Genomic DNA, 57,671 nt, shown 5'->3' with positions numbered 1-57,671 from the left:
AAGAATTCCACAAGTAACAAAAGAATTATCTGAAGAACAACAAGCTGATGTTGACAAATTACTAGAAAAGATTGAAGAAGATGACGATGTACAAAATGTATATCATACTATGGCATAATAAAACAAAACATTTTAAAACAAAAGCGTCCTTAAATCTATAAGTTTAAGGACGCTTTTGTTGGTTATACATATAACTATCTTGAGTTCTTTAAGTTAATTACATTTTATTATAAAATCTTAAAAACTCTTTTTTTAGATATTTAAAAGTATAAAGGTATTATATTTGCGCCCTCAAATAATTATTAGAAGTTTAATCATATTAATGCTTCAAACAATTATTTGAGAATTAAAAACCTAATAATATTATTAAATCAAAACATGAAAAAAAACTACTTTTTATTTTTCCTTTTGGCTTTAACTCTTAGTTTAAATGCCCAAAACATGAATTACAGTTTAAGTCACATTGGTACAAATGCCAATGGGAACTTAGAAATGGCATTAGTAGCCACGCCAGATTTTACAGAAACCAACGGAAACTCATCAGATATGGGGGCAGTTGTATCGATAGCAGGAGGAGCATATTTATTACCAGGAAACACTGGTTTTGTTAATAATTGTGTGTTTACTCCACCTGCAAGTAATGTGTGCGATTATGCCATACCTGCAACCGAGTGGGATGCTACTTATTTGGCAGGTCCATCTGCATCTAGCGGAAATTTTGTATACCAGTTATTAAGAACACCTGGGGCAACCAATGTATTTTTTGATGCAGAAAGTGGTACACCAATTATCATGGCTGTATTTCAGGTAACAACCGGATCTGGAGCACCAACAACCGGAAGTATATCTATAATAGATAATAGTGATGCTTTAATTAGCTCTGAACCAAATGAGAACTTTTTAAATATCAATTACCCAACGGCTACTTCAGGAAGTACACAAGATATATTAGGAATAGTAAATACTACTCCTTTTTCTTTTGCAGCATTAAGTACAAGCGATGTTTCATTAAACTTAAATGAGGCAGTTTTATCACCTAATCCAACAAAAGGATCTTTTGTGGTAGAGGGATTAAAGACTGCAGCATCAGTGTCAGTGTACAGTGTAAACGGAAAAAAGATTTTATCTATAGATAATTACCAAGGAGAATCTATAAATACATCAAATGTATCTTCAGGGTTGTATTTGGTATCAATAGAATCAGAAGGTTCTAAAGAAGTAAGAAGATTAATCATTCAGTAATATTACAATCTACTGTATAGTAAAAAAGGAGGCTAACTATTTGAGCCTCCTTTTTTATTTATAGATATGTTTTGGATTATTATATTAGCGCATAAACATTATTCAAATGAAAAATTATTCAATAGAACTAACTGTAAGAGATTATGAATTAGATGCTCAAGGCATTGTAAACAATTCTGTTTATCAAAATTATTTAGAGCATGCAAGACATGAATTTTTATTTCACCATGGAGTAGATTTTGCTGATTTTGCTGCAAGAAATATTTTATTAGTTGTAAAAAGTATCGAAATGAACTTTAAAAGTTCATTAACAAGTAGAGACAAATTTAAAGTAGAAGTTGCTGCTTTTAAAGAAGGTAATCTTAGAGTTGTATTTAAACAAAATATTATTCGCCTTTCTGATAATAAAATAGCACTATCGGCAGAGGTAAAAGGGGTATGTTTGGTTAATGGCAGACCTGTTAAACCTGAAACATTACCAGAAGTGGCTGAATTTTTAGAAGCTGTAGAAGTTTAATTACATAATAAAAAACCCAGCCATATAGTTTAATTACTTGATGACTGGGTTTATAAATTCTTTTTTTGAGTGAGAATTAAAATTGAACTTTTACAAAAATGAATCCGTTAAACTTTCCTTCTTTTCTTTTCTTCTTTTAATAAATTTAGTTCTCTAGTAGTTTGTCCAGCTACAGAAGTATTTTCTTCTGCTCTTCTTATTAAGTATGGCATAACATCTTTTACCGGACCAAAAGGTAAATACTTCGCTACATTATACCCTGCTTCTGATAAATTAAAACTAATATGATCGCTCATGCCATATAACTGACCGAACCATACTCTATCATCGCTCGGAGAAATATTATATTCTTGCATTAATTGCATTACTAAATAAGAGCTATCTTCATTGTGTGTTCCTGCAAATAAAGACAACCTATCTATATGCTCAATCATATACTTAATACCAGCATCAAAATTTCTATCTGTGGCTGCTTTGCTTTCGCATATAGGTGTTGGGTAATTTAATGTTGAAGCTCTTTCATTTTCTTTTTCCATATACGCTCCCCTAACTAGTTTCATTCCTATGTAAAACCCTTTAGCAGCAGCTTCAATATGCAACTTTTCTAAATACTCTAATCGATCCCATCGATACATTTGTAATGTATTATATACAATAGCCTTTTCGGTATTGTACTTTCTCATCATTTTAGCTACTAAATCATCTGCCGCGTCTTGCATCCAGCTTTCTTCACCATCTATTAATAGTTTTACGTCTTTCTCTTTTGCTAAAGAACATACTACATCAAAACGATTAACTACCCTATTCCATTCTTCTTGTTCTTCTTGGGTTAGCTCTTCTCCCTTACCTATTTTTTCATACAAATAAAACCTTCCAAATCCTGTTGGTTTAAATACTGCAAATGGTATAGCCTCCTTTTCTTTTACAAAATCTAATAACTTAATAGTCTTTTGCATAGCCGCATCGAACTGAGCCTCCTCTTCTTTACCTTCAACTGAATAATCTAAAACACTACAAACTCGTTTTGTAAACATTTTATCTATTACAGGTAAACAATCTTCTTCAGTAACACCGCCACAAAAATGATCAAATACTGTTGCTCTAATCAAACCTTCTACAGGTAAATGCGCTTTTATAGCAAAATTAGTTACCGCCGTACCAATTCTTACAAGAGGCTCATTTGCTATCATTTTAAATAAAAAATAAGCTCTTTCAAGTTCAGAATCCTTTTTTAATGCGAAAGCATTTTTAGTGTTATCGAATAACTTTGTCATCAGTTAAATATTTATACTAGCAAAACTAGGCCATTTTTTTAAATTAAATAGCTCAAAACAAAAGGTAAATTCATAAAATCTGTTTTAATTTGTTCTTTTAAATAAAATATATGAAATCTATACTTTCTCAAGATTCTGTTGTACACTTTAATAAGGAATGTTACCCAGTTCTAAACAAACATATTGCGGTATCTAATTATTCATCAATAATAATTATTACAGATACCAATACTTTTGAATATTGTTATCCTTATTTTATTCAACATTTAGTAACAGATATTAATATTGAAGTTGTACAAATAGATGCAGGAGAAGAATATAAAAATATAGAAACTTGTACCGGAGTATGGAATGCCTTGTCTGATTTAAACATAGACAGAAAATGTTTAATTATTAATTTAGGTGGTGGTGTAGTTACCGATTTAGGAGGCTTTATAGCTTGTACCTACAAAAGAGGTGTTAAATACATTAACATACCAACTAGTTTATTGGCTATGGTAGACGCTTCTGTTGGTGGTAAAACGGGAGTTGATTTAGGAAGTTTAAAAAACCAAATTGGTGTTATTAGTACTCCAGAAATGGTTTTAATAGACACGGCATATTTAAACACTTTACCTCAAAACCAAATGCGCTCTGGTTTAGCAGAAATTCTTAAACACGGCTTAATACAAGATCAGAACTACTGGAAAAAAGCTAGTAACTTATCTCAACTATCTACAGAAGATTTAGATTCTTTGATTTACGATTCTGTTGTTATTAAAAACAATGTAGTTACGCAAGACCCTACAGAAGAAGGTATTCGTAAAACATTAAATTTTGGTCATACATTAGGGCATGCAATTGAATCATATTTTTTAGAACAAAAAAGCAAAAAAGAATTACTTCATGGGGAAGCTATTGCAATAGGTATAATATTAGCTTCTTATATATCTACTAAAATAACCAATTTTGACATTAATAAGTGTTTAGAAATTAAAGAGTCTATTTTAAATATATTTCCTAAAATTACCATTGAAGATAAAGATATACCACCCATATTAGAGCTTATGAAGTTTGATAAAAAAAACTCTCATGGAAATATCAATTTTGTTTTGTTAAAAGACATTGGAGAAACTATTATCGATATAGAGGTACCCAACAACATTATTTACGATGCTTTTACGTATTACAAATCTTAGTTTTATAAAAACACGCTTTAACATAACTAACTAAAAACCAATACTTTAATTAAATTTAAGTTTTTTTTAGCAAAAAAAGTTTTTCAGAATAGAGAATAAGTATAAATTTGCACCTGATTAACTATAAATATACTTAAAATGAAAAAATTATTATTATCTGCATTAGCAATTTGTGCTTTTTCTTTTTCTAATGCTCAAGAAGACGACAAATCAACTGGAGGTCAAACTGATCAAGGTTCTTGGTTAATTGAAGCTAATACTGGATTTGGAAGTGGACACTCTGCTGATACAGGTATCAGATTTACATCTAGAGATGGTGAGTCTGTTTACAACTTTGGTTTAGAAGGTGGATACTTTGTAATGGACAACTTAGCTGTTAAAGCTGGTTTAGGATACGGAGGAAGTTCTGTAGAAGGAGCTTTATCTAGATTTTCTTATAAAGTTGGAGCTAAGTATTACATCATGGGAATGATTCCTGTTTCTGCTGATTTAAACGGTGCTTCTATCGAGGATGCTGATGAGAACCCAATGTATTTAGGTCTTGGAGCTGGTTACGCTTGGTTCGTTGGTAACAACGTATCTATTGAGCCAGGTTTACGTTACAATGCTACAATGAACGATAAAGCTGACGCTGAAGGAAACTTACAGTTCAACATTGGATTTGCTTTACACTTCTAAAAAGTATAAAACTTATATAAAAATGCTCGATTTTAAATCGAGCATTTTTTTTTACTATTAGTTTCACGAAAAATTAGTCTTTGGCAATTATAATTTAAAAGCTTTGTTTTCTCTAATCATACAATTCACTTAACTGCTACCCGTGAAATCTTCAAACAACATTCTAACTTTAGTATTATCTTAAATTATCTAGAATAAAGTCAATTTTTGAATTTTCATTATTATTCTTATCAAAATCGGGATTTGTATAAATCACTTGCCTAGCCAAACCTATTTCTTGTAATTTAAGTATATCGTTAAAATATTTTTGAGATACTTTACCAGTAAGTAAAGGTGATAAATCTTTATTGTTTTTATAAAATTTATACAGCTTTTTTAGGCCAGTTAAATACAAATAATCTTTGGTAAACCCTCCTCCTCTATGTACTCTTAAACTAATTGTAAAAGCATCATCTTTATTTAATTTGTATTGACTATACAATAAATCGAATGTTGAAGAAAAGTCATAGCCTTTAGCTAAAGAATCGACAGCAATTACTCTATAAGCAAGCTCTTTTAATCTTTTTAAGCTTAAACAACCTGAAGTGTATTCGCTCAATACAGCCAACCCTTCTTGCGTTTCTACATTTCTAGGCAAACCATGGGAGAATATTTTTAATGGATGAATTAAACCATTAAAAGTAGTTAACATGTGTACTCCTATTTCATGAGTACATAAAGTATCTATTTCATTTTGACTATACACATAACCTTTATTAAGCACTAATGTTTTAGTATTATTTAATACCATTGCGGCAGCAGATAATTTATTAGACTTAACAATCTTAAAATCAAAACCAAACTGCTTCTTATAGGCTTCAAAAAAGTTTAATGCCTCGTCTGAAGAATATTTTGGTAACATATCCTCATGTAATTCATCGTCTTTAAAATGAAGAATAAACTGAGCATTTTTAACATCTTTTTCTGTTGGAGTTCCAAAAGAACGAAGAGAATTATAATAAAATTCGTCTTTCTCTCCTATTGTTTCTATACATTGTATTAAACCAGAATAGTCATAAATAATATCTTCGTACAAATTTCTAATAAAATCATCTTGAATTCGCTCTAAACGTTGCGAAAAAAACAATCGCTGTAACTTGTAAGGATTAAAATCTAACTTGGTGTATTTAAATTTTGGGTTTAGTGTAAATTTTGACTTAAAGAAATCCTTTTTAGCTTTAGATATATTAGTAGGGTTAACATAATTAAGTAACTCTATTTTACGAACCAATCTATTAATATTTGCATCTATTTCAAATACATCTGCATAATCTTCTTCAATACTCATAACTATTTTTTCATAAAATCTGTAGAATGTTTTTCAATTCTTACTTTCAATTCTTTTTTAATAGCAGCTACCACTTCTGGATAAATTACTTGACTCAATTCATCACAATATATCTTTTTAATTTCTGTAGCTAAAACCAAAGTGTTTTTAAAGTTTTGAGTGATATACTTTAAAAAATACCCATTACCTTGAAATGTATCATTAATTTTAGCATCAGAAATAATTTCATTGGGTAGGTTTATTTCAGATAAGCTTTGTCGCCAGTTTTCAATCTCTTCAACAAACCTATCTTGATCTATATTAGCAGTTCCTAAGTTCCAAGTAGGTACTTTCCTTTCCCAGCGCTTCCAATTATAAGAATGAATATCATACACAACACACTTACCGTGAATTTGCTCTAAAACACTTATTAACTTGTAAACTACTTTGTAGAAATTAGAATGTTTTAATAGACTTATTTTCTTTTCCTTTTCTGATAGAGGATTTTTCCAAAGTTTCTTTCCCCAGGCATCTGTATAAACAGCCGATTCTGGACTCCTATTTAAATCATATTCAAACCTGGAATCGCAACCAGCAATAACTATAGGGTGTTCATCAACCATTTCTTTAGTACAAGGGTCTTCCTCATACCAACGATCGTATTCAGAATGTTTACAATTATTCCACAATGCTTTTCTAAACTGATGTCCATCATGAACAGCCCCGCAAACATAAGGCTCGTATTTATCTATTTTTAATGTAAAAGAATAGTCATCTACAACAGCAACAAAACACTCTCGGTTTTCAATCTTCAAAAGTATTTCTTCTAGAGAAAGCCTAATCATTCATCGAACTTTTTAAACGAGCTCTACGTTCTAATTGCTTATTTCTCTGATTAATTTCAGACTCTAAGGCATCAATAACTTTTTCTTGAAGTTTAACCTTAGCAACTTTGTTTATATAAGTTATTCCGCCAGGGCTCATTACATTTACTTCAACCAATTTTCCGTTTATAACGTCTATACCCACAAAAAACAACCCGTCTTTTAATAGTTTTGGACCAATGCGCTTACATAATTCTTTTTCTTGCTTGGTCAATTTATGCTTAACAACAGTTCCGCCTGCTGTAACATTAGAACGATGATCGTCTGAACCAGGAATTCTTCTCATAGCTCCTATGGGTTCTCCGTTTAACAATAAAATTCTAACATCTCCTTGATCTGCCCCCTCTATATATTCTTGAAGAATTACATAATTAGAACTCCCATCTTTACTGTCTATATAAAAATCTAAAAGTGAATTAATATTTGATCGTGCACTCTTCTCTAGCATAATAACACCAGAGCCTCCAAAACCATTTAACGGCTTCATAATCATCCTTTCACTTTCTGACTCTTTAATTGTTTTTTTTAAGTACTCCTTATTTTTTGAAACATGAGTTACTGGTATAATTTCATTATTAGGGTCGTCAAAAACAGCTGTGTACAATTTATTATTTGCCTCTCTTAAACCATCTACACTATTTACCACAAAAACATCTTCTTTAACAGAATCTAAAAAGTTTAGTGCTATTGGATCTAATGGTGGATTGGCACGCATAAAAATAACATCGAAACCAGCCAGAGGCAGCATTTTTTCTTTTAAAATAGCATTTTTATAAAATGTTTTTATTGAACGAGATATTTTTTCTTCTTTAGCTATAAGCTTGCAAAAACCATAAGCAATACTATTACGAATTGTTAAATTAGCTGGTGTAGCTACTGCAACTGTATGCCCCCTTTTAACACACTCATGTATAAGGGTTAGTGTACTATCCTTATTCGGATCTACATTCTCCCAAGGATACATTAAAAAACAAATTTTCATAGTAATAATATTGTTAGTTTAATAAAATAAATTAATCTTCTTTATAATGATCATCCCAATTTTTCACTTTAGGATTCCCTAATTTGCCTAAAGATTTTGCTACCAACATAGAAACTGTAGCATCACCCGTTACGTTTACAGTAGTTCTACACATATCTAAAGGTCTATCTACAGCAAATATCAATGCTAAGCCTATTGGCAATAATTCTGCTGGGAAACCAATAGATTCTAATACAATAACTAACATTACCATACCCGCACTTGGCACCGCTGCAGAACCTATAGAAGCTAATAAAGCTGTAAAAACAATAACTAATTGATTGGTAAAAGTTAATCCTTCTGGCCATATAACTTGCATGATAAAAACTGCTGCTACACCTTGATATAAACTCGTACCGTCCATATTTATAGTTGCACCCACTGGTAAAACAAAACCTGAAACTTCTTTATCTACTCCTAAATGCTCTTCTACTCTTTCCATTGTAACAGGGAGAGTAGCAGCACTAGAACTAGTTGAAAAAGCTAATAACTGTGCTGGGCTTAATTTTTGTAAAAACCATAAAGGAGATTTTTTAGCATAAATACTAACTAACAACAAATAGAACCCAATCATTAAAACCAACCCTATAACAACACACATAGCATACCATAATAGTTTTACCAAAATCTCAGTATCATCAAAAGCAACGATTACGTTTGCCAATAAAGCAAATACCGCATAGGGAGCAAAAAGCATAATTAGGTCTACCATTTTCATAACAACCTCATTTAAGGAATCAAAGAAGTCTATCATTGGTTTGGCCTTTTTCTCAGGTATCAACAACAAACATATACCTACGAATAAAGCAAAGAAAATTATTTGCAACATTTTTGCTTCTCCCATTGCTACAAAAATATTCTTCGGGAAGATATCTACCAAAGCTTGTAATGGTCCAGCTTCTGCTTGCACTTTGGCTTTTCCTACCATAGCATCTGCAGAACTAGAATAATTCTCCTTAATTTTTTCTATAGTTTCCTTGGCCATTCCCTCTCCTGGTTTAACAGTATTTACAATACCCAAACCAATTACAATTGCTACTAAAGTAGTAACTATATAAATAGAAATAGTTCGCAAGCCCATCGTTTTAATTTTAGAAATATCTTTTAAATCTGATACTCCTTTAATTAATGAAGCTAAAATTAGCGGTACAGCTATTAGTTTTAGAAGATTGATAAAAATAGTCCCGAAGGGTTTAATCCAATCTATAACTATATTTTTCCCTCCCTCTACAGAATTCATTATAAATCCAAAAACGATTCCTAACATCATTCCTATCAGGATTTTCCAGTGTAAAGCTAATTTTTTCATAGTTGGGTTAGTTGTATTTATATTCTGTTTGTTCTAGATAGTAAATAATTATCTGCTAATACTAATGCAGCCATAGCCTCAACAATAGGAACTGCTCTAGGCACCACACAAGGATCATGACGACCTTTACCCATCATCTTTACAATATTACCTTCTTTATCTATAGTTTCTTGTTCTTTCATAATAGTAGCTACTGGCTTAAAAGCTACCCTAAAATAAATATCCATTCCGTTACTTATTCCACCTTGTATTCCTCCTGAAAGATTCGTTTTTGTTGTACCATCAGGGTTAAACAAATCATTATGTTCACTTCCTTTCATTTTTGCACCACAAAACCCACTACCGTACTCAAAACCTTTGACAGCATTAATAGAAAGCATAGCTTTACCTAAATCTGCATGTAATTTATCAAATACCGGTTCTCCTAAGCCTACAGGAACATTTTTAATAACACAAGTAACTGTCCCTCCTATTGTATCTCCTTCTTTTCTAATTTCTCTGATTCGCTCTTCCATTTTAGCAGCTGAAGCTTCATCTGGACAACGAACCGGATTCGATTCTATTTTAGAAAAATCTAGATCTTGATAAGGTTTATCTATAAATATATCTCCTACAGAAGATACAAAAGCATTGATTTCAATACCTTTAAGTAATTGTTTAGCTACAGCTCCTGCTACTACTCTACTAGCGGTTTCTCTAGCAGATGTTCTTCCGCCTCCTCTATAGTCTCTAAAACCATATTTTTTATCAAAAACATAATCGGCATGAGAAGGTCTGTAACTATCTTTTATATGCGAATAATCATGTGATTTCTGATTGGTATTATGAATAACAAATCCTATAGGCGCTCCAGTGGTTTTCCCTTCAAAAATACCAGAATAAAACTCTACAGTATCTGGCTCTTTTCGTTGAGTTACAATTGCAGATTGCCCAGGTTTTCTTCTATCCATTTCATATTGAATAGCATTCAGGTCTAATTCTATTCCCGCCGAACAGCCATCTATAACTCCACCAAGAGCTTTTCCATGAGACTCACCAAAACTTGTAAGTTTAAATAACTTACCAAAAGTATTACCAGACATAGTATTTTTTAAAATATAGCAACAAATCTAAGCAAAATATAGTTCATCCTTAAAATAAAATTGGACATCTGTTAGCTCTTAATAAAAAATTGTATATTTAGCGCTAATTAATCCAAAATTATAATATGATTTCTTTAAAAAAAATAGGGTTTAATGCTTTATTATTAGCTTCAATTTGTACCATTTCATGTTCATCTTCTGATGACGGATCAAGTACCCCAATAACATACAACAATTACTCTCCACTAACTGTTGGAAATACTTGGACATATGCAGTTTCTTCTAATGACGGAACTAATGTTACCAACAGTACAGACGTTATTACCGCTGATGCAGATGTTGTAATAAACTCTAAAACTTATACAGATATGAGTATGTCTCAAGGCAGCACAGGTATCATGTCTGGTATGTTAGATCAAAATAATTTTAGATCTGAAGAAGGTGTTCTTTATATGAAAGGTGAGATTGATCTTCCATTAAGTCAATTAGGAGGTACAGATCATAGCATTGTAATTGATGATGTAGAGCTAATTAATCAAAACAAAAACAATGGAGATATTTTATCTGAACAGCCTGGCTCTACTAACCAAACTATTCAAGGTATTACAATAGATGTTAGTTATGTAGTTAAAACTAAGCAAGGAGAAACCTTAGATAACCATACCGTAGACGGACAAATATATAATAATGTTATTGTAGCAGATATAATTATTAGTGCATCTGCTACAACTCCAGTAAACAATATTAATTTCCCTATATTAAATGATCAGGAGATTTATATCATCAAAAACTATTATGCAGAAGGAATTGGCTTAATAGATTCTGATGCTACATTTAGCTATTCTTTAGTAAGTGTACCAGGTATCAACTTACCAATTCCTAATACGGGATCTACTATTACTGATCAGGAAATAACCTCTTATACAGTTAATTAAGCTTTTAATGCTTGTAATAAAACTGATACCGGATGGAGCGCAACTCGTTGTGTTCCATCTTTTATTTGATGCCTACAACTAGTACCATTAGCAACAATTATTGTGTCTTTATTTGCTTTTCTTACAGATGGAAATAAAGTCTGCTCCCCAACCTTCATACTTACCTCATAATGCTCTTTTTCGTAACCAAAACTACCTGCCATACCACAACAACCTGAAGCAATAATGGTAGGCTTGTAATTCATAGGTAAATTCAGTAAATCGAAAGTTACTTTCTGATTGCTTAAAGCTTTCTGATGACAATGATTATGAATTTTAAGAGTTTTTGATTCTTCTGTGAACTGATCTTGATCAATATTCTCTTCTGCAATTTCTTTTGCTAAAAACTCTTCAATTAAAAAAGTATTGTTGGCAATTCTTATTGCTGCCTCCTTATCGTCAACTAAACGCTTATACTCATCTCTAAATGTTAAAATAGCAGATGGTTCAATTCCAACCAATGGAGTTTCATTGGTTATTTTATCCTTAAAAACTGTTATGTTTTTATCTGCAACCTCTTTTGCTTGATCTAAGAAACCTTTAGAAATAAAGGTTCTTCCACTCTCTTCATGACTTACAAACAGCACTTTATAATTTAAAGCAGTTAACAAATCATACGTATCAAAAGCAATTTGAGCATCTAAATAATTAGTAAACTCATCTACAAACAAATAGACTTCTTTTATCACTTTATCTATTTTTTGTTTTCTTTTTTCTAGACTAGATAAAGAAGATTTAGAAACTAACGGTAAACTTCTCTCCTGGGCTACGCCATTCATACTTTTCAGCAGCCCCGAGGTTAATGAGTTAGAAAACACAAAATTACTAATAGCTGGCATCTTAGAGGCCAATTTATTCATTTTAGTATTATACGCAAATAGCTTAGATCGTAAGCTAAAACCATTTTGTTTTTGGTATTGATATAAAAACTCTGATTTTAAAACAGCTATATCAACATTACTAGGACATTCACTAGCGCATGCTTTACAACTTAAACACAGATCTAATGATTCTTTTATTTCTTTAGAATCAAAACGATTTGCATTTCTTGGGTTGGTTAAAAATTCCCTTAAGGTATTTGCTCTAGACCGAGTAACATCTTTTTCATCTTTAGTTGCTCGATAACTCGGACACATAGCACCTCCAGCCGAAACCCCTTTTCTACAATCGCCAGATCCATTACATTTTTCAGCTAAACGCAAATAGCCTTCGGAATCTGAAAAATCCATTAAAGTATCTATCTCTGGTTCTTTTCTATCAATCTCATAACGCAAAGATTCATCCATTTTTGGAGCATCTACTATTTTGTTGGGGTTAAATATCTCTTCTGGATCGAATAAATATTTTATTCTTCTACACAACTCATAGTTTTCTTTACCAATCATAATTGGTAAAAATTCAGCTCTTACAATTCCATCACCATGTTCACCACTAAAAGAACCCTGATATTTTTTAGTTAAATGAGCTACATCTGTAGTTATTTGTCTAAACAAACCTACATCATACTTGTTTTTTAAATTGAGTATTGGTCGTAAGTGAATTTCTCCAGCTCCCGCATGTGCATAATAAACAGCTTGTTGCTTATACTTATCCATTAACAAAGTAAACTCGGCTATAAAATTGGCTAAATCTGGCAAAGCAACAGCTGTATCTTCTATACAAGCTACCGCTTTTCTATCTCCTACCATATTACCCAATAAACCTAAACCTGCTTTACGCAATTCTAAAGCTTGTTTGATTTCATTACCCACTAAAATAGGATTAGCATAGCTCAACCCTATATTTTCTAAGTCTTTAATTAACTCTTTGGCTTTTTCTTTTGCTAATTCTATTGTATCAGCCTTGATTTCCAACATTAATATTGCTGCAGGATCACCTTCAATAAAAAATCTATTTTTAGCTTGAGTAGTATTGTTCTTTGTACAATCTAAAATGACCTTATCCATCATTTCACAAGTGTACAAATTATGCTTCATGGTGTTTTCTACATCATTTAAACAATCGTCTATAGTTTTATAATGTGATGCTACCATAACAGCCTGACTAGGTGGTAACTCGTCTAACTGCAAAGTTATTTCTGTAGTAAAAGCTAAAGTACCTTCACTACCGGATAATAAATCGCAAAAGTTTATATTTCGATCTCGTTTATTATAAATATTAGACCACAATAGTTCGTCTACAGCATAACCAGTATTTCTTCTGTGTATAGATGGTTTAGGAAATTCTTTTTCAATTCTATTTTGATTTTCTACATTAGAAAGCTCATTGTGAATTTTTTGATAAATTTTTCCTTCAAAAGTAGTAAGCTGTAACTTCTTTTCGAATTCTGTTCTATCTAGTTCTTTAAACTCAACTTCACTAGCGTCAGACAATATTGTTTTCATTGAAACAATTTTATCTCTTGTAACTCCATATTGAATTGATGTAGTACCAGAGGAATTATTACCTACCATACCTCCTATCATACACCTGTTAGAAGTTGATGTATTTGGTCCAAAAAACAAACCAAACGGTTTTAAATACTCATTTAATTCATCACGAATAACACCCGGTTGAACAGTTACTTGTTTCTTAACTTTATCTACAGATACTATTTTTGTGAAATGTCTAGATACATCTACCACCAAACCCTCACCAACACACTGACCTGCTAAAGAAGTACCTGCTGTTCTAGGAATTAATGATGTTTTATTTTCTCTAGCAAACTGAATTAACAATTTGATGTCATTTACCGTTTTAGGAAAAGCTACCCCTAAAGGCAATTTTCTATACACAGAAGCATCTGTTGCATACATTGCTCTGTATAAGTTATTAAATTTTAACTCTCCTTCTATTTTTTGTTCTAATTGAACTAATTTGTCTTTCATTTTTACGAAATTACTACAGGCACAGACCTATCAAAATTAGTAGTGAAACATATAAACGAGTCTGTTCCTCCAACACCATCTACCTCATGTATTTGATCGTACAAAACACTTCTTAAATGGTCGTTATCTTTTGCATAAACTAGCGCAAAAATAGCGTATTTACCAGACACATAATTACATTCTGTCACTTCTTTTATTTCTCGTAACTTTTCTACTACTTTTGTTGCAAATCGAGCTTCTTTAAGTCGAATACCTACATACGCCTTGGTGTTATAACCTAGTTTTTTCTCATCTAAAATTAAGTCTGCTTTTTTAATTACCCCTGTTTCGGTAAGTTTTTTTACTCTTTGGTGAATAAGCGAATTTGACACCTTAAGCTCTTCGGCGATTTGCGAATAAGCCTTTCTTGCATCTGAACGTAATTTTAATAGTATTTGTTGATCTATATAGTCAAATTGATTTTTCAAAAGAATAATAGTGTTATGTTAGTATTAAAATAGAAACAATATAAAAAAGATAACTTTATTTACAGAATAAAACTAAGATAGCTAATAACATTAGTTCGAGTAATTTTACTAATTATTTAGATAAAACTTACTCGAACTAACAATTATTCTTTTAAAGAAACAACTGATTAATTATTAATTTCTGCCAAACATTTTTGAATAGTTTCTTCTTGTTTATCTTCATACCAGCTCATTAACTTATAAACTGGCTCGCCTAAATCTTTTTCAAATAATGACTGGTTAGAGGTACCTTCATACTCTCGTTTTGCATCTTCTGTTCCTAAATTCGAAGCAAATATACCTGCAGCACTTACTGGTAAAAAGTCTTCATAAACCATTGGTTCTATAGTTAAATAACCATCTTTTAACAATTGGTTTATGTCTGATTTTGTATACGTTTTACTTTTTGAAATTGTCTTTGCTTTCTCTGTTGTAAAATAATGAAAATAAGCTAAGCCTTTAGACTGTAACTCTTCATAAGTATCAGGGAAATCTTTAAAATTTTCTTTTAATAATTGATTGTACTCTGAAGCATTTTCTGCAGTTGGCGAACCACCTATTGCTTTACGGGTTTTTCCTAACAACTCATTATACAAATCTAATCCTTTTTGAGTAACTGCTGCCCCACGTTGTTCTATCTCGCCAAATCGAGCTTTATGATTTCCTTTTTTACTATTTCCACTATCGTTTTTAAAAGTCACTTTTTCTGTTAAGGCTTTAAAACTTGTTTGACGTAATAAAATTGGACATTTTCTTGGAGGTGGCCCCTCAATATTATCTTTAGGAGGGATATTACGCGCCTCCATATTTGTTTGAACTTCATCAATATCTAAAGTTCTTGGTGTTAAATGATTAATGTGTGGTCCTTTAAAAGCAACTACATCGGCAATTAATCTGTGCTGCCCCAATAAAGCTTCGTACATTTCATAATCTACAGTAGCAGTATCATGCCACCTAAAGGTTTCTAATGCTTCTTGAACAAATATTTCTGCATCTTCTTTATTTAATCCTCCTTCACTTTCATATTTATCGATTAACTCTAAAGCTTTTTGAGTAAAAATTTGACGATTGTCTAAAATACTTTCAATACTATCACGAAGCTTTTCATCATCAATTAAATCCAAACGTAATAATGAAGTAAAAACTCTAAAAGGTGCTTGATTAAGGGTTGTATTTTCTATAGCTCTAAATGCTGTAGCATGAACAGGTACACCTGCAGTAGCAAGATCGTAATAACCAACAGGAAACATACCCATAACTTTAAAAAGCCTTCTCATAGTATACAATTCGTAGGGTTTTCCTAAACGAATGGCACCATGACGCTCCATATTAAGCCTCGTATTTTCTCCAGTGCTAACTAATTGCTCTTTAATTTCTTCAGATTCGGAAAGAACTTTATCATTTACATCGTTAACTAAATCAAGGAGTTCTCCATAAAGAGGTACTTCGTTTTTATACATGCCAGACATAACAGTAGAAAAACGACTACGTATGTATTCTGAAGATACAAAATCTGTTTTTGTATCGTTAAACTGCTCTATAACATTATCTGATAACATAATCAATTAAATTTTAATACAAAAATAATTAAAACAACTATAATAAATCACATTAAAAACCAAATTAACCATAAAATAAGTCATTATAAATTATATTTACTCAAAACCAGATCTAAAAATGAATTAAAAAACTATTATAATCTAAAAAAGCCCTTCAAAAAATCAATTTGATTACTTTCTCTAATAAACGAATTGCAATTAAGACAAGAGTAGACTACCTAAAATTTAAAATCAACACATATAACAATAATTCTGTATATTTAATGTTACTACTATTACAAACTAATAAGACACTATTAATACATGAAAAAACCAATTGTTCTATTATTCTTTTTATTATTCACGTTTTTATCTAATGCTCAAGAAATATCTGATAATGCTATAGGCTTACGGTTTGGAAACAACAATGGATTTGGAGCCGAAATTACCTACCAAAGAGCTTTGGGCGACATCAATAGATTAGAGGCTAATTTAGGTTGGGAAAACGACCACAACACCAATGCTTTTAAAGTTACAGGTTTATATCAATGGATATGGCTTTTAGATGGCGACTTTAACTGGTATGCTGGAGCTGGAGGTGGACTAGGTAGCTGGAAAACTAAATATAAAGATGCCAGTGGAAATAGCGTAACAACTAATGGAACTTTCTTTTATGCAGCAGGTAATATTGGTATAGAATATCATTTTCCTGACTTCCCAATTTTATTATCATTAGATACTAGACCAGAATTTCACTTTAACAACAATAATAATGATGGCTTAAATTTTGGTTTTGGTTTTGGAATGAGGTATAAATTTTAGAGTATAGCTTAAAATATTTTTTTATTTATGGCTTTTCTATTTAACAACTCTTTTTTCAAAAATGATCTCTTTACTAGTGTTAATTTTAACAACACAAAATGGCTGAGTTATTGCCATAGTAACCATATCTTTTTTTCCTGGAGATTTTTCTTCAATAAACACTTTTACTTTTCCGTCTAACTCTATAACTTCCTGTACAGATACAGCATAACCTCCTGTATTTTTTTGTCCCATAAAAACAGCTACAACAGTTTCTTTAGAAAAATCTATTTTACTAGGTATTGGAAAACCAGGTTTTCTAAAGCTATTTATATAGCCGAATGTCTCCTCTAAAGCCTTTTGCTCCTTAAAAACCTTAATCTGCGGGTGCTCATAACCACCAACAGAAGACTGTACTAACTGCTCGAAAACAATTTCACTTGCACCACTCTTAGTTACTTTATCGGCCACAATTTTCTTTTGAGAACTGCATCCTATAAACAACAATACTATTATACTACACAACTTCATTACTTAACTTATTTAATGCCTTGTTATACAATTCTTCATATTTACTAACCACAGAATTTAACTCAAACTGAGCTGCAATTTCTTTGGCATTTTTCTTAAACTTATTTAATATACTGTCTTTATGTAATATTTCAATTGCTTTAACAGCCATGGTTTCTACATCTCCAACATTAGCTAGGTAACCAGATAAGCCATCTTTATTTACTTCTGGAATCCCACCTGTATTACTAGATATTACTGGAACACCAGATGCCATAGCTTCTAAAGCCGCTAAACCAAAACTTTCTGTTTCGGATGGTAATAAAAACAAATCTGAAAAACAAAGTATTTTGTCTACCTCATTACTTTTTCCTAAAAACACTACTTTATCAGCAATACCAAGTTTAGCAGTTAATTCTTCTGCAGGTTCTCTTTCAGGACCATCTCCAACCATAATTAATTTTGACGGAACTTTCTCTTGAATTAAATGAAATAACTTAACTACATCGTCAATTCTTTTTACTTTTCTAAAATTACTTACATGAGTAATAATTCGCTCTTCGGGTGCGGCTAACAAATGTCTTTTACATTCTGCTTTAGAAGCCTCTTTATACTTTACTAAATCTATAAAATTAGGCACTACTTCTATATCATTAGTTATTTTAAAGAGTCTGAGTGTATCATTTTTTAAACTTTCAGAAACAGAAGTTACCGCATCAGACTTATTGATACTAAAGGCTACAGCGGGCTTATAAAATGGATGGCTACCAACTAAAGTAATATCTGTACCGTGCAACGTGGTAACAATAGGTATATTAATTCCATCTGCTTGCAACATTTTTTTGGCCATATATGCTGCATAAGCATGAGGTATTGCATAATGTACATGTAACAATTCTATATCATGCAATTTAACCATATCTACCAATTTGCTAGACAATGCCAGTTCATACGGTTGATAATGAAATAAAGGATATTCTGGAACATTTACTTCATGAAACTGAATATTATTTTCTAATAAATCTAATCTCACTGGTTGTTTGTAGGTAATAAAATGCACCTCATGACCTCTTTTAGACAAGGCTATACCTAATTCAGTAGCTACTACACCACTACCTCCAAAAGTTGGATAACAAACAATTGCAATTCTCATATTTTAATTTAAATGATTATAAAAATTATTATAATTAAGTAAAAATAATTACTTACTATTACTCCCTACTGCAGAATGCTCTGGCTTAACATAGCCAATAGCCTCATAAATTACACGCTGAATTTCTGATCTTATATCTTCCTTTACCAATTTAAAATTAGCTGCATCTGGATAGGTTCTATTAGATAAAAATACATATACCAACTCATTTTCAGGATCTGCCCAAGCAAAAGTACCGGTAAATCCTGAATGCCCAAAACTAACCATAGGCACACAGTCGCAAGTAGGACCTACTTCTCCTAACTGAGGCTTATCAAAACCAACTCCTCTCCTTACTTTTTTATACTCGTAATACGTTTTGTTAAACTTGTTAATAGTCGAAGGTTTTAAATATTGCTTACCAGCATAGCTGCCTCCTTGAATATACATTTGCATAATTTTGGCTATATCTGTAGCGGTTGCAAACACACCTGCATGTCCACCAACACCGTCTTGCATAGCTGCCCCCATGTCATGCACATAACCTTTAATTTGCTGATATCTAAAATACTGATCTTCTTCTGTTGGAGCCACTATATCAACAGGATACTTTTTTAAAGGGTTATACGTGGCTGTTAACCCCATAGGCCTATAAAATCTGTTTTGAATCAATTCATCTAACCCTGTTTGATAATGATTCTCTATATATTTCTTAAGTATATAATAAGGCAAATCGCTGTATTTATATCTCCATTTTCTATATAAATCTGTTTCTTTAATTCTATTAAAAATAGAATCTTGCTTATAGTACTTACTGATATATAAATTTTTAGCTACCTGATATGGAAAACTATCAGATTTAACCTTTCTATAATACTCTTTCATTGGTTTTTGATGAACACTATCTAAAGTCTTTAAGTAAAAAGGAATCCAAGCTTTTAAACGAGCATAATGAGATAACATTTGCTTAATGGTTATCTGTTTTTTATTTGAATCTGACAATTCAGGTAATAACTCTCCTAGTTTATCATTCAAATCAACAATACCTTGTTCTTCCATTTCCATTAATAATGGTAATGTGGAAACTATTTTTGTTAACGAAGCTACATCATACAATGTTTCATCTGTAACCCTTTGCTTTTTAGCATAAGTTTGATATCCATAGTTTTTATTATAAATTATATCACCTCCTTTAGCTATTACTAATTGAACTCCTGGTGTCATTTTTTCTGATATAGCATAATTCACTATTGAATCTATTTTTTCTAACTTAGAAACATCAAACGAATGGTTTTCGGGTTGATTGAACCCCAATCGATTTGTCTTTTCAATTTTCACTGAAGTGTTAACTGGAAAATCGGTATTGGCACTTACTGGTAACTTTCCTTTTACCGCTATAGATCCGAATATAGCATCGGCAGATTTTTCCTGAGCTATTTTACTATTTTGATATGAAAGTACAATCGATTCAAAATTGTTAGTAGTCTTTAAATCTAGTAATGCATAAGGCCTTGTAAACACATCTAAAATAACTTTATTTGTTCTGGCTATTTCGTACAACCAAGTAACTTCTTTGTCTTTAAGCTTATACGACTTCCATGGATTGACATTAGATTTATGTACACCTACAATAACTAAATTAAACTTAGAAAGCTTTTTAATTAAATCATCTAAATGACTAGCTTTTACTTCGGTTACTTTTGCATATTTATTTAATCGAGATATGAAAGCCGAATTATCTGACTCTCCCATTTTTACATAAGCTATATTCGTGGTGGTTAAATCGCCAACCGGTAAAATTTCTTCTTTATTTTTAACTACCGTTATAGCATTATCTATTAACTTACTGTAAAGTAAATCATTACTCTTATCTAATAAATCTGAATGAATATTAGCCAGTTCAACGGGTTGATGATTATTTAGTCCTACTTTGTACTTAGCCATCAATATTTTTTTTACCGAATGAGCTAAACGATCTTCAGAAATATTTTTCTTTTCATAAGCCTTTTTAATTTTTGCTACAGCTTTTGGTATATCTTTAGATATTAACAAGATATCGTTACCAGCCATAAATGCTGCTAAATCTACCTCTCCTGGTTCTTTATAATTAGACGCCCCCTTCATATTAAGCGCATCTGTAAAAATTAAACCTTTATATCCCAATTTGTCTTTTAATAAATCTGTTACTATTTTTTTTGATAAAGAAGAAGGTTTACCCGTTTTAGTACCCAAACTTGGTATATTTAAGTGAGCAACCATAATACTTGCTACGCCGTTTTCAATTAATTTTTTAAAAGGATACAACTCTACATTTTCGATTCTTTCTGCATCAAAATCTATAGTAGGCAATGTTTTGTGCGAATCTTGTGAGGTATCTCCATGCCCAGGAAAGTGTTTAGCAGACCCCAAAACATTTGCCTCGTCCATTCCTTTCATAAAAGCAACTCCTTTAGCTGCTACATTATCTTTATCTTCTCCAAAAGAACGATTTCCAATAATTGGATTTAACGGATTAGTATTGATATCAATATCTGGAGCAAAGTTCATATGTACTCCAACTCTCTTACAATGTTCCCCAATTTGTTTACCAACTTCTTTAATTAGTTGATTATCTTTTATTGCCCCTAATGTCATATTCCAAGGAAAGGCATAGGTAGAATCTAAACGCATACTTAATCCCCATTCTGCATCTTGAGTAATTAACAGTTTTGTTTTAGATAAAGCTTGGTACTCATTTGTTAGTTTTGCCTGACGATACGGTCCTCCTTTAGAAAACATAACCCCACCAATATGATACTTTTTGATTAGTTCTTTTATTTTATCTGTATGAGCTTTTTCTTTAGCAGACCAAACATCAGCAATGAATAACTGACCAATTTTTTCTTCTAAAGTCATTGCATTATAAGTATCATTAACCCATTGAATTTGAGCTAAACTATCTTTTGTTTGTAAAGGATGCTTTTCTTGTGAAACTACAAACTGACTGATTATCAGTAATAAAAAAACTATTCTATAAATCATTCTATCTCTTTTCTTAAAATCTATGAAAAAACCATACCAAACTGCTTTAAGACTGGTCTTGCTTTTTTTAGGAAAGATAGTTCTTTTAACAGCAAAAAAAAAGCTCTTTAACAAGAGCTTTTGAATATATTTATGAAAAACTTTATTAATCTCTAAACCCTATTAAAATCCATCTTTGTAAAGCTCCATCATAAACCAATTCTGCTGTACCTTGACCAGAGGTTGCTACATTATTAGCCAAAGTTATCAATCTATTTTGAGCCAATGAATCTGTGTCTTCTGCATTTAAAGTTAAGTTTGAAGTACTAACATTAAATAATACTATATGTCTACCATCAGTACCACCACTAATTCCTGTAATTTTATAATTTGCTGTTCTACCAACTAACCTAAAAACCACTTTATCTGAGTTTGCTCCAGACAAATTAATATCAAAGTTATGTAGCTCTTCTCCAGGAGGGCCATCTGGCACATTAATAGTGGTAACCAAATATACAGCAGAACTACCTCCACCTCCTCCAGTAGCACTTAACACATTACCTGTTAATTGTAAATTGCTACCCACGACAACATCAGTTAATGTACCGTTTGCATCTAAACCCGCTAATTTATTGGGAGTTTTAGTTGTTGTATTTGTTACACATAAAGTACCTTCTACATGTAACGTTTCTTGTGGAGTTGTTGTATTAATACCTACTTGAGAAAAAATAAAGTAAGGTGACAATATTAATATGTATAATAATTTTTTCATTTTTTATAAATTTAGAGATTGAATAGGTTATACTTTGAATTAGACATACAGAGCCTCTTCAAGACTTAACCATATATAGGTTACTTGTTATTTTTTAATCAATACAAATAGCAAATCTGCCTATGAATTAATAGACCATTTTAAAAATAGAATGAAAACTGAAAAAACATGAAGCGTTTTAGCTTAATCAGATAAAATTGAAGTATCTGGTAAAATAGCAAATCATCATGAGTTACATTATAAAAATGTAATTTTTGATTTATGAAATTGACAGGGATGTCAATGTGAAGTAATTTTTTTTGAGGCAACAAAACGAGAGTAAAACTATCTTTTTTCATCGCAATTGGGTTTAATTGTTGCTCTAATCAAATATAAAAATAAGTTCTATTGTTAGCTATATTTTTCCGTTAGACTGTTTAAATAATCGTTAAACAACAGATAACCAACCAAATAACAGATGTAAAACCCTCTTTAATAGTGGTAAAAACATATTGATGTGTTGTGAATCAATACAATAATGTTGTATAAACAAGTGCTTATTTAAAAAAACGCCCGTGCCAAGAATCTTGTGCCGGAATTTCCCAACCTTCTTTATATTCGGCTATGTTAGTAACCAAGTTATTAAATACGATAGTTTTTTTACCTACTGCACCTGATTTAGCTATTTTTTTAAACTCTGTTAAAGGCTTAAAGTTTACAAAATCTCCTTGTTTAAAAGCTACATTCATCTTATCTAGCAATTCTACTTCAAACTCTTTTTCTAATTGCTGAATAAATTGTACTGATGAATCTATAGAGCAACCTGTTGCTGTTTGAGTATCTTGATTGACTGCTAGTATAATAAATCGCTCATATTTAATTTCAAAACTAGCTTGCAAACCAGTTCCATGAGCAGCCCAGTTTTCTAAAAACTCTTGTATTTTAGCTGAAATTTCCTTAAGCTCCTGTTCTGTAAAACGTCTGTTAGATTGGTAAATCCAAACTCTTGAATGATCTGGTAATTCTGAAAATGGGACGTACATAAAAATTTTATTTCTTATTAGCTTTCTTTTGCTTATAAATATGACTTATTATCATTATGAGGCCAAAAATAAAAGCATGAATGACAAATTTCAATATTGAGAATGGCTGAGATTTCCACATATCAAACAATGCCATTACAATAGCAAATACAATTCCTTGTACCAAGCCACTAATTATTGATTGTCTATAATTCAATTGACTTTAAAACTTTTTTATTAGTATATCCTTGTTCACTTAAATCATAAAGAGAATATTCTTCATAAGAAACTTTAAATTTCTTTTTAATATTTTCCTTTTTAAGTAGTTTACCTCCTTCAAAATCATTCAATATTAATATGTTATGCTCTTTATTAAAATCATCTAACACCTTAATATAAGAAACCGCATCATTGTGAACCGATATAAAAATAGCTTCAAAAGTAATCACTTCATCACTCGTTTTATCAGTTGAATCTACTACATCTTCATCAACTAGATTCTCAAGTTCATCTCCACTAAACAAAGATACAAACTCAACACCACAAATTTCAGCCATTTTAACACCAATCTCCTCTCCTAGCAATGACATGTCGTCAAATTTTGTGTTTTTAAGATATTTATTAGTTTTCTTATGCTTGCCATAAGATTGAATCATAAAAAGTCCTAATTTAACTTCCTTTTGCTTTAATGACATTGAAGAAAAATCTTCTTTTTTAATCATTTTACAAACATCATTTGCTATCAAATTATACGCTTCATCTTTAGCTTTATTTTGCCCAAACGACAGAGTAAAACTAAAAACCAAACCAATAAAAATTAGTGCTATATTATTTTTCATTATTATTACTTTCTTTATAAAAATTTAATTATTAGCCAACAACTCTGCTATATCCAACACTTCTATTTGTCCTTCTTTTTCTTTAGCCTTAACACCATCTGTCATCATGGTATTACAAAAAGGACAACCAGTAGCTATAATTTCCGGATTAGTCTCTAAAGCATCTTCAGTACGCAATACGTTAACATCTTTATGACCATTTTCTGGTTCTTTAAACATCTGCGCACCTCCAGCTCCACAGCATAAAGAATCGCGACGACTTCGCTTCATTTCTGTCAACGCCACATCTAAACTTTTAATTAAGTCTCTAGGTGCTTCATAAACATCATTAGCTCTACCTAAATAACAAGGATCATGGAAAGTAACTCTCTTACCTTTAAACTTTCCTCCTTCAATATTTAGTTTCCCAGCATCTACTAATTGCTTAATAAATTCTGTGTGGTGTAAAACTTCGTATTTTCCTCCTAAACTAGGATATTCGTTTTTTAAAGTATTATATGAATGAGGGCAAGCTGTTACAATCTTTTTAACATTGTAAGCATTCATTATTTCAATGTTAGTTACCGCTTGCATTTGGAACAAAAATTCATTCCCTGCTCTTTTTGCTGCATCGCCACTAGAACTTTCTTCTGTTCCTAATACAGCAAAATTAACATCAGCCTTATTTAGCAACTTAACAAAAGCTCTGGTAATTTTCTTAGCTCTATCATCAAAACTACCTGCAGATCCAACCCAGAATAACACATCTGGCTCTTTACCTTCTGCAAATAAATCTGCCATTACTGGTACATTTAATGCTTCACTCATAATTTTATATTTTTAACTCTTCGTGAGAGTAATTTTTTAATAATTTAATTTGTAGAAATACTATTCGTTCACCCAATTCAACCTGTCCATTTGGTTATAAGGCCAAGGAGCACCGTTATTTTCTACATTCTGCATCATATTGTTTAATTCAGCAGGAGCAGCACTTTCTTCCATTACTAAATAACGACGCATATCCATTATAATTTCTAACGGATCTATGTTAACCGGACACGTTTCTACACAAGCGTTACAGCTAGTACAAGCCCAAATTTCTTCTTTAGATATCCAATCGAATAAGTTTTTACCATCATCTATAAACTCTCCTCCGTTGGCATCTATATTTTTACCAACTTCTTCTATTCTATCACGAGTATCCATCATGATTTTACGAGGAGATAATTTTTTCCCTGTTAGATTAGCCGGACAGTTACTAGTACATCTACCGCACTCTGTACAGGTGTAAGCATTTAATAAATTTACCCAAGATAAATCTGTTACATCTTTAGCTCCAAACGTAGAAACCTCTTCTTCTGCTCCTTCTTCTGGCATAGCATAAGGATCTGCCGAAGGATCCATCATCATCATTACTTCTTTAGTTACATTTTCATCGTTTTTAAAAGCTCCTTTTGGCTTTAAGTTAGCAAAGAATGTATTAGGGAAAGCTAATAAAATATGTAAGTGTTTAGAGTAGTATAAATAGTTTAAGAAAATTAAAATACCAACTATGTGCAACCACCATGCTCCTCTTTCTACTACATGTAGCGTTGTTTCTCCTAAGCCAGAGAAGATTGGAGCTAAGTACTGACTAATTATATTACCGTTATTCATTTCTTGAAATGGAACATCTGTTGCATTCATTATTAAAAACAACGACATTAAAATCATTTCAAAATAAAGAATCCAGTTACCATCAGACTTTGGCCAACCTTTCATTTCTTCACTTAGGAAACGCTTAATTTTTATAACATTTCTTCTTATCCAGAATATAATTACCGATACAAAAACTAAAAATGCTAATATCTCAAAAGTTCCTATTAAGAAACCGTAGAAAGCCCCCATTCCTGAAAAGGCTCTATGAGTACCAAAGATTCCGTCAATAATAATTTCTAATACTTCAATGTTAATAATTAAGAAACCTGCGTAAACTATAATGTGTAGAATACCAGAAACGGGACGGCGAGTCATTTTACCCTGACCCAAGGCTATTTTAGCCATGTTTTTCCATCGTTCCGATTTATTATCGGTCCTATCTATAGATTTACCTAACTTAATGTTACGTATTAACTTTTTAATGTTTTTTGCAAAAAACCAGATTCCAGCTGTTAAAACAGCTACAAATAGAATATTGTCTATGTATTGCATAAATTGAGTTGTTAGTTTTTAGTTCTTCTCTTGTTCGTAAGGAATTTCTTTTTTAGATAAAATTCTAAAATATCTTTTAGGGTGAAGCTTAATGTCTCTCAACAATTCTTCTAACTCTTTAGAAGCGGCTTCAAAATTATTATATAATTTTTCATCCTTCATTAATTTACCCATGGTTCCTTCTCCAGCATTAATTCCTTCAAGAACCCTGTTTAAATTAGTAAGAGTTTTATCTAGATTAGCAACGGTAGCTCCTAAATTTGCCTGTTCTAATGAGTCTACTAGTTTACCGAACTTTTCTCCAGTATTAGTAAAACTAATTATCATTTTATTCAGTTTACTTTCTTCCATAGTTAAAACACCATTTAAACTATATGATAAGTTTTTAAAAGACTTCATGGTCTTATTCAATTCAGCAATTGCATTCTTCAAACCTTTTTCAGAATCGTCTTCTACTAAAGCATTTAAGTTGTGCAATAAAGTATCTGCTGATTTTAATGTTACATCTAAACCAGTACTTAAACCTGAAAAATTTTCTTTTAAAGATGTTACCAATCCCTTCTGAATCTGAGATTTTAAAAAATCTCCTGGCACAGCTCTTTCTCCTTCTTTGGCTGGAATAATTGCCAATCCGTTACCAGACATTAATCCAGTTTCATACATTTTAACTAAACTATTCTTAGAAAATTGAAACGATTCTGAAACACTAAAAGCGACAACTGTTTTGTTTTTCTCGAAATCGTATTTTATTTGTTCAACTTTTCCTATTGGATTTCCCTTTAAAGTTACAATAGCTCCTTTTGCTAAAGCATTGTATTCAAAAGTTGTGTAGTATAGTTGTTCGTTACCAAATAGGTTTTTCCCTTTTAAATAACTAAAACCGAAGATGAACAAAAAGATAGCAGCCAGCATTAATATGGCTGTTTTTATTTCTCTAGATAGTTTCAAAATGTCTGAATATTAGTTCGCAAACAAAATTACTAATATTTTCCTTAGAAGCAATCTATTTTAGCGCAAGATATTGCACATAAAATTGTTAATAAAAAGGTAATTATTTAATCGCTTCGCTAAGAGAAATTTTCTTTCCGTTTTTATAAGCTACTATATATGCGTCTTTGTATTTTTTATTTTTGGCCTGCTTAAGCACTTCTTTAATTTTAGAATAACTACTGGTTGCTCCTGTAAAATAGCGGTAAATTTTTCCAGTTTTCTCTTTAGACAATTCATCTAAACCATTAAAATTATACGGTTTTAAAGCCAATTCTCTAGAACTAGCAGCTAATTGAACTTTAAACACCAAGCCTTTGTCTTTGCTATCTGAAGTAACTGAACCAGTACTTTTTTGCGTTTTTTCTACATTAACTCTTTTAGCTACATATTTCTTAATAGCCTTAAAAAGTGCTAAAGTCATTACATCTTTTCCTTTTTTTGAATTCAAAAATTTTTCTTCTTTTAAATGCGTTAAAAAGCCTAATTCTACCAATACACTAGGCATGTAAGTTTTAGACAACACCCAAAATCCAGCTTGCTTAACTCCTCTACTCTTTCTTTTTGCTGTAACAACAAACTCATTTTCTATATAAGAAGCTATTTCTATACTTTGCTCTAAATATTCTTCTTGCATTAAGGTTAGGGCTATTAACGATTCAGGAGAATTTGGATCAAACCCCTCATAGTTCTCTTCATAATTTTCTTCTAAAAAAATTACCGAGTTCTCTCTTTTTGCAACCTCTAAATTGGCTTCGTTTTTATGTAATCCTAAAACAAATGTTTCTGAACCATTAGCAGGTCCTCCCAATTTTTTATTTTTTAACGGTTGAGCATTGCAATGTATTGATATAAATAAATCTGCATCTGCTTTATTTGTTTTTGCCGCCCTTCCCTGTAAAGTAGGATAAACATCTGTAGTTCTTGTATATACCACGTTAACATTAGAAAGTTCTGCTTTTAGTTTTTTCCCTAAAGCTAACGACACATCTAGGGCTATATCTTTTTCACCAGTTTTGTACCTTCCAGTACCTGGTGTACCTGTATCTTTTCCTCCATGACCAGGGTCAATCATTATTGTAAATGCTTTATTGTGTTTTTGTTGAGCAAATACAGGCGTAAAACCTTCAAAAAATACAACTAAAAACAATATTACAACCCAAAAAGAGTCTTTCCTTAATTCTTTCATAAACTGAACCTAAAATTTTCTAAAAAATAAAAACTAGCCAAAAATATATTTGTATGTTTGACACTCCAAAAACTAAGCCATACTTTTACAAAAATAGTAGATATAGACTTGCAGACAAAAAGCTTACATATACTTTTAGTAACATTTTTAACCTTGTTTATTAACAATACTGCATTCGGGCAAGATATACCAAAGTCAGGTATACCTATAAAGGGAGACGACACAGCTATTGAAAAAGAAGTTACTAAAATGCCTAAGTCTACAGAATTTGATCAGCTTAACACCAAAGAAGTAGACACCATTCGCCCTAAAGATTCTATTAAAGTAAAAGAAACTCTTACTGATGTTGTAAATTATAAAGCAACAGATTATATCAAAATTAACCGTAGAGAAAAGCAAATGTATTTATACAACAATGCTGAAATTAGCTACGAAGACATGAATATTAAAGCAGGTAAAATCATCATAAATTATGCTAAAAGTGAGGTATATGCTTTTGGTATTAAAGATTCTACAGGTTATATACAGCGTCCTATTTTTAAACAAGGTGATAGCGAAGTAGAACCTGACTCTATTCGCTATAACTTTAACACTCAAAAAGCATTAGTTTTTAACTCACGTACTGAGCAAAACGGTATGAATGTTAAAGCTGCAATTACTAAAAAAGTAAACGATTCTACCATTTTTATTAAAGAGGCATGGCTCACTACCTCTAAGGATTTAGATGACCCCGAATATCACATACGAATAAGAAAAGGGAAATTTGTTCCTAAAAAGAAAATCGTAAGCGGGTTTGCTAATATGTATATTTATCAAATACCTACCCCTATAGGTATACCTTTTGCCTATTTTCCATTAACAGAAGATCGAGCTTCAGGTTTTATAGTCCCTACTTTTGGAGAGAATAGCAACAGAGGGTATTTTCTTCAAAACGGAGGTTACTATTTTGCTATAAACGACTATTTTGATTTAACTTTATTAGGAGATTATTACACCAATGGTAGTTATGGGTATAATTTGAGTTCTAACTATAAGGTTAACTATAAGTTTAACGGTCAGTTTAGTTTTAGATATGAAAACTTGATTAATAGCGAAAGGGGGTTTCCTGATTATAGCAAATCTACAATTTATAATATTCGCTGGTCTCATAGTCAAGATGCCAAAGCAAACCCTAATTCTCGTTTTTCTGCCTCTGTAAACTTAGGGTCTAGTAATTATTACAACAACTCTATTAATCAATTCAATATTGGTAATAATCTAACCAATACTTTAAGTTCGTCTATTTCTTATAACAAATCTTTTCCAGGAAGTTTAGGAGCAAATTTTTCTGCTACGGCAACGCACTCACAAAACACCAATACAGAACAGATTAATATGAGCCTACCTAATGTTCAAGGTAGTATTAACCGTATTTACCCTTTTGAACCTAAAACAGGCAGCAAAAAGGGAATCATTCAAAATATTAATTTTCAATACTCTTTTACTGGACAGAATAGAATTAATACTACTGATGAATTCTTCTTTAAAAAAGAAATGTTTGATGATGCCAAAATGGGAATTAGACACTCTATACCTGTTAATACCAACTTTAAAGTATTTGATTATTTAAGTGTTAGTGCCGGAGGAACATATAACGAAGTTTGGAATTTTGAAAAAGTTAGGAAATTTTACGATAACACTCTAAACAAAGAAGTAACTGAAGTAGATAATGGCTTTGCTAGTTATAGAACTTATAATTTCTCTTCTAGTGTTGGTACCACCCTATACGGTATGTATAATTTTGACAAAGAAGATTCCGGAAAAAAAATTAAAGCAATAAGACACGTAGTAAGACCAAGTATTAGCTACAATGTAAATCCTTCTTTTGACTTTTATTATGAGCAATATTTAAAAGAAGTTACTGATGCTGATGGTACTCAACGCTTTGAAACAATAGAATATAGTCCGTTTGAAAATTCTATTTATGGTAGTCCTGGTAAAACTTATTCAAGTTCTATTGGCTTAGGAATTGGCAACTCTATTGAAGCAAAAGTTAGAGAAAAAGAGACAGATTCTACAGAAATAAAATACAGAAAAGTAAGTATCTTAAACAACCTAAACATTTCTACATCGTACAACTTAGCTGGAGATTCTTTACAAATTAGCCCAGTAGCTATCTCTGGAGGTACCCAGTTAATGAAAAATAAAATGAACATTAACTTTGGTATGAGCTTAGACCCTTATGCTCTAGACAATAATAATACTCGTATAGATAAATTTAATATTGATAACGGGGGAAGTTTGTTTAGACTTACTAACGCTAACTTCACATTAAATTATTCGTTTTCAAGTTCAGATTTTGACAAAAAAAGTGACAATAAAAACTCAGATCCCAATACATCTACAACCCTTAATAATACAGAAGACTTGTTAGGACAAAGAAATGGGGATTTAAGCAAATCTAGTTTTGACGATAATGAAGATGATGAACAAAAAGATGTTAAACTATATAATTATAAAATTCCTTGGAGTTTGCGTTTAGCTTATTCTGCAGCCTACAATAATTTTGCCAGACAGAATGAAATATCTAGAAACTCTCTTATGGCATCTGGAGATGTTGAGCTATCACCTCGATGGAAAGTAGGAGTTAGTTCTGGATATGATTTTAAACAAAAAGGTATTACTGCTACCAACTTAAGGTTTGAAAGAGATCTATTAAGTTGGAAAATGAATTTCCAGTGGTTTCCTTTCGGACTACAGAAATCATGGTTTTTCTTTATAGGTATTAAATCTTCTGTTTTAAGTGATATAAAATGGGAAAAACGTAGAGAAAGAGATAAGGTTATTAATTAAATCTAAAACCCAAAACCAGTATGACAAAAAGAATTATTACTACAGCAAATGCTCCTGCTCCTATTGGACCATATAATCAAGCAGTACTTGTTAACGAAAACACTTTATATACATCGGGGCAAATTGCCTTAAATCCTGAAACCATGGAACTGGTAATGGATACTATAGAAGTTGAAACAAAACAAGTAATGGACAATATGAAAGCTGTTTTACAAGCAGCAGATATGAATTTTGAAAATGTTATTAAAACATCAATATTCATATCAGACATGAACAACTTTAGTAAGATTAATGCTGTTTATGGCGAATATTTTAATGAAGCAACTGCTCCTGCTAGAGAAACAGTAGAAGTTGCCTGTTTACCTAAAAACGTAAATGTGGAAATTTCTATGGTAGCTATTAAATAGCTAGCTTACTTTTTTATGATACTCTACTAAACCTTCTATTGGTTTTTGTATAAAATTACCGGCGTTGAGTCTGAATGACTTTAACGCCGTTTTTAGTTCATCTTGAAGTAAATATGAAATACTACCTATAAAGTGTATTGGCAAATCATAAACTCTATCGTATTGAGTTATTTGATTTTCTATAAAATCAGCAAAACCTCTTTTAATTATTTGAGCACAATACGCTTCTTTCTTATGTTTTACTAAAAAAGAAGCGTGTTTAGCTAAGAAAGCATTAGGATGAGGCTTTTCATATAAATTCAACTTCACATCATCAGGAAATAAATTAAATTCCTCCTGAAACATATCGTGAAGCTTTTTAGGCATTGTCTTGTAAAAATAATCTCTTAGTAAAATTCGTCCAAAATAGTTTCCAGATGCATCATCCATAAGCATATACCCTAAAGATGGAACTTTACTCACTATTTCTGTTTTTCCATCAAAATAACAACAGTTACTTCCTGTTCCTAAAATAGATACTATACCTTCTTTACCATTAGAAACTGCATATGCTGCTGCATAAATATCTTCTTTTACTAATACATTGGCATTAGGAAAAATTTCATCTAATAGTGCTATTAACTTTTTCTTTGGTCTTTCTGTACCACAACCAGCAGCATAGACATAAACAAAAGAAATATCGTCAACATACTTCATAATTTCCTTTCCAGAGGTAATTGTAGTATATAGATCTGACTCAGAAAACACGGTTGGATTTAAACCCTTTGTATTGACTTTAGTTACTATTTCTTTTTGTGTATTTAACAATACCCAATCTGTTTTGGTTGAACCACTATCTGCTATTAGTATCATACTTACTCCTTCTGCATTATATATTTTTTAATCCAAACTCACGCTATACACTGCTAAATCAACTAATTTATTTGCGTAACCGAACTCATTATCATACCAAGCTACTAGTTTAAAAAAATTGGAATTTAACTCCATAGATGCCTGACTGTCAAAAATTGAAGTTCTGGTATCGCTCACAAAATCTTGAGAAACCACAGGATCTGTTTCAAAACCAACAATTCCTTTCAAGCTTCCATTAGCTGCTTTTTCAATAGCTTTTTCAATTTCTTTTAATGAGGTTGCCTTTTCTGTTTTTACTGTTAAATCTACCACAGAAACATCTGCCGTTGGAACTCTAAAGGCCATTCCGGTTAGTTTTCCTTTTAGTTCTGGAATTACTTTTGTTACTGCAACAGCTGCTCCTGTAGAAGTTGGAATTATATTATTCATGGCAGCTCTACCTCTAGTCCACTTACTTGAAGGACCGTCTACTGTTTTTTGAGTAGAAGTAGCCGCATGAACAGTAGTCATTAAACCTTCTGCAAAACCAAAATTATCATTAATAATTTTAACCAACGGAGCTAAACAGTTAGTAGTACAAGAAGCATTAGAAACAACCGTATCTGAAGGTTTCATAGTCTCATTATTCACCCCCATTACAAACATAGGAGCATCTTTAGATGGAGCAGATACCAATACTCTCTTTACTCCATTATCTTCTAAATGAGCTTTAGCTTTATCTATTGTTGTAAAAAAACCTGTGCATTCTAAAACATATTCTGCTCCTACCTGATTCCATTGTATATTGGCAGGATTACGTTCTGCTGTTATGCGTATTTCATTACCGTTTACAATTAACTTATCATTTTTCACTTCTATAGTTCCATCAAAGCGTCCATGTACAGAGTCATATTTTAATAAATAAGCTAAATAATCTACCTCTAACAAATCGTTTATTGCAACAACTTGTACATTTTCTTTCATCATTGCCGCTCTAAAAGCAAGCCTTCCGATCCTTCCGAATCCGTTAATTCCTATTTTTATCATATTTTAATTTTCACTGATTTTTTTAATTTATTAAATCGATAATATGTCAGAAATCCTCAATAATTCTCTATTGATATCATGCTCACTATTTACAATATCTGAAATAGGTGTCGCAACTACTTGATTGTTTTCTAAACCTACCATAATATCTCTTTGTCCGTCTAACAAAAACTCAACTGATTTTACTCCTAACCTACTAGCTAAAACCCTATCAAAACAAGTTGGAGTTCCTCCTCTTTGTAAATGGCCTAAAACTGTTACTCTTGGGTTATAACTAGGCAATTGCTCTTTAGCTGCCTTAGCCAATTCGAATACATTTTCACCTGTTTTATCACCTTCTGCCACAACTACAATGCTAGAGGTTTTACCACTACGTTTACTTCTTTTAAGAGACTCTAAGACTTTTTCTAACTTTTGGTCTTCTTCTGGTATTAATATTTCTTCTGCTCCTGCACCTACACCACTATTTAAAGCAATAAAACCTGCATCACGCCCCATTACTTCTATAAAAAACAACCTATTATGCGAACTAGCTGTATCTCTTATTTTATCTATGGCATCTACAACGGTATTTAAAGCTGTATCGTAACCTATGGTATATTGAGTTCCACAGATATCATTGTCTATAGTTCCTGGTACACCAACAACAGGAATATCATATTCTTCACTAAACATAGCTCCTCCTGTAAAGGTTCCATCACCACCTATTAAAACCATTGCATCTACCTTTGATTTTTTTAGATTCTGATATGCCTTTTTTCTTCCTTGTTGAGTTCTAAATTCTTCAGATCTAGCAGACTTTAAAAAAGTCCCTCCTTTATTAATTATATTTTTTACACTTCTAGGTGATAATTCTATAAAGTCATTATCTATCATTCCTTCATACCCTCTATAATAACCTATACACTTAACATCATAGTAAGCACATGCCCTTACTACTGCCCTAATAGCAGCATTCATTCCTGGAGAATCACCTCCTGAAGTCATTACTCCAATTTTTTTAATTTTTTTAGCCATCTTACAACCTCTCTACTTCTTTCGATTTTAAGATTTAAAAATAAGTGGTTTTTTTGATTTAATTGTTACTTTTAAGCTTTTGTTATATAAAAAATTCATATCAAACAATTACATATGCAACTAGCCACTATAGATTATATTATTATCATTGGTTTTTTTATTATTTCATTACTAATTGGGGTTTGGGTTTCTAAACAAGCTGGTAAAAGCAGCGAATCTTTTTTCTTATCTGGAAGAAATATGCCTTGGTGGTTGCTTGGAGTTTCTATGGTTGCTACAACATTTGCTGCAGATACCCCCGGTCTGGTTACCCAACTTGTAAGAGAAAATGGTGTTTCTGGAAACTGGGTATGGTGGGCTATGTTATTGACCGGAATGCTAACCGTTTTCTTTTATGCAAAACTTTGGAGAAAGTCTGGAATAACTACAGATTTAGAATTTTATGAATTAAGGTATTCTGGAAAAGCTGCTGGTTTTTTAAGAGGTTTTAGAGCTATATATCTTGGTATTATCTTTAATGTAATCACTATGGCTGGTGTATGTTTAGCCGGCGCAAAAATAGCAAATATATTACTAGGAATAGACCAAAATACCATGCTCCTAATTTCGGGAATTATAGTTGTTATCTATTCGTCTCTCGGAGGGCTAAAGGGTGTTTTAATAACTGATTTTATTCAATTTATTATTGCCATGATTGGTTCTATTTGGGCTACTATATACATCGTAAGTTTACCTGAAGTTGGTGGATTAGAAAATTTATTGGCGCAACCAGAGGTTTCAACCAAATTAAATATACTTCCTGATTTTTCTAATACCGAAACTCTTATTACACTGTTTATTATTCCGTTTGCTGTGCAATGGTGGAGTACTTGGTACCCTGGGGCAGAACCCGGAGGTGGTGGCTATATAGCACAACGAATGCTTGCTGCTAAAAATGAAAAACATGCTACCTGGGCAACTTTATTTTTTAATTTTGCTCATTATGCCTTAAGACCTTGGCCATGGATTATAGTAGGACTGGCATCACTTGTATTATTTCCTCAGCTAAGCAATTTAAACTCTGCTTTTCCTAATTTAACTAGCTCTATGCAGGGGCATGATGTTGCTTATGCAGCTATGATGACTTACCTTCCTGCAGGATTAATTGGTATTGTTTTAACATCATTAATTGCTGCATTTATGAGCACCATCTCCACTCAATTAAATTGGGGAAGCTCATATATCGTTAATGATTTTTATAGTAGATTTATGAAACCAAATTCTACTGAAAAAGAAAAAGTTTTAGTTGGCAGAATATCTACCGTTGTATTAATGATTTTAGCAGGTTTCCTTTCTAAATACATAAATGATGCTAAAGAAGTATTTACGCTATTATTGCAGATTGGAGCTGGAACAGGTTTATTGTATATTTTAAGATGGTTTTGGAATCGTATTAACCCATATAGTGAAATAGCAGCAATGGCCATTTCTTTTGTTATTGCTTTTGTTTTCTTTATTAATGGAAAAATGGATAACCCTATGTTTGATTTGGCTGGTCATTGGCAATTAATTATTGGTGTTACTATTACTACCTTAGGATGGCTACTAGTTACCTTAATTACAAAACCTACAGACAAAGAAACTTTAGATTCTTTTGAAGAAAAAATATTTGAAGGAAAACATAAATTTCAAAATATAGGATATAAAATAGTTGCATTCTTAATAGGTACTATTGGTGTTTATAGCTTCTTATTTGCAACCGGTAATTTTATATATGGTAAAATCTTTTTAGCCTTTGGATTAAGTGGACTTACTCTTATATGTGGATTATTTTTAATTAAGAATTGGAAAAAGATAAGTTAATATGAAAACTTTAAAACTGTTGTTTTTATTAAGCTTTTTATTGATCAGTTGTAATAACAAACAAAAACAGGCTACTAAAAAGACAGCTGAAATAAATACAACCAAAGAAATTCGTAATATAGATACTCATGGATTAGATTTAATCAATAAAATTTCTGGTAAATACTTTATTCTTACAGAAGAAAACAACACAATATACTACAAAGAGAAATGCCAATACACCCCTTATGATATAGAAGTTGTTAGAAAAGTAGAAGACATCAACGATTATTGGTTACTTAACTGGCAAGGTGAAACATATGAAATTAATCATATAGAAGAAAAAAACAATGATATTTACCTAACTTCAGACGAAAACGATTTTACTTTTATATTTATAAAAAAAGCTAAATCATGGTATTTTGCTGAATTAGGTATGAAAGGACTTTACCCTATTTCTAAAATAGAAAATATCAAAAAATACAAATCTATTGCTTGTACACGTGCAAAAGAAATAACAAAAACACTCCCCCTAAACTGGACCGAGTTAACCAATATAGATGGAAATGAAGTTGTATATGTTCCGTGTGAAGAAGCTATTAGCGGAATTGATTTAAATTACAGTGAAGAAGGAAATACCATTGACTTTAGAAGCGGAAGTGATCCTTTACAAATAATATCTACCAGCAAATTATACAACAAAATTACTATCACATACGAATACTCTGATGGTAATAAAAATTCTATTGTCATTCATGACTTCCAAGGTAACACTATAAAGATTGGAAAAGGAAATTCTCAAGATAATAAGTATATTAATAAAGAAAATGAAACGCAATATTCAATCGTTAAAGAAGATTGTGATTAAACTTGTTCAAACTAATATGAAAAACACACAAATAACCTTACTATTCACATTATTCAGTATTCTAGTATTTGCTCAAGACAAAACAGAAAAACATATTAATGTAACTGGAAGCGCTACTATAGAAATTGTTCCGGATGAAATTAATTTAGAAATTGAAGTTAAAGAATACTGGAAAGAAGAGTTTGAAAACAAAAAAGTTAAAAAATTTAAAACCAAAGTATCAATAAATGAAATTGAAAATAGAATTATTGCTATTTTATCTAAGAACAATATTAACAAAGAAGATGTTGTTATTTCTAAAATAGGTAATTATGGAAGAAACTTTCGAAAAGAATTCTTAATAGGTAAACAGTATTTAATCAAGCTAAACAGTTTTAATAAAATAGCTCCTATTGTTAATTCTTTAGAATTTAAGGATGTGAAATCAATCAATATTGCCAGTTATGACCACTCTAGAATAATTGAATATAGAAAACAAGTTAAAATAGATGCTATAAAAGCAGCTAAAGATAAAGCTACTTATTTAGTAGAAGCAATAGGTGAAAAACTTGGAAAAGTAATAACTATATCAGAAGTTAACAACGACTATTATAGTTCAAATTTTATCAGAACTAACGCTTATAGTAATAACATTTCTACCACTCAACCATCCGATTCAAGTGATTTTAATTCAAAAAAAATTAAGCTTCGATATGAAATAAATGTAAAGTTTGCCATTCAATAAATATAATGACTTGTTATTTTACAAACTATTTTATTTATTCATTAAGCTTCTCGCTCTTTGATTTTTCTCTAATAAAAGAATTTGGATCTAATTCATCTTCTTCATCTTCTTGTTCCTCAACTTCTTTTTTTCTATTAAAAATTTCGTCTAATAATTCACTAAATGTGTCAAAATCTACTTTATAAGAAATACCAGCTCCTTGAGTATACCCAATCTCATTAGTAGCTCCTAAAGCTTGAAAATCATTTTCTCTGTTAAATATTTTTGCCCTTAATGTACCTTTTTCATTCAGCAAAAACTCTACTTGTACATCTCCTGCAACAACTGTTTTAGACACTCCTCCTACCGGAATTCCCACTTTACCGTTTAATACAATTCTATCGGTTATTTGTGTAGATACAGTAAACCCAACTCTATCTCCTTCTCTTTGAGCATCTGTAGCCAACGGATTAACTTCTCCTTGTTCGTAATTCAGTCCTATTTTTAATTTATCGTCTTCATCTGAAAACAGGTCATTAACCAAACTTGTTGCTCTTTCTACTAAGTTTGTAATAGCTCCTTTTCCTAAATCTAAAGTCGTTGTAAACTGACCTGAGGTTACCAAAGCCATTGCTTGCCTATCTCTAAACTCCTTATCGTCTAACTTGTACAATAACTCAGATTTTACAACAGAATTTGTATTAGGAAATTCTATATCAAACTCAACATCTGGTTGCATTAAATTACCATTTAAGTTTATAATTACATCTACAGGTATTTTTCTATTTATAGATGGATTATCTAATAGTATTGCCGGATTAGCACTGGTTCCATAAACCGCTTCTATGTTTACTCGAGCCTGATATGGGTTTCCATCCCAATTTATAGTTCCACCAGGTTTTACATTGAATTTTTTTTCTATAAAACCACCTTGTAAAAAATTATTACCATAAACAAAATTGTAAGTTCCTTCACTAACTATGCAGTCTCCGTACATATTAAATTTGTCGTTGGTATTTATTTCTATACGCAATAAACCTTCTGCCCTTCCTCTTAAAACACTACCCGCTTCTTGATCTAAAACAATTTCTATCTCTGCATCATCTGTAACATTTAAATCAAACTCTAATTCTAAACCACTAATTTCTTCAGGTAAGTTAGCATCTACCCCTATTTGATTTAACCTATCTGTAATAGACATTTCTCTAATAAAACTATTATCACCAATGGTTTCTGAGTCTGCTATAGGAATTTTAAATACTGTTCCTTCTTTTGTGGTAGCATTTACCCTTACCAAAAGCTCATTTACAGGCCCAATTAATTGAGCATTACCTTGTATATAGGCTTGACCAAAGTAAAGAGACTCTTCTTCTTGCTCTTTATCTAAAACCAATAACCTATCAGAAGATATATCTAAACCTAAGGTCCAATCTGAAAAAGCATCGTGTTCTACATACCCATTTAACCTACCAGAAGTGTAATATTTGGTATCTAATATAGCTATATTATCTGCCACGAATTGCTTTTTATTTAAACGAATTCTTGCATCGTTTTCTAAATCAAAGTCTACATTTAAATACGGAATATTCAGACCTGCCTCATCTAAAAACATATTACCTTTAAAATCTGGATTATCATAATCTCCGTACAATCTAACATCTCCAGAGGCTAAACCTCTTATATTGGTTATTACATCATCTCCTAAAGCACTAAATATTGACAAATCGAACTTATAAAGACCAATATCTAAGTCTAATTGAGGTGTAGATGGTTTAAAATTTAAGTCTCCTCTAGCAGTCAGGTTTTGTAACTTATCATTTTCTAAACTAGAGTTGATTTTATACTTATTTAAATCGCTGCTACCTACAACATCTAAAGAAAATAAACCTAAATTAATATCATTAACTTGTAAACTATCTACAGTAATTGCAGCTAAAGGTTGATACTTACCTTTTTCTTGTATAACATTAAGCTTTCCGTTTACAATTCCATTCATTCTAAAATCATCAAAAACCGGAATTACTTTAGATAAATTAATATCTTTTACATCAAGTTTAATGTTTTTATTTTTATCTCCTTTTAAAAAGCCTGATAATGCTGCATATTCATTGCCATGTGTAATTAAAAATTGCTTAAGAATGATATCTTTAAAAGTCTTGTCGAATTCAACTTTATTTTCCTTGTCTTGCTTTTCATTAATAAACCATTGATAGTCGTTAATATTAATATCAGACTTTTTAAAACCTACTACAGATTTACTTTGCTTGTTAATGGTATGGTATAAGTTTAAATTAAAAATATCATTTTTATACTTGCCTCCTTTAAACTCGGTTCTAAAAAACAAAGTGTCATTTAATGTTTTATTCACTAATTCGAATTCACTAACATCATAAAAGTCTGTTTCTACATCATTAATACTTACATACGCATTATAAAACGGGTTGGCATTATCTAGTTTTACATCTACCTCATTAAAATGCTTATCTTGAAAACTAATCTTTGGAGATTTAAAATTTAATTTAAAATCTTTTTCATTACTAGAAATTTTACCCTTTAAACTTGCTCCTTCATGTATTATTAAATCTGGATAAAATATTTCTGTTAACTTATTTTTTATTTTAATATTAAACTCAAAAAACTGATTTTCAGCTACCTTAATTGGGTTGTAATTGGTATAAATACTCCCTAAAGAATTTCTAGACAAGTCTATTAAATCTTTGAACTGATATCTCCCCTTAATAGTACCATTAATTACTTCTGGAGAGTTTATAGCAATAGTTCTTACTTTCTCTTTATCAAAAGAAGATGTTATCTTAAAATCTTTAAATTGAAAAACATCATTTTGATTTGCATAGATTGTATTTTGAAATAAAATCTCACCATAAGCATTGTCTATATTAGAGCCTTTCATTTTAACCAAAATGTCACCCGTAAATTGAGCTATGCTATCTCTTTTAAATAGATTGGTTTTGTTTAGATCGAACGTTTGTATGTTGGCTTTAAAGTCGTATACTTTTGTGCGCTCAGACATATCTACCAAACCATTAAAATCTAATTTAACTAACTCATCATCAACTTTTAATTTACCATTAAATACTTTTTCTTTTAAAACCGCTAAAACATCTAAGTTTTTATAAGTATATCCATTAATAGTAAAGTGTGATGCCTTTCCTTTTACATTAGTGTTTAAATTATTCAATGTAAAACCTTTTCCTTTTACATCTGCTTCAAAAGAAGTAACACCTAAATCTTTATCATCTAAAAATTTTCCCAGGTTAAATTTTGAAAAATTCGTTGTACCTACATAGCTGGCATTGTCTATATCACTAATATTAGACAACACTAAATCTGACTCTATATTACCTATTAGTGTATTAATTTGTAGCTGTGCATTAATAATATTAGTGGTTATTACAGATTGACCATTAATGGTAAATACACCTAAATTTCTGGCAGATGAAGGAATTGTTTTTCCTAGTAACCCAGGTAACAACTTTTTTAAATCTGTATAAGTAGACTTTAAATTTTCTATTTGAGCAGTTAATTTAAAATCTTCAGTCTTTTTAGATAAAAGGTTCTTAAAATTATAATTACCGTTTACTACAGTATTGTTTAGTGTTTTAAGTTTTAAGTTTATTAATTTTAAATTGTTTAAAGTACCTGAAATCGAAGTACTAAAATCAGCAACATCATTACCAAACTCGTTATAAAACTTATTTAAATCTGTAAAAGAAATTTTAGAATTTGTAAAGTTTGCTTTAAGTTTTACTCTATTGTTAAAATCCTTAAAATCTTCACGCTTGTAATTAAATTCTAAATGACCTATTAAATTAGATGTTTTAGTTTTTAAATTCAGGTCACTAAATTTCATTTGAGTAAGTGAATACGCAAACTTAGTTTTTAATTGCTCAATTGGAACTCCTCTAAAATCCATCATATTAGCATTAGTAACATTAACTGCTACATTTGCTCCCTGTATCTCAAAAGCTTTACCTGTAATGTTCAACTTAGTAAAGTCTACTACTTTAGGGGTTTCAAGATTATCGTCTATATATCTTACCCTACTATTCGTAATATTTACACCATTTGCTTGCATTAAAAAGGTAGAAGGGCCTTTTCTAGGAATTGTATCGAATTTCTCCCATTTAGCAACAAAGACATCTAAATTGGTTTCATTTTCTCCTTTATAGTTCTTTATTCTTAAATTGAGTTGATCTACATCAATATCATTGAACAATAAATCTCCTTCTTGTAATTCTTTAAAATCTAAAATAGAAGTGTTTAAGGCTCCAATAAACGCTAAGGTATCTTTGTGATGATCTTCTATATAGATATCTTTTAAAGATACTTCCCCTAAAAAATTTACTCCAACCCTACCTACATGTATGCTTGTATTATACTTTTTATTTAATGAATTGGTAACTTTTTTTCCTAATTGAGTTTGCACCCAAGGTAAGGATAGCAATAGCATTAACAGCAAAAATAGCAACAACAAAATGACCAGAAGTCGAAATAGTATTTTTCTAAGTTTTTTGATAGTGTTTATTGTTTTAACTTTGCTATTCAATTACAATTTTTGTGCCTTTTTTTATGCCTAACAAAGATATATATATTCTTGCAATAGAATCTTCGTGTGATGACACCGGAGCAGCTGTATTACACAACGGAAAAGTATTAAGTAATGTTGTTGCTAATCAAGAAATTCACACCCAATATGGTGGGGTTGTTCCTGAATTAGCTTCTAGAGCACATCAACAAAATATTGTTCCAGTTGTTCATCAAGCATTAGCTAAAGCAAATATCGATAAAAAAGAGCTAAATGCCATAGCTTTTACACAAGGACCTGGATTAATGGGATCTTTATTAGTAGGCACATCTTTTGCCAAGTCGTTTGCTCAAGGTTTAAACATACCATTACTAGCTGTAAATCATATGCAAGCTCATATATTAGCCCACTTTATTGATGGTGCTTCTAAAGAAAAACCAGAGTTTCCGTTTCTAGCTATGACTATTTCTGGCGGACATACACAAATAGTAAAAGTAAATAACTATTTTGAGATGGAAGTAATTGGTGAAACTATAGACGATGCTATTGGTGAAGCTTTTGATAAAAGTGCCAAAATACTCGGACTCCCTTATCCTGGTGGACCTTTGATTGATAAATACTCTAAATTAGGAAATCCTAAAGCGTATCAGTTTCCTAAACCAAAAGTAAATGGTCTAAATTTTAGTTTTAGTGGATTAAAAACTGCCGTTTTATATTTTATTCAAAAAAACGTCAAAAACAATCCAAATTTTATTCAAGATAATCTTTATGACATTTGCGCTTCCCTACAATATACAATAATTGGCATTGTAACAGATAAACTTAAAAAAGCTACACAAGAAACAGGAATTAAGAAAATAGCAATTGGTGGAGGTGTATCTGCTAACTCTGGTATTAGGCAAGCTTTATTAAATGGTGAGCAAAAATTTGGTTGGGATACCTACATTCCTAAATTTGAATACACTACAGATAATGCTGCTATGATTGGAATTGTGGGTTATTTAAAGTATCTTGAAAGCGATTTCTCTTCTGCAGCTACTACTGCAAATGCGAGATTTAAAATTTAAGAACTTAACAATGATTAAAATTACCTTCAAATCCATCATTAACTTAATACTTGTTTTTACGGTTACTTCTGTTTTTTCTCAAACAGATATTAAACAATTAAAAAAAGATTTAGCATCAGTAACCGATATTGAAACTGCTAAACAATTTAGAAAAGACCATCCTGAGTTAAAGACTAAAATTTACACTTATAACGAAGAAAAGCACAACAACAGTCTTTCTAAAAAATTATTTAGTAAAGAAATTGGATCCACATTAGAAACAGAAGAGCAAAGTGCTTCTACTCTTTATAAAATTATTAACATTACTCCTACGCTTCACTATAGAGCAAGCTATATTTATTTAGACGGTAAAAAACTAAAAAAAACTGCTATAGATAGTTTAAGAAAAGTTATTATGACTAAAATGGAAAAAGGTACTAAATTTAGTTATTTGGCAGGTACCTACTCTATGGATAGAAACGCAAGAACCGGTGGCGACTTAGGTTGGTTTACAGAGAAGAAAATGTTTCCTGAATTTGTAAACTCATTAAAAGAAAATAAATCCAATACAATATACGATTTAGATTTTCCTGAGACTAAGAAATATTATACTATAAAAAAAACTTACGATCAAAAAGAAATTAGATTACTTCAAGTATTAAAAATTACTTTCGAAAAAGAAAAAAAGAAAAAACTTATTAATGTTTTTGGAAGCAATTAAAATTTACAGACTTGGCTTTTAACGAACTTATTGCAAAAAGGATTAGGGCTTTAACAGCTTTATATAAAGAAGAATTTACAGAAAAAAGAATGTTTGGTGGTTTATCTTTTTTATACAAGGGAAAAATGACTGTTGGTATTGTAAAAGATCAGCTAGCCGTTAGAGTAATTGAATCTAAACTGGAAAAAACTTTAAAAAAGCCACATATCAAACCAATGGATTTTACTAAAAAGCCCATGAAAGAATTTGTTTATGTTGAGGCTGATGCTTTTGATACAGAAGAAAAACTACTTTACTTTATAGAACTTGGTTTAGAGCATGCTAAATCAAAATTAAACGAAATATAATGCAATTATTTTATAGTCCAGATATAGCTAAAAATAACTCGCAATACACCTTCAACAAAGAAGAAAGTAAACACATTGCAAAAGTTTTGCGTAAAAAAGAAGGGCAAACATTATGTATTACAAATGGTAAAGGATCTTTGTTTATTGGAGAAATAATTGTTGCAGATATTAAAAATTGTGTCATTGAAATTCTATCCGAAGAACAAAAAAGCAAACACAATTACCACTTACATATAGCCATTGCTCCTACTAAAATGAATGATAGAATGGAATGGTTTTTAGAAAAAGCTGTTGAAATCGGTATTGACGAAATTACTCCTATTTTTTGTGATAATTCTGAGCGAAAAATTATTAAACCAGAACGCTTTGAAAAAATCATACAAAGTGCCATGAAACAATCACTACAAGCTCACTTACCAAGATTGAATGATGGTATAGATTTTAGAAAGTTTATAGATCAAAACTTTGAAGGACAAACTTTTATTGCTCATTGTGAAGAGCAAGAAAAAAAAGAATTGTTTAAAGAAATTAAAAACGGTAGTAATATTACTATTTTAATAGGTCCAGAAGGAGATTTTAGCACTAAAGAAATAAGTCTAGCTCTTTCAAATAATTTTGCACCTATTAGCCTCGGAAATACTAGGCTTCGAACAGAAACTGCTGGAATTGTTGCTTGCCACACTACAGCATTAGCAAACAACAAATCATGAAAAATACAATCCTAATCTTAATTAGTACTATTTTTTGTTGGAATTTAATTTCTGCTCAAGAAATAGCCGTTTTAAAATACAATGGTGGTGGCGACTGGTATGCCAACCCAACTGCTTTAACCAATTTAATTCAGTTTTGTAACAACAACATCAATACTAAAATAAACAACAAATACAAAACTGTAGAAACGAGTAGTGTTGAAATATTTCAATACCCCTTTGTACACATGACCGGTCATGGTAATGTGTATTTTTCTAATGAAGAAGCAGAGAATTTGAGGAATTACCTAAACTCTGGTGGCTTCTTACATATTGACGATAATTACGGAATGGATCAATACATTAGAAACGAATTAAAAAAAGTCTACCCAAATCAAGACTTACTAGAACTCCCTGCAAATCACAGTATTTTCTCTAACCAATACAAGTTCCCACAAGGTTTACCTAAAATACATGAACATGATGGTAAAAGACCCCAGGCATTTGGTTTGTTTTACGAAGGAAGATTGGTTTGCTTATATACTACCGAATCTGACCTAGGTGATGGATGGGAAGACAAATCTGTTCATAACGATCCAGATGCAGTTAGATTAAAAGCATTACAAATGGGAGCCAATATTATTAAATATGCTTTTGAAAATTAGTACAATATGAAGCTATCGTATCGGTGTGAATCTTGTAAAAAGGAGAATTATATCAAAACTAAATCTAATACTAGACTTGAACTACAGATGGAACTCAGTAAAGATGAAGTAAAAGAAAAATGCAAAAATTGTGGTCATACCAACACCAAACATATTAATAGGTTACATGCCGAACAAAACTATTACATCATATTATTAGGTGTTTTGATTGCTGCTGTTATAACAATACTTATGTGGGATTTCGGGTTTATCAGTACACTTACAGCTACCATACCTATTTATTTTTGGATGGGTGAGCAAAAAAAAGCAAGTGCATTCAACTCAACTATGATTAGAAGAAAATAACTCTATGCAACAACTAACCCACTATAACTCAAAATTCAAGCAACAAACTTTTCCAATTATTGTTATTTGCGAAAATGTAAGCAATGCTCCAAATATTGGCTCTTTATTTAGGATTTGTGATGCTTTTGGAGTTGAAAAACTCATTTTTTGTGGCGAACACATCCCTATTCCGTCTAGAAAAATGCAAAAAACTTCTAGAGCCACAGAAAAGCATGTTCCTTTTCAATTAGTTCCAGACATTCACCCTATTATAAAAGAATTAAAAGAGTCTCATGAGCTAATTGCTTTAGAAATAACTCAAAAAAGTATAGCTGTTCAAAACTTAAAAATAAACATCAATAAACCAATAGCCTTAATTATAGGTGATGAAAATTTTGGTGTTTCAGAAGACATATTAGCTCAAGTGAATACCGTTACACACATTAATATGTTTGGACAAAATTCAAGTATGAACGTAGTGCAAGCTACTAATATAGCTCTGTATGAAATTACAAAGCAATTACAATTAAACTAAAAGTAATATTTATTCGTATTTTAGTCATTCAATAAAAAAGCAAGCCATTGAAAAATACTAACTCAAAAGAAATAAGTAACGGCATATTACGTGCTCTGGCAATTATTATTGGTATTTGCCTATTACTATGGTTTTTATACAAAATAAGCTCTGTATTGGTTTATATTGCTATAGCTGGTGTAGTATCGCTAATTGGCAGACCTATTATTCGGTTTTTAAAGAACAAACTTAAGTTTAAAAATACTTTTGCTGTTGTCTTAACTATGGGAACACTACTGGGCATTCTTTTTGGGCTTGCTTCTATGTTTATTCCTTTAGTTAAAAGTCAGGGAGACAACTTAGCCTTATTAAACTACAATGAGTTAGAAGAAAATGTTAATGATTTAATTCGAGAAGCTAATGCGTTCTTGTTATCCCACAACATAGATCTATTAGAAACCTTACAAAACTCAGACTTCTTATCTAAGCTTAATGTAAATGCCATACCAGAATTACTCAACTCTGTTTTGGGAATGGTTGGGAGTTTAAGTATTGGATTATTTTCTGTTTTATTCATTTCGTTCTTTTTCTTAAAAGACAGTAAATTATTAGAAGACGGCTTATTAATTTTTGTACCCAACAACAGCGAAGGAAAATTAAAACGTTCCTTCGAAAAAATTAAAGATCTATTATCTCGTTATTTCATTGGTTTAGTTTTTCAAATATCTATTCTATTTATCATTTATACAGTCATTCTATTAATCTTTGGAATTGAAAATGCACTAGTAATTGCTTTTATATGTGCTTTATTAAATCTAATACCATATGTTGGACCATTAATAGGAGCCTGTTTAATGCTACTGCTAACTATGAGCAGTAATCTAGGACATGATTTTCAGTCTGTAATATTACCTAAAACTATCTATGTAATGATTGGTTATGCTATTGCCCAATTAATAGATAATTTTGTTAGTCAACCACTTATTTTTTCTAACTCTGTTAAGTCACATCCTTTAGAAATATTTTTAGTTATTATAATAGGAGGATTGCTATTTGGAGTGGTTGGAATGATCGTAGCTGTACCGAGTTATACAGCCATAAAAGTAATACTTAAAGAGTTCTTATCAGACAATAAAATAGTCAAATCACTTACCAAAAACATATAATACAAAAACTTAAAGTTTTAATATGAATAAACACATATTAAACCCTGATTTTCAATACTTTATAATCAAAAATTTAAATACTGACATTTCGTCACTACTCCTAAAAAAACAACTTTTTGATGAAATAAGTCAGCAAGAACTGGTGGAACAAATTGAGGCTAAAAAAAAGTGTCAAAAAAAGCTTCCTACTTGGTTTTCTACACCTAATATTTTTTATCCAAACAAACTAAATATCGAACAAACTTCATCAGAAATTACAGCAGAGTTCAAAGCTAATTTAATAGAAGGAAAATCGCTCATAGATTTAACAGGAGGCTTAGGAGTTGACGATTATTATTTTTCAAAAAAAGTTAATCAAATAACACATTGCGAAATCAATGAAAAACTATCTAAAATAACCCAGCATAACTTTAAACAATTAGGTGTAAATAATATTACATTTATATCGGGAGATGGTTTAGAGTATTTAAAAAATACCAATCAAAAGTTTGATTGGATTTATATTGATCCATCAAGAAGACATAATCATAAAGGAAAAGTATTTCTACTGGAAGATTGTTTACCTAATGTTCCTGAAAATCTAGACTTTTTATTTAGTAAAACAGATCAATTACTTATCAAGAACTCCCCTATTCTTGATATTACTAATACTATAAAGTCTATTAATCATATTCAACAAATACATATTGTTGCGGTAAAAAACGAAGTAAAGGAACTACTCATTATTTTAAAAAAGGGATATGAGGGACATATTGAAATCATTTCATCTAACTTAGGCACTAATCAACCTAATTTTTGTTTTTCTTTCCAAAATCAACAAAAACCAGTTTTTTCTACCATAAAAAAATATTTATACGAGCCTAATAGTGCTATCATGAAATCTGGCGGGTTTAATGAAATTTGTTGCCAGTTTAATGTTTCCAAACTGCATCAACATTCTCATTTATATACATCAGACAACTTACAAATGTTTCCTGGAAGGAGCTTTGAAGTTATTGACATTTTTCCTTATCAAAAGAAAAATTTGAAAAAACGTTTTGGTAAACAACAATTCAACATTACCACAAGGAATTTTCCGAAATCAGTAGTAGAAATTAGAAAAGAATCGAGTATCAAAGAAGGTGGTAAACAATACATATTTTTTACTACCGATATCGCTGACAACAAAATTGTGATCCTTTGCAACAAGATATAAATGCTCCTGTTTTTTTTGACAAAAAATACGTAAATTAGCTATGCATTTAATCTAACACTAACCACAAATAATGGATTATTTATATGAGTATGCTCAGAACTATTCTGGGCTTACAAAAGAATCTTTTGACTTAGCCAAGAAACATCTATCTGAGGTTTCATTTAAAGCTAATGATATTCTGTGCGACTTACAAACTGAACCGAGATATGGATATTTTATTAAATCTGGTATTATAAGAGCTTACACTGTTAACGAAAAAGGAAAAGAGTTTACTAAATCTTTATTTAGTGCTTTTCAGTTTGCTGGTCCCCTATCTGCCTTAATAGAAGGTAGAAAATCGGAATTGATATACGAAACTCTTACCGATTGTGAGGTGATACAAGGCGACTATATTGAGCTTAGAAAATTATTTGATGAAAACATTGATTTAATGCGGTTTAGCCATAAAATGCTACAATTTTACTTTATTGGCTTAGAAAACAAGGTAATTGATTTAGGCGCTTTAACTGCTACCGAAAGATATTTAAACTTAAAAGAACGTTTTAGTAATATAGAAAACCTGATACCACAATACCAAATTGCTTCAATATTAGGTATTACACCAATTCAGTTAAGTAGAATACGAAAAGAAATCTATTCAAAGTAAATTATGTTTGAAAAAGTACATCAAGCCATAAACAAAATATCTCCACTTAGCAATGAAGCATTTGGACTAATTAGTCCATTTTTTAAACAGGCTATTTACCCCAAAAACACATTGTTATGTAAAGCTGGAGAAGTTCCTACCGATTTTTATTTTATCAACTCAGGAGTAATGAGGGGCTACACAGAAACACCTAAAGGTGTAAGTTATAATACCTCTATTTTTCATTCACATCAATTTTCAGGGCCCAAATCTGCTTTGATTTTAAAGAAACCATCTAGAATAAATTATGAAACACTTACTGAGTGTGATTTAATTTCTATAGATTATGATAAAATGATGGAATTATGTCAAACAAATCATGAGATTTTAAAACTTAGCCATCGATTATTAGAGCTTTATTTTGTTAGTTTAGAAAGGAGAGCAATTACCTTAGGTTCTCTAAATGCTAAAGAGCGTTATCTTGCTATGAAAAAAAGATTTAAACAATTTGAAAATGATATTCCGCAATATCATATTGCTTCTTTATTAGGTATAACACCTATACAACTTAGCAGAATTAGACGAGAACTTGCTCAAGAGGCATAAATAGAAAATTACTAAACATTTGTATAGCACATTTTACTATTAGTCATTGTATATTTGATATGTTAGATTGAATAAGTGTTACTAAAGCACTTATACCCCAATTAATTATTAGTTTTACAAAAAGCTTATCATCTCTGATGAGCTTTTTGTTTTTGTATATTTTTCTTACTAATATTACCTAAATTATTTCGAATGAAAAATAAAACTGCTTACCAATTATTCAACGATTTAGATACAAAGCCTAAGGCTTGGGATAAAATTGTTGAAATATCTACAAAAAAATCTTACCCAAAAGGGTTTGAATTGTGTAAAGCAGGGAGTTACCCAAAAAACTATTATTTTATTACTTCTGGAATTATTAGAAAGTATTACACTAATAATAAAGGAAAAGAGTTTAACAAACTACTTTTTACCAACAACCACGTAGCAGCATCATTAACTGCTTTAACCACCAATAGTGTTTCTAATTTTACAATAGAATGCTTAACTCCTGTAACGTTGTATGAGGTTTCGTTTGAAAAACTAATGAATATTATTAAGAATGACTTAGAGTTGGCTAATATTTACACTGAAATGATTCATCTGTTTTTTAGGGTATTAGAAGAAAGTGAAATAGAAAAAGTAACTATGGAAGCAACTGAAAGATATCTTAATTTTCAAAAAAGATTTCCTTCTATTGTTAATAAAATACCTTTGTTTCATATTGCTTCATACCTCGGTATTACTCCAATTCAATTAAGCAGAATTAGAAAAAACTTAAAGGATCAGGTTTGATTTAACATATGTTATTTTTTATTTTCTTAACTCAAGATATATTTACCACGTAGGTAACATTATTGTTTTTAATATGTTATTATTTCTCCCAGGAAATTTACTTACTAAAAAAGCTCTTCAGGTAATCTGAAGAGCTTTATTTTTATTTAAAACAATCTTACTATTTTTTATTTTTTGGATGAACCAATTTCATTTCTTCAATCAATCGATTAGCTCCAGCGTATTTATCAATAATAAATAAGATATAACGTGCATCTACCATAATGTTTCTACAAATTTCTGGATCATAATTCATATCACTCATAGTTCCTTCCCAAACTCTGTCAAAATTCAATCCAATTAAATTTCCATGAGCATCTAAAGCTGGGCTTCCAGAATTCCCTCCAGTAGTATGGTTAGTTCCTATAAAGCAAACCGGTACTTTACCATTACTATCTGCATATTGGCCATAATCTTTAGATTTATAAAGACTTATTAATTTTTCAGGAACATCAAATTCATAATCACCAGGAACATATTTTTCAATCACCCCATCTAAATAAGTAACCGGATTATAATAAACAGCATCTCTTGGTGCATAACCATTAACTTGACCATAAGTTACACGTAAAGTACTGTTAGCATCTGGGTAATACTTATCACTTGGAAGTACCTCCATTAGCGCTTTCATATATTGCTTTTGAACTTTAGCTATTTCTCCATTTATATTCTGGTAATTAGGCTCTAAATCACTATAAAACTGTGCAATGTATGGTTTAGCAAATATATAAGCTGAATCTTTATTAATACTTTCAACAACCTTTTTTGCTTTCCCTTTTAAAACCTTCATTCCTGCACTTAAATTCGTAAATGCCGTATGTTCATAAAACTTACTTGAGATTTTATTAGCTTCATATAATGGAATAATTGCATCAAAGATTCCTCTATCTACCTCAGCATTAAAATCTTTATGTATTCTAGTTAACTGAGAAATTACATAATCTCTTTGTTTATTAAATACCTCATCACCTTTAGCTGCTGCTTGTTCTAATTGATATAAACGAAACATCATATGCATTAACTCGCTATTTCTATAAAAAACCTCAATAAAGTTAGATCGTTTTACTGCATAAGGTTCAAATTTAGAATACAACCTATCAAATTCAGTTAAAATAGTTCCATACTTTTTAGCCAAGCCTTTCTTTTTCATTTCTGCAGTAAACTGCTCTTCTAACTTTTGCTTTTTAGCAATGGCATTACTCTTTTCTATACCTTGGTTTTCTCCAATCCATTTTTTCCAGTAATTAGCAATTCTCGCCTGCTTAGAAGCGTATTGAATTCTTATCTCATCATTAGCTTTCATAGCAGCATCCATTACTTTTAAAGCTTCTTCTCTAATTTTAATATTAGTTGGGTTTACTTTTTGAGTAATTTGCTCAACAGCAACTGCGGGTAAATATTCGTTAGTTCTACCTGGAAAACCAAAAACCATTGTAAAGTCTCCTTCTTCAATTCCATCTAAGGAAACCGGTAAAAAATGCTTTGGAGTATAAGGAATATTATCTTTTGAATATTCTGCAGGTCTGTTGTTTTTATCGGCATAAATTCTGAATAACGAAAAATCTCCAGTATGTCTAGGGAAAACCCAGTTATCTGTATCTGATCCAAATTTACCTATACTACTTGGAGGAGCTCCTACTAAACGAATATCTTTAAAGCTTTCTGTAACAAATAAAAAATATTGATTCCCTTTAAAAAAAGCTTTTACCTTCGTGTCTTGCCAGGTCTCTTTATTAGTATATCCTTTTTGTAAGGCATTGGTGTTTTTTTGAATTAAACTCTGGGTTTCCTGTGGACTCATAGTATCTGTAACGCCATTTAAAATTTGTTTCGTTACATCTTCTATTCTTACTATAAAAGTTACCTCTAAATTTTTATTAGGCAACTCTTGATCTAAAGACATAGCCCAAAAGCCATCTTTTAAATAATCATTCTCTACAGAAGAATGAGATTGAATTTGTCCAAACCCACAATGGTGGTTAGTTAACAATAGACCTTTAGGCGAAATTACTTCGGATGTACACCCTCCATTAAAATGCCCTATAGCATCTTTTAAACTTGATTTATTGACATCGTAAATATCTTTTGCAGATAATTTACCCCCTAATTGTTTCATTTCTGCTTCATTCATTCCTTTTAATAAAGAAGGAATCCACATTCCACCTTGTTGAGCAGAAACCGAAACAGTTATAAATAATAATAGAATTTTTAAGATTTTCATATTGGATTTATTTTATCTAGCTCCAAATATAAAAAAAGGAGTACGAAACTATACTCCTTTTAGCAATACATTATGATAATGTATTTCACCAACCAAAAACTACTTACTTAAATGTTTTTACTAAGCGTATAAACTCTGCTCTATAACCTTCTTTATCTATACCTCTTCCTTTTTCTGCTAAAGCAATGATATCACCATAAGTTGCTTTATTAGTGTATTTTGATTCTCTTATCTTCATTCCGAATAATGCAACTGCAGAAGAGAAATTAAAATCGGTTTTATTCGTAACTACATTCTTATTTTCTACAACTTCAACCATTTCTATACTCTTTTTACCATCTGGTTTTTTGTATCTAAACTTTACTGTTAGTAACTCATCTGATAATTTTGGCTTTGTGTTTTCAGTATATTTTAAATCTGGAATATTTTTTAAATATACTGAAGATGTTCCTTGTAATATTACTTCATATAAAGCAGTTACTGTATGTCCGCTACCCAACTCACCTGCATCTTTTGTGTCGTCAACAAAATCTTCATCATTTAACAACCTGTTTTCATATCCAATTAATCGATAAGCCTTAACAATAGCTGGGTTGAACTCCAATTGAATTTTAACATCTTTAGCAATAGTAAACATTGTACCTCCAAACTCCTTTTCAAACATCTTTCTTGCTTCTTGCATGGTGTCTATATAACCATGATTACCATTACCTTTATCTGCTAAAGTTTCTAATTTAGAGTCCTTGTAATTACCATATCCAAAACCTAAACAAGTTAAAAACACTCCTGTTTTTCTTTTCTCTTCTATTAACTGCTGCATGTTCTTATTTGAAGAAGCCCCAACATTAAAGTCTCCATCTGTAGCAAGAATAACTCTGTTATTTCCTCCTTTTACAAAATTATCTACAGCTACTTTATAAGCCAATTCTATACCTTGTCCTCCTGCTGTAGAGCCGCCAGCTTCTAGATTTTCTAAAGCATCAATAATTTTTTGCTTATTAGCTCCAGAAGTTGGTTCTAAAACCAATCCTGCAGCTCCTGCATATACCACAATAGATACCTTATCTTTTTCTCGTAACTGATTTATTAATAACTTAAATGCTTGCTTTAATAATCCTAACTTATTCGGACTACTCATAGAGCCCGAAACATCTAATAAGAAAACTAAATTACTTGCTGGTAAATTTTCTTGTTGAATGGTTTTACCCTGCAAACCTATCCTTACTAATTTTGTTGTTTTGTTCCATGGAGAAGTACTTACATCTGTTGTAATAGAAAAAGGATGTTTTGTTTTAGGCTGAGGATACTCATAAGTAAAGTAATTAACAAACTCTTCTATTTTAACCGCGTCTTTAGGTACAGTTTGCCCATTATTAATCATACGTCTTACATTACTATAAGCTGCTTTATCTACATCTATAGAAAAAGTTGAAAGTGGATTCAAACTAGTAGCCTCAAAATCGTTTTCTTGTATTTCATCATATGATTCATTATTTACAATTGACTGGTTTTGTTGATGAATATATGTATCTAATTCCTTTTTTAATTTATTACTTTGTTTAGTTGTACTAACTATTATAACACCATTAGCTCCTCTGTTACCATATAATGCATTTCCTGATGCTCCCTTTAACACGTTAATACCTTTTATGTTCTTCGGGTTCATCTTCTGAAAAATTTCTTTAGAAGCAACTTTACCATCTATAATAATTAATGCTGGTTGATTACTAGAAATAGACTTATTACCTCTTAATATAATTTGAGTTGGAGTAGATTCTTTATTAATTCGTAATACTTTAGCATTCGATAATTGTTTTTTAGGTTGTCTGGTGTTTATCTTTACTCCTGAAACTTTTCCTGATAAAGCCTGAATCGCATTGTTATTTATAGATTTTCTCAACTGTTCAACACTAACTACTTGGCTTGCTGTTGTTATTTGATCTGATTTTCTTTGTACTCCAATAGCTGTTACCACCACTTCTTCTAAATTATTGTCAGGTTGCATAGAAACATGAATATTACTTGAATTAACTACAATTTTCTGGCTAGAATAACCAACATAGCTAAATTCTAAAGTATCTCCGTTATGAGCTTTGATACTATACTTTCCATCAAAATCTGTAGAAGTTCCATTTGTTGTTCCCTTTACCAAAACAGTTGCCCCAGGTAATGGTATATTGTTTTCATCTACAACTGTTCCTGTAACCGTTATTTCTTGAGCTTGTGTTGATGTTATTAACAACAACAAAATAAAAGTTATTGCGTTTTTCATAAGTATTGGTTTTAATGATTTCTACACAAATATCACGTAGAATAAATCATTATAAAACCACTAATGAGGGAAGTAGTCTCTTTTTAAAGTAAACCTATAATTTGGATGAGCCTATATTTTAATGAAGCTATTTAACAAGTTTAGAATAGCTACTGCAAATATTTATAACAAATCAAGTGTCTTAATTCGTTGAACTTTACCTGTAGCTGTCCTTATAAACACTGGTAAAGAATAAACTTCTTTGGGGAATTGATAGTTCGTTAATCCTACTTCTTTAAGTTTTTCTTTAGATAATTGTAGTGTTTTATTAGATTCAATTATTAACACTAATTTTTGCCCTAATCTTTCATTAGGTAATGAAGCAACAAAAAAAGGTATTTTTATGAGTTGTGATAATTTTTCTTCTATTTGTTCTGGAAATAATTTTACTCCACCACTATTGATAACATTGTCGTACCTACCTAACCACTGAAAACTAGTACTTGAATGAAGTTTAACAATATCGTTAGTTACTATCTGCTCGTTAGATACTTTAGCTGCATTTATAACTAAACACTCTCTATTATCTGTTTTAATAGTAACATTTGGAAGAATTTTAAACAATTCGCTCTCATTACTCTTTGCCTCTAAATTATTAAGTTTTTTAACAGCTATATGAGTAATTGTTTCTGTCATACCATAAGTAGCATAGCATTTGGTAGTCAAATTTTGCAATTGCTGGTTTAAAGAGTTAGACACTGGTGCTCCACCAATAATCAACTGTTTAATTTTATGCAAATCTTGTAAAGATGCTTCTACTTGTAAGGGCACCATTGCAGAGAAATCAAACTCATCATCGGTATCAGCTAAAAAACTGGAAGATGGCTCTACCAAATAGATATTCCAACCTAAGACCATGGCCCTAACCAACATCATCTTACCCGCAATGTAATTAGCCGACAAACACAAAAGAGCTTTTGTGTTTTCTTTACAATTAAAGAATTCTCCAGTAGCTAAAGCACTATTAGCCATATGCTCTTTTTGTAATTCAATAATTTTTGGCTTTCCAGTTGACCCAGAAGTTTGAACTTTAATTTTTTTAGAGTTATCTAACCAATCAAGTAAAAAAGAACCTATATCTATTAAATACTGTTCTTTATTATGAAGTAACAAATTAGCATAGACTACCAGTGAATCTTTAGTAAAAGATGTGCTATTTATTTTAAAAGAAGAATGAATCATTATTCAACACCTATATCACTAATCTCTAAACTATTTGGTTCTTCTATTTTACCAAATAATTTTTCATTCCAATTAGTCCATTTATATTTTTTAGCGAAAATGAATAGTAATATTGGAAATACTACAAATACCGGGATTAATACATCTATTCCAGCTGCTGGTTCAGACATATCTTTTAATATAGAATTAGTTTGAAAAGCTGTCCAATTTGCAGTAACTAGTAAAGCTGTAATTAAATTATTTGCAGCATGAAACCCTAATGCTAACTCTAAGCCTTCGTCCATTAAGGTTAAAATTCCTAAAAAGAAACCTGTTCCTATATAATATACCATAATGATATACCCTATTTTTTCTACTTCTGGATTAGCTATGTGCATTAAACCAAAAACAACAGATGT

Annotated in this window: 51 protein-coding genes (2 of these 51 running past the window's edge); 24 read left to right on the top strand and 27 right to left on the bottom strand. The window is 30.9% G+C overall.

Annotated features, from left to right (window positions below):
- The 3 genes from ACFQ1O_RS09350 to ACFQ1O_RS09340 form a co-directional block, all read left to right on the top strand.
- Nucleotides 1-118 carry the end of a YebC/PmpR family DNA-binding transcriptional regulator gene (locus ACFQ1O_RS09350; RefSeq protein ID WP_377715690.1) on the top strand. It extends 617 nt beyond the left edge of the window, so the window shows 118 of its 735 coding nt (coding positions 618-735); the start codon falls outside the window, past its left edge; the stop codon is at nt 116-118.
- Between the two features lie 260 nt (nt 119-378).
- Nucleotides 379-1,242 carry a T9SS type A sorting domain-containing protein gene (locus tag ACFQ1O_RS09345; protein ID WP_377715689.1) on the top strand — a complete coding sequence of 288 codons (864 nt, stop codon included), beginning with the start codon at nt 379-381 and terminating at the stop codon, nt 1,240-1,242.
- Nucleotides 1,243-1,348: 106 nt separating this feature from the next.
- Nucleotides 1,349-1,759 carry an acyl-CoA thioesterase gene (locus ACFQ1O_RS09340; protein WP_377715688.1) on the top strand — a complete coding sequence of 137 codons (411 nt, stop codon included), beginning with the start codon at nt 1,349-1,351 and terminating at the stop codon, nt 1,757-1,759.
- 107 nt (nt 1,760-1,866) lie between these two features.
- Here the strand turns inward: ACFQ1O_RS09340 and ACFQ1O_RS09335 are convergent, their stop codons facing one another.
- Complete coding sequence (locus ACFQ1O_RS09335) at nt 1,867-3,033, bottom strand: proline dehydrogenase family protein (protein WP_377715687.1); 1,167 nt, start codon at nt 3,031-3,033, stop codon at nt 1,867-1,869.
- 110 nt (nt 3,034-3,143) lie between these two features.
- On the opposite strand from ACFQ1O_RS09335, the gene aroB reads away from it, so the two are divergent.
- Both aroB and ACFQ1O_RS09325 read left to right on the top strand, forming a co-directional pair.
- Complete coding sequence (aroB, locus tag ACFQ1O_RS09330) at nt 3,144-4,211, top strand: 3-dehydroquinate synthase (protein WP_377715685.1); 1,068 nt, start codon at nt 3,144-3,146, stop codon at nt 4,209-4,211.
- A gap of 138 nt (nt 4,212-4,349) precedes the next feature.
- Nucleotides 4,350-4,889 (top strand): hypothetical protein, encoded by a 540-nt coding sequence (locus ACFQ1O_RS09325; RefSeq protein WP_377715684.1) that lies wholly within the window; start codon nt 4,350-4,352, stop codon nt 4,887-4,889.
- 175 nt (nt 4,890-5,064) lie between these two features.
- Here the strand turns inward: ACFQ1O_RS09325 and ACFQ1O_RS09320 are convergent, their stop codons facing one another.
- Genes ACFQ1O_RS09320 through aroC form a run of 5 tightly spaced genes read right to left on the bottom strand, consistent with a single transcriptional unit; the run spans nt 5,065 to nt 10,491 of the window.
- Entirely contained in the window at nt 5,065-6,216 is a 1,152-nt protein-coding gene (locus ACFQ1O_RS09320) for a flavohemoglobin expression-modulating QEGLA motif protein (protein WP_377715682.1), read from the bottom strand.
- Between the two features lie 2 nt (nt 6,217-6,218).
- Nucleotides 6,219-7,040 (bottom strand): N-formylglutamate amidohydrolase, encoded by an 822-nt coding sequence (locus tag ACFQ1O_RS09315; RefSeq protein ID WP_377715680.1) that lies wholly within the window; start codon nt 7,038-7,040, stop codon nt 6,219-6,221.
- Complete coding sequence (gshB, locus tag ACFQ1O_RS09310; protein WP_377715678.1) at nt 7,033-8,061, bottom strand: glutathione synthase; 1,029 nt, start codon at nt 8,059-8,061, stop codon at nt 7,033-7,035. Before gshB ends, ACFQ1O_RS09315 begins: the two co-directional genes overlap by 8 nt.
- Before the next feature lie 31 nt (nt 8,062-8,092).
- Entirely contained in the window at nt 8,093-9,409 is a 1,317-nt protein-coding gene (locus tag ACFQ1O_RS09305; RefSeq protein ID WP_377715676.1) for a dicarboxylate/amino acid:cation symporter, read from the bottom strand.
- 17 nt (nt 9,410-9,426) lie between these two features.
- On the bottom strand, nt 9,427-10,491 hold the full coding sequence (gene aroC, locus ACFQ1O_RS09300; protein WP_377715674.1) for a chorismate synthase: 1,065 nt from the start codon (nt 10,489-10,491) through the stop codon (nt 9,427-9,429).
- A gap of 125 nt (nt 10,492-10,616) precedes the next feature.
- On the opposite strand from aroC, the gene ACFQ1O_RS09295 reads away from it, so the two are divergent.
- Nucleotides 10,617-11,426, top strand: coding sequence for a hypothetical protein (locus ACFQ1O_RS09295; RefSeq protein ID WP_377715672.1), 810 nt, complete (start codon nt 10,617-10,619; stop codon nt 11,424-11,426).
- Here the strand turns inward: ACFQ1O_RS09295 and ACFQ1O_RS09290 are convergent.
- The 3 genes from ACFQ1O_RS09290 to hglS form a co-directional block, all read right to left on the bottom strand.
- Nucleotides 11,423-14,332: an FAD-binding and (Fe-S)-binding domain-containing protein gene (locus tag ACFQ1O_RS09290; RefSeq protein ID WP_377715670.1), complete on the bottom strand. Its 2,910-nt coding sequence runs from the start codon at nt 14,330-14,332 to the stop codon at nt 11,423-11,425. The two genes, ACFQ1O_RS09295 and ACFQ1O_RS09290, sit on opposite strands and share 4 nt — an antisense overlap.
- A 2-nt stretch (nt 14,333-14,334) precedes the next feature.
- Entirely contained in the window at nt 14,335-14,799 is a 465-nt protein-coding gene (locus tag ACFQ1O_RS09285; RefSeq protein ID WP_377715668.1) for an Lrp/AsnC family transcriptional regulator, read from the bottom strand.
- A gap of 167 nt (nt 14,800-14,966) precedes the next feature.
- The gene (gene hglS / locus ACFQ1O_RS09280) at nt 14,967-16,397 is read right to left on the bottom strand and encodes a 2-oxoadipate dioxygenase/decarboxylase HglS (protein WP_377715666.1); all 1,431 of its coding nucleotides are present in this window, start codon (nt 16,395-16,397) and stop codon (nt 14,967-14,969) included.
- Nucleotides 16,398-16,700: 303 nt separating this feature from the next.
- Here hglS and ACFQ1O_RS09275 point away from each other — a divergent pair, with 303 nt between their 5' ends.
- Nucleotides 16,701-17,198 carry a hypothetical protein gene (locus ACFQ1O_RS09275; protein ID WP_377715664.1) on the top strand — a complete coding sequence of 166 codons (498 nt, stop codon included), beginning with the start codon at nt 16,701-16,703 and terminating at the stop codon, nt 17,196-17,198.
- A 36-nt stretch (nt 17,199-17,234) separates the two neighbouring features.
- Here ACFQ1O_RS09275 and ACFQ1O_RS09270 read toward each other — a convergent pair whose 3' ends face one another.
- The 10 genes from ACFQ1O_RS09270 to ACFQ1O_RS09225 form a co-directional block, all read right to left on the bottom strand.
- Nucleotides 17,235-17,708, bottom strand: a complete 474-nt coding sequence (locus ACFQ1O_RS09270) for a protease complex subunit PrcB family protein (RefSeq protein ID WP_377715662.1) — start codon at nt 17,706-17,708, stop codon at nt 17,235-17,237.
- Complete coding sequence (gene bshA / locus ACFQ1O_RS09265; RefSeq protein WP_377715660.1) at nt 17,695-18,840, bottom strand: N-acetyl-alpha-D-glucosaminyl L-malate synthase BshA; 1,146 nt, start codon at nt 18,838-18,840, stop codon at nt 17,695-17,697. The genes ACFQ1O_RS09270 and bshA overlap by 14 nt, the downstream gene beginning before the upstream one ends.
- 48 nt (nt 18,841-18,888) lie before the next feature.
- Complete coding sequence (locus ACFQ1O_RS09260) at nt 18,889-21,840, bottom strand: glycoside hydrolase family 3 N-terminal domain-containing protein (protein ID WP_377715658.1); 2,952 nt, start codon at nt 21,838-21,840, stop codon at nt 18,889-18,891.
- Nucleotides 21,841-21,985: 145 nt separating this feature from the next.
- The gene (locus tag ACFQ1O_RS09255; protein ID WP_377715656.1) at nt 21,986-22,591 is read right to left on the bottom strand and encodes a hypothetical protein; all 606 of its coding nucleotides are present in this window, start codon (nt 22,589-22,591) and stop codon (nt 21,986-21,988) included.
- Between the two features lie 536 nt (nt 22,592-23,127).
- Complete coding sequence (locus ACFQ1O_RS09250) at nt 23,128-23,613, bottom strand: ABC transporter ATPase (RefSeq protein ID WP_377715654.1); 486 nt, start codon at nt 23,611-23,613, stop codon at nt 23,128-23,130.
- A gap of 185 nt (nt 23,614-23,798) precedes the next feature.
- Complete coding sequence (locus tag ACFQ1O_RS09245) at nt 23,799-24,431, bottom strand: hypothetical protein (protein ID WP_377715652.1); 633 nt, start codon at nt 24,429-24,431, stop codon at nt 23,799-23,801.
- Nucleotides 24,432-24,455: 24 nt separating this feature from the next.
- Complete coding sequence (locus ACFQ1O_RS09240; protein WP_377715650.1) at nt 24,456-25,238, bottom strand: (Fe-S)-binding protein; 783 nt, start codon at nt 25,236-25,238, stop codon at nt 24,456-24,458.
- A gap of 60 nt (nt 25,239-25,298) precedes the next feature.
- Nucleotides 25,299-26,600 carry a 4Fe-4S dicluster domain-containing protein gene (locus ACFQ1O_RS09235; RefSeq protein ID WP_377715648.1) on the bottom strand — a complete coding sequence of 434 codons (1,302 nt, stop codon included), beginning with the start codon at nt 26,598-26,600 and terminating at the stop codon, nt 25,299-25,301.
- Nucleotides 26,601-26,618: 18 nt separating this feature from the next.
- Nucleotides 26,619-27,548 (bottom strand): MlaD family protein, encoded by a 930-nt coding sequence (locus tag ACFQ1O_RS09230; RefSeq protein WP_377715646.1) that lies wholly within the window; start codon nt 27,546-27,548, stop codon nt 26,619-26,621.
- A gap of 103 nt (nt 27,549-27,651) precedes the next feature.
- Nucleotides 27,652-28,776, bottom strand: coding sequence for an N-acetylmuramoyl-L-alanine amidase family protein (locus ACFQ1O_RS09225; protein WP_377715644.1), 1,125 nt, complete (start codon nt 28,774-28,776; stop codon nt 27,652-27,654).
- A 57-nt stretch (nt 28,777-28,833) separates the two neighbouring features.
- Between ACFQ1O_RS09225 and ACFQ1O_RS09220 the strand changes: the two genes are divergently transcribed.
- Nucleotides 28,834-31,608, top strand: a complete 2,775-nt coding sequence (locus tag ACFQ1O_RS09220; RefSeq protein WP_377715642.1) for a putative LPS assembly protein LptD — start codon at nt 28,834-28,836, stop codon at nt 31,606-31,608.
- 20 nt (nt 31,609-31,628) lie between these two features.
- Nucleotides 31,629-32,015: a Rid family detoxifying hydrolase gene (locus ACFQ1O_RS09215; protein ID WP_377715640.1), complete on the top strand. Its 387-nt coding sequence runs from the start codon at nt 31,629-31,631 to the stop codon at nt 32,013-32,015.
- Here ACFQ1O_RS09215 and ACFQ1O_RS09210 read toward each other — a convergent pair whose 3' ends face one another.
- From ACFQ1O_RS09210 to pfkA, 3 genes are read right to left on the bottom strand one after another with little or no spacing between them, the layout of a single operon-like run.
- Nucleotides 32,016-32,867 (bottom strand): BadF/BadG/BcrA/BcrD ATPase family protein, encoded by an 852-nt coding sequence (locus tag ACFQ1O_RS09210; protein WP_377715638.1) that lies wholly within the window; start codon nt 32,865-32,867, stop codon nt 32,016-32,018.
- A gap of 27 nt (nt 32,868-32,894) precedes the next feature.
- Nucleotides 32,895-33,893, bottom strand: coding sequence for a type I glyceraldehyde-3-phosphate dehydrogenase (gene gap, locus ACFQ1O_RS09205; protein ID WP_377715636.1), 999 nt, complete (start codon nt 33,891-33,893; stop codon nt 32,895-32,897).
- Between the two features lie 30 nt (nt 33,894-33,923).
- Entirely contained in the window at nt 33,924-34,910 is a 987-nt protein-coding gene (gene pfkA / locus ACFQ1O_RS09200) for a 6-phosphofructokinase (RefSeq protein ID WP_377715634.1), read from the bottom strand.
- A gap of 114 nt (nt 34,911-35,024) precedes the next feature.
- Here pfkA and ACFQ1O_RS09195 point away from each other — a divergent pair, with 114 nt between their 5' ends.
- Genes ACFQ1O_RS09195 through ACFQ1O_RS09185 form a run of 3 tightly spaced genes read left to right on the top strand, consistent with a single transcriptional unit; the run spans nt 35,025 to nt 38,323 of the window.
- Entirely contained in the window at nt 35,025-36,752 is a 1,728-nt protein-coding gene (locus ACFQ1O_RS09195) for a sodium:solute symporter family protein (RefSeq protein WP_377715632.1), read from the top strand.
- 1 nt (nt 36,753) lies between these two features.
- Complete coding sequence (locus ACFQ1O_RS09190; RefSeq protein ID WP_377715630.1) at nt 36,754-37,599, top strand: hypothetical protein; 846 nt, start codon at nt 36,754-36,756, stop codon at nt 37,597-37,599.
- Nucleotides 37,559-38,323 carry an SIMPL domain-containing protein gene (locus ACFQ1O_RS09185; protein ID WP_377715628.1) on the top strand — a complete coding sequence of 255 codons (765 nt, stop codon included), beginning with the start codon at nt 37,559-37,561 and terminating at the stop codon, nt 38,321-38,323. Before ACFQ1O_RS09190 ends, ACFQ1O_RS09185 begins: the two co-directional genes overlap by 41 nt.
- 34 nt (nt 38,324-38,357) lie before the next feature.
- Here ACFQ1O_RS09185 and ACFQ1O_RS09180 read toward each other — a convergent pair whose 3' ends face one another.
- On the bottom strand, nt 38,358-42,749 hold the full coding sequence (locus tag ACFQ1O_RS09180) for a translocation/assembly module TamB domain-containing protein (RefSeq protein WP_377715626.1): 4,392 nt from the start codon (nt 42,747-42,749) through the stop codon (nt 38,358-38,360).
- 143 nt (nt 42,750-42,892) lie between these two features.
- On the opposite strand from ACFQ1O_RS09180, the gene tsaD reads away from it, so the two are divergent.
- The 12 genes from tsaD to ACFQ1O_RS09120 all read left to right on the top strand — a co-directional run bounded on the left by tsaD (nt 42,893) and on the right by ACFQ1O_RS09120 (nt 51,520).
- Nucleotides 42,893-43,915 carry a tRNA (adenosine(37)-N6)-threonylcarbamoyltransferase complex transferase subunit TsaD gene (gene tsaD, locus ACFQ1O_RS09175; protein ID WP_377715624.1) on the top strand — a complete coding sequence of 341 codons (1,023 nt, stop codon included), beginning with the start codon at nt 42,893-42,895 and terminating at the stop codon, nt 43,913-43,915.
- 10 nt (nt 43,916-43,925) lie between these two features.
- Nucleotides 43,926-44,615 carry a peptidylprolyl isomerase gene (locus ACFQ1O_RS09170; protein ID WP_377715622.1) on the top strand — a complete coding sequence of 230 codons (690 nt, stop codon included), beginning with the start codon at nt 43,926-43,928 and terminating at the stop codon, nt 44,613-44,615.
- 11 nt (nt 44,616-44,626) lie between these two features.
- A complete protein-coding gene (locus ACFQ1O_RS09165) occupies nt 44,627-44,962 on the top strand; it encodes a TfoX/Sxy family protein (protein ID WP_377715620.1) in 336 nt (111 codons plus the stop codon).
- Nucleotides 44,962-45,672 carry a 16S rRNA (uracil(1498)-N(3))-methyltransferase gene (locus ACFQ1O_RS09160; RefSeq protein WP_377715618.1) on the top strand — a complete coding sequence of 237 codons (711 nt, stop codon included), beginning with the start codon at nt 44,962-44,964 and terminating at the stop codon, nt 45,670-45,672. The genes ACFQ1O_RS09165 and ACFQ1O_RS09160 overlap by 1 nt, the downstream gene beginning before the upstream one ends.
- A complete protein-coding gene (locus ACFQ1O_RS09155) occupies nt 45,669-46,316 on the top strand; it encodes a DUF4159 domain-containing protein (RefSeq protein ID WP_377715616.1) in 648 nt (215 codons plus the stop codon). Before ACFQ1O_RS09160 ends, ACFQ1O_RS09155 begins: the two co-directional genes overlap by 4 nt.
- An 87-nt stretch (nt 46,317-46,403) precedes the next feature.
- Entirely contained in the window at nt 46,404-46,661 is a 258-nt protein-coding gene (locus ACFQ1O_RS09150; RefSeq protein ID WP_377715614.1) for a hypothetical protein, read from the top strand.
- Nucleotides 46,662-46,665: 4 nt separating this feature from the next.
- Complete coding sequence (locus ACFQ1O_RS09145; RefSeq protein ID WP_377715612.1) at nt 46,666-47,175, top strand: TrmH family RNA methyltransferase; 510 nt, start codon at nt 46,666-46,668, stop codon at nt 47,173-47,175.
- Between the two features lie 47 nt (nt 47,176-47,222).
- The gene (locus ACFQ1O_RS09140) at nt 47,223-48,320 is read left to right on the top strand and encodes an AI-2E family transporter (RefSeq protein ID WP_377715610.1); all 1,098 of its coding nucleotides are present in this window, start codon (nt 47,223-47,225) and stop codon (nt 48,318-48,320) included.
- A 22-nt stretch (nt 48,321-48,342) separates the two neighbouring features.
- Entirely contained in the window at nt 48,343-49,515 is a 1,173-nt protein-coding gene (locus tag ACFQ1O_RS09135) for a THUMP-like domain-containing protein (RefSeq protein WP_377715608.1), read from the top strand.
- 70 nt (nt 49,516-49,585) lie between these two features.
- On the top strand, nt 49,586-50,161 hold the full coding sequence (locus ACFQ1O_RS09130) for a Crp/Fnr family transcriptional regulator (protein ID WP_377715606.1): 576 nt from the start codon (nt 49,586-49,588) through the stop codon (nt 50,159-50,161).
- Between the two features lie 3 nt (nt 50,162-50,164).
- Nucleotides 50,165-50,746 carry a Crp/Fnr family transcriptional regulator gene (locus ACFQ1O_RS09125; protein ID WP_377715604.1) on the top strand — a complete coding sequence of 194 codons (582 nt, stop codon included), beginning with the start codon at nt 50,165-50,167 and terminating at the stop codon, nt 50,744-50,746.
- Between the two features lie 192 nt (nt 50,747-50,938).
- A complete protein-coding gene (locus ACFQ1O_RS09120; protein ID WP_377715602.1) occupies nt 50,939-51,520 on the top strand; it encodes a Crp/Fnr family transcriptional regulator in 582 nt (193 codons plus the stop codon).
- 160 nt (nt 51,521-51,680) lie between these two features.
- Here ACFQ1O_RS09120 and ACFQ1O_RS09115 read toward each other — a convergent pair whose 3' ends face one another.
- From ACFQ1O_RS09115 to ACFQ1O_RS09100, 4 genes are all read right to left on the bottom strand, one after another.
- Nucleotides 51,681-53,780: a S46 family peptidase gene (locus ACFQ1O_RS09115; RefSeq protein WP_377715600.1), complete on the bottom strand. Its 2,100-nt coding sequence runs from the start codon at nt 53,778-53,780 to the stop codon at nt 51,681-51,683.
- 103 nt (nt 53,781-53,883) lie between these two features.
- Nucleotides 53,884-56,052, bottom strand: a complete 2,169-nt coding sequence (locus ACFQ1O_RS09110) for a YfbK domain-containing protein (RefSeq protein WP_377715598.1) — start codon at nt 56,050-56,052, stop codon at nt 53,884-53,886.
- Between the two features lie 162 nt (nt 56,053-56,214).
- Complete coding sequence (locus ACFQ1O_RS09105; RefSeq protein WP_377715597.1) at nt 56,215-57,273, bottom strand: AMP-binding protein; 1,059 nt, start codon at nt 57,271-57,273, stop codon at nt 56,215-56,217.
- Nucleotides 57,273-57,671 carry the final stretch of a CPBP family intramembrane glutamic endopeptidase gene (locus tag ACFQ1O_RS09100; protein WP_377715594.1) on the bottom strand. 564 nt of this gene lie beyond the right edge of the window, so only the last 399 of its 963 coding nucleotides appear in the window; the start codon falls outside the window, past its right edge; it ends in the stop codon at nt 57,273-57,275. The genes ACFQ1O_RS09105 and ACFQ1O_RS09100 overlap by 1 nt, the downstream gene beginning before the upstream one ends.

Origin of the sequence: Pseudofulvibacter geojedonensis, from assembly GCF_042675745.1 — a bacterium.
Classification (GTDB): domain Bacteria; phylum Bacteroidota; class Bacteroidia; order Flavobacteriales; family Flavobacteriaceae; genus Pseudofulvibacter; species Pseudofulvibacter geojedonensis.
The sequence above is the reverse complement of the archived record's forward strand: the minus strand, read 5'-3'. Positions and strand labels throughout refer to the sequence as shown.

Excerpts from the sequence above, each read along its gene's own strand:
- ACFQ1O_RS09345 (WP_377715689.1), top strand. The coding sequence starts at position 379 with ATGAAAAAAAACTACTTTTTATTTTTCCTTTTGGCTTTAACTCTTAGT.
- ACFQ1O_RS09340 (WP_377715688.1), top strand. The coding sequence starts at position 1,349 with ATGAAAAATTATTCAATAGAACTAACTGTAAGAGATTATGAATTAGAT.
- ACFQ1O_RS09335 (WP_377715687.1), bottom strand. The coding sequence starts at position 3,033 with ATGACAAAGTTATTCGATAACACTAAAAATGCTTTCGCATTAAAAAAG.
- aroB (WP_377715685.1), top strand. The coding sequence starts at position 3,144 with ATGAAATCTATACTTTCTCAAGATTCTGTTGTACACTTTAATAAGGAA.
- ACFQ1O_RS09325 (WP_377715684.1), top strand. The coding sequence starts at position 4,350 with ATGAAAAAATTATTATTATCTGCATTAGCAATTTGTGCTTTTTCTTTT.
- ACFQ1O_RS09320 (WP_377715682.1), bottom strand. The coding sequence starts at position 6,216 with ATGAGTATTGAAGAAGATTATGCAGATGTATTTGAAATAGATGCAAAT.
- ACFQ1O_RS09315 (WP_377715680.1), bottom strand. The coding sequence starts at position 7,040 with ATGATTAGGCTTTCTCTAGAAGAAATACTTTTGAAGATTGAAAACCGA.
- gshB (WP_377715678.1), bottom strand. The coding sequence starts at position 8,061 with ATGAAAATTTGTTTTTTAATGTATCCTTGGGAGAATGTAGATCCGAAT.
- ACFQ1O_RS09305 (WP_377715676.1), bottom strand. The coding sequence starts at position 9,409 with ATGAAAAAATTAGCTTTACACTGGAAAATCCTGATAGGAATGATGTTA.
- aroC (WP_377715674.1), bottom strand. The coding sequence starts at position 10,491 with ATGTCTGGTAATACTTTTGGTAAGTTATTTAAACTTACAAGTTTTGGT.
- ACFQ1O_RS09295 (WP_377715672.1), top strand. The coding sequence starts at position 10,617 with ATGATTTCTTTAAAAAAAATAGGGTTTAATGCTTTATTATTAGCTTCA.
- ACFQ1O_RS09290 (WP_377715670.1), bottom strand. The coding sequence starts at position 14,332 with ATGAAAGACAAATTAGTTCAATTAGAACAAAAAATAGAAGGAGAGTTA.
- hglS (WP_377715666.1), bottom strand. The coding sequence starts at position 16,397 with ATGTTATCAGATAATGTTATAGAGCAGTTTAACGATACAAAAACAGAT.
- ACFQ1O_RS09275 (WP_377715664.1), top strand. The coding sequence starts at position 16,701 with ATGAAAAAACCAATTGTTCTATTATTCTTTTTATTATTCACGTTTTTA.
- ACFQ1O_RS09270 (WP_377715662.1), bottom strand. The coding sequence starts at position 17,708 with ATGAAGTTGTGTAGTATAATAGTATTGTTGTTTATAGGATGCAGTTCT.
- bshA (WP_377715660.1), bottom strand. The coding sequence starts at position 18,840 with ATGAGAATTGCAATTGTTTGTTATCCAACTTTTGGAGGTAGTGGTGTA.
- ACFQ1O_RS09260 (WP_377715658.1), bottom strand. The coding sequence starts at position 21,840 with ATGATTTATAGAATAGTTTTTTTATTACTGATAATCAGTCAGTTTGTA.
- ACFQ1O_RS09255 (WP_377715656.1), bottom strand. The coding sequence starts at position 22,591 with ATGAAAAAATTATTATACATATTAATATTGTCACCTTACTTTATTTTT.
- ACFQ1O_RS09250 (WP_377715654.1), bottom strand. The coding sequence starts at position 23,613 with ATGTACGTCCCATTTTCAGAATTACCAGATCATTCAAGAGTTTGGATT.
- ACFQ1O_RS09245 (WP_377715652.1), bottom strand. The coding sequence starts at position 24,431 with ATGAAAAATAATATAGCACTAATTTTTATTGGTTTGGTTTTTAGTTTT.
- ACFQ1O_RS09240 (WP_377715650.1), bottom strand. The coding sequence starts at position 25,238 with ATGAGTGAAGCATTAAATGTACCAGTAATGGCAGATTTATTTGCAGAA.
- ACFQ1O_RS09235 (WP_377715648.1), bottom strand. The coding sequence starts at position 26,600 with ATGCAATACATAGACAATATTCTATTTGTAGCTGTTTTAACAGCTGGA.
- ACFQ1O_RS09225 (WP_377715644.1), bottom strand. The coding sequence starts at position 28,776 with ATGAAAGAATTAAGGAAAGACTCTTTTTGGGTTGTAATATTGTTTTTA.
- ACFQ1O_RS09215 (WP_377715640.1), top strand. The coding sequence starts at position 31,629 with ATGACAAAAAGAATTATTACTACAGCAAATGCTCCTGCTCCTATTGGA.
- ACFQ1O_RS09210 (WP_377715638.1), bottom strand. The coding sequence starts at position 32,867 with ATGATACTAATAGCAGATAGTGGTTCAACCAAAACAGATTGGGTATTG.
- gap (WP_377715636.1), bottom strand. The coding sequence starts at position 33,893 with ATGATAAAAATAGGAATTAACGGATTCGGAAGGATCGGAAGGCTTGCT.
- pfkA (WP_377715634.1), bottom strand. The coding sequence starts at position 34,910 with ATGGCTAAAAAAATTAAAAAAATTGGAGTAATGACTTCAGGAGGTGAT.
- ACFQ1O_RS09195 (WP_377715632.1), top strand. The coding sequence starts at position 35,025 with ATGCAACTAGCCACTATAGATTATATTATTATCATTGGTTTTTTTATT.
- ACFQ1O_RS09190 (WP_377715630.1), top strand. The coding sequence starts at position 36,754 with ATGAAAACTTTAAAACTGTTGTTTTTATTAAGCTTTTTATTGATCAGT.
- ACFQ1O_RS09185 (WP_377715628.1), top strand. The coding sequence starts at position 37,559 with ATGAAACGCAATATTCAATCGTTAAAGAAGATTGTGATTAAACTTGTT.
- tsaD (WP_377715624.1), top strand. The coding sequence starts at position 42,893 with ATGCCTAACAAAGATATATATATTCTTGCAATAGAATCTTCGTGTGAT.
- ACFQ1O_RS09170 (WP_377715622.1), top strand. The coding sequence starts at position 43,926 with ATGATTAAAATTACCTTCAAATCCATCATTAACTTAATACTTGTTTTT.
- ACFQ1O_RS09160 (WP_377715618.1), top strand. The coding sequence starts at position 44,962 with ATGCAATTATTTTATAGTCCAGATATAGCTAAAAATAACTCGCAATAC.
- ACFQ1O_RS09155 (WP_377715616.1), top strand. The coding sequence starts at position 45,669 with ATGAAAAATACAATCCTAATCTTAATTAGTACTATTTTTTGTTGGAAT.
- ACFQ1O_RS09150 (WP_377715614.1), top strand. The coding sequence starts at position 46,404 with ATGGAACTCAGTAAAGATGAAGTAAAAGAAAAATGCAAAAATTGTGGT.
- ACFQ1O_RS09145 (WP_377715612.1), top strand. The coding sequence starts at position 46,666 with ATGCAACAACTAACCCACTATAACTCAAAATTCAAGCAACAAACTTTT.
- ACFQ1O_RS09135 (WP_377715608.1), top strand. The coding sequence starts at position 48,343 with ATGAATAAACACATATTAAACCCTGATTTTCAATACTTTATAATCAAA.
- ACFQ1O_RS09130 (WP_377715606.1), top strand. The coding sequence starts at position 49,586 with ATGGATTATTTATATGAGTATGCTCAGAACTATTCTGGGCTTACAAAA.
- ACFQ1O_RS09125 (WP_377715604.1), top strand. The coding sequence starts at position 50,165 with ATGTTTGAAAAAGTACATCAAGCCATAAACAAAATATCTCCACTTAGC.
- ACFQ1O_RS09120 (WP_377715602.1), top strand. The coding sequence starts at position 50,939 with ATGAAAAATAAAACTGCTTACCAATTATTCAACGATTTAGATACAAAG.
- ACFQ1O_RS09115 (WP_377715600.1), bottom strand. The coding sequence starts at position 53,780 with ATGAAAATCTTAAAAATTCTATTATTATTTATAACTGTTTCGGTTTCT.
- ACFQ1O_RS09110 (WP_377715598.1), bottom strand. The coding sequence starts at position 56,052 with ATGAAAAACGCAATAACTTTTATTTTGTTGTTGTTAATAACATCAACA.
- ACFQ1O_RS09105 (WP_377715597.1), bottom strand. The coding sequence starts at position 57,273 with ATGATTCATTCTTCTTTTAAAATAAATAGCACATCTTTTACTAAAGAT.